We start from the raw sequence: 57671 nt of genomic DNA, 5'->3' as shown, positions 1-57671 counted from the left end.
GCAGGTAATGGGCATGTCGCGGGCTCTGTTTGATGCGTTACCAGCGGGGGGACCGCTGGTTGTTCCTGCGGTGCCGGGCGCCGGCGGGCCGGGTCAAGTGGACTTGGGTGCTGGGGTCGTTGTCGGTGCGGTGGTGGCCAGCCGGGATGTGGCTGCACAGTCGGACCGGTTCTATGTGGTGCTGGCAGATGGAGTTCAAGAGGTCTCGCCCGTGGTGGCTTCGATGCTGCGCCAACATGATTCGTTTGGCTTAGCCACACCACCGCAGGTATCGCCGGATCATTTGGCTCATATTCCGCTGCGTCATGTTCTTGACGTGGATTACTATCCGCGGACCCCGGTGCACCTGGTCGATGCGGCCAGTCGGCCGGTGTCGTGTGTGGCGTGGCAGTGGAGTGTCAGCGAGCGGCAGGCGCGCCTGGCGGTGGTTTCGGGTCGCGGATTGCCCATTCGCTCCGATCAGCGAGCGAAGGTGGTGCCGTTGGTAGGTGCCGGCAACGGCGGGGTGCAAGCTAATCAGGTTCTGGTCGGTGATCGTGCATCGACGTTCGTGAGCACGACGGGCCAAGCCTTGGATTCGCCTGCCCGCGAGACGATGTGGCTGATAAGTTCCACCGGGTCACGATATGGCGTGCCGTTTGACGAAAATAGCGTGCAAGCGCTGGGACTGGTGTTATCTCAGGTGCGTCCGGCGCCATGGTCGATGCTCCAGGTGTGGCCTGCGGGCCCGGAGCTGTCGCGGGCGGCAGCGTTGACGGTGCATAGCCCGTCGGACGCGGTGGCTGTGTTGCCGACGAAGACCAACGTACGGGCCGGCGGATAAGAGGGGTAGAAGTTTGTCGACGATTCGTTTCAGCCCATCGCGGCGGCTGAGGCCGCCCAAGGTTGATGGCGGCGTGCAGGCGGTGCGTGACTCTCCGATCGCGCCGCGCCGGTTACCGATGACGAAGGCGCAGATCATTTTGCCTGCCGTCATGGGCGCAGCGTTTTTGGGCATGATGGCCATGATCTTGACCCAGCCGGGACTGCGCTCTGGCCCGATGAGCCTGTTCTCGTTGTTTGTGCCGGTGATGATGATTGTGTCGTTCGCTGGGGTGTTTATGCAGGGCCATTTTGGTGGCGGCGATAAGGCGTTGTCTCCACAAGCGTTAGAAGAAGAACGCCGCTCCTATATGGATGAGCTCGACCAGACCCGCGATGTGATTCAAGGTGACGCCGAGCGCCAGTTCGCCAATTACCAGTTCTTGCACCCCGAACCGTCAATGCTGCGTGGGCTGGTCGGTTCACCGCGGATGTGGGAGCGGTCCAGTTCTGCTCAAGACCTTTCGATGCACTTCGGATATATCCGTTTTGGAACCGGCACTTCGGATCTGGCGAAGAAGCTGGCTAAGCCCCAGCTGGGGGAGTCGGCGGACTATGAGCCGGTGTGCTATGACGCGCTTCGCAAGTTCTTGTTGGAGCAATCCAAGATCAGTGGGATCGCTAAACCCCTGTCGCTCAAGAAGACTCCGTTGATGACATTGGTGGGGAAGGACGGTCCGGACACGGTCCATGGCGTGATGCGCGCGATGATCTGTCAGGCGGCCTGCTTTCATTCGCCCCAGGACTTGAAAGTCATGGTTGTCACCGATGAGCCAGCGCGATGGGATTGGCTCAAGTGGCTGCCGCATTGCCAACACGACAAACTCGTCGACAGCGGCGGGCCGTTGCGGATGGTGTGGACGTCGCCGGCGGCGATGGATGCGGCGGTGGGCCACGAATTGCATGGTGCGCGCAAAAATTACGGCGATCCGGGCGCGGGGGAGGTTCGCCCCCATTGGCTGGTGATCAACGACCAGCTCCGCGTGGATAGCGAATGGGATACGTTGAACCGCAGGGGTGTTGGGGGGGTCACGGGTGTGACCTTTGTGCGTGTAGTGGTCAAGGAGGGGGCTACGGATGACGGCTGAGTACACATTGCACGTCAAGCGCGATGGAGCATATGACGAGGAGGGGTTCTTCGCGCTGCCCGATACGCTCGACACCGCGTCTGCGGTCGCGTTTGCGCGCAAAATGGCCCGATACCATGCTGATTCGCGTGTGACGCAAAGCTCGACCGCCGCGGCGTCGAAGGTCGTTGATCTCTATGAGATTCTCGGCCATCGTGATCCGGGCAATATCGATGTGGAGGAGGCATGGGCGGCCACCCGGCTGGGCCCGCCGCTGCAAGATGACGAGGGCGAGATGCAGTGGGGTCGCGAGTGGATGCGGTTCCCCATCGGGATTGATCCCCGAAACGGACAACCCGTGGCCCTTGACCTCAAAGAGACACACGAGTTCGACGGGATGGGCCATCACGTCGTCGTGGTCGGCACGACCGGTAGCGGTAAGTCGGTGTTCTTGACGGCGCTGATTACTTCGGCGTGTTTGACGCATTCGCCAGATTCATTGAAGGTCGCGGTGTTTGACTTCAAGGGCAGCGCGTTGGCGCATTTGGTGGCGGGCTTCCCGCACACGGTGGCGGCGATGAGCAACTTGCGCAACGATCGGCTGTGGATCGTGCGGATGGGAGATGTTCTCTACGGCGAGATGGAGCGCCGCAAGGCGCGGCTTGACCGGGCTGGGGTCAGTGACATCGCCGAATACGAGTACCTGCGGATCCACAAGAAGGAGAAGCTGCGGCCGATGCCGCACCTGCTGCTGGTTGTCGATGAGTTCACGCAGATGTTCGCCGAGCATGACGGCGCTAAAGCGGTGATGGACGAGGTAGGCCGCCAGGGACGCTCGCAGGGGCTTCGCCTCGTCATGGGGTCGCAGCGGCTGGGCCACCAGATGCAGGGCGGCATCATGAGTAACATCCCGGTGCGGGTGGCGCTGCGCACTGTCGGCGACACCGATTCCCACGAGGTGTTGGGTACTGATGAGGCCAATCATTTGCCCAAAAAGCCGGCTGGCGCGGGGCTTTTGAAGGTCGGAGCGAGTAAGAACCTGACGCGGTTTCAGACGGCGTTCGTGCTCAAAAGCTATGTGCCGCCGCAGCGGGCGGCGGCTGCTGCGGCCAGGCAGGAAGCCGGTTACGTTGAGCCACAAGAGTTCAGGGCAGTGGGAATGCCGGCTGCGCCAGTGGCCAACGGCGACCAGGCCGAGCACGTTGAAGTCGCCGAACCACGCGCTATCGTCGGCGCGGACGGCCGTACCGTCAAACAGGTGCAGGCCACGGTGGATTGCTTGAACCGGCTGAACCTTCCTCCGTTGCAACCGATGTGGCTACCGCCGTTACAGCCGGTGCCGGCTGATGAGCTGGTGAGCCGGCTGCGGGGACAAGCCTGGGATGTCGACTACGGCTCAGCCGGAAACGAGCCGTCGAGGTTGATGTTTCCGGTCGGGATTGAAGACCGACCGCGCGATCACCGACAGCTCGTCTATGCACCCAATCTGGCCGAAGGCAACTGCGCGGTCATTGGTATGGGCCAATCAGGTAAAACGGTGGCCCTCGCCACGATGATCTCGGGTGCCGCGCTGCTGTATCACCCTCGGCGGATTCAGTTTTATGTCATCGCGCTCAGCGGACCCGACCTCAACGTGGTAGCCGATTTGCCGCACGTTGGTGGCTTTGCCCGCGAGGTGGACCCCGAGCAGGTCAAACGAATTATCGCCGAGATGCTGGCGCTGATCGATCAGCGCGAGCAGGCCTTCACCAAGCTCGGATTGACGCTGACCAAGCTGCGCGAACGCAAATTCGGTGGCGCGGCCGGTGAGGTACCTGCGGACCCATTCGGCGATGTGTTTTTGGTGATCGATGGATGGCCGACGTTCTGGAAGAACTGGGAGCAGCTGCTCGTCGCTGATGTGGAACGAATCTTGGCCAAAGGACCCGACGTTGGGGTGCACGCCATCATGTCGACGAGCGGCTGGATCGCCAATAAGTTTCCGTCAGGAATGACGAAGCTGTTCACCAGCAACGTGGAGCTCAGGCTCGGCGACAACGATGACATGACCGTCAACAGTGTCAAGGTCGCGCGAGATGTGCCGTTTGGTGAGCAGAAGATCTTCCTCGACGAAGACGACGACACCGGCGGCGAGGTCGAGCAGGTTGAAGTGGTCAAGATCAGGGGCCGCGGCACGACGATGGACGGTTTCCACTTTCAGGCCGGGTTACCGCAGGTGACCGTGCAGGGGCGGCGCAGCGATGTGGCGGCGGCCGCTGAGACCATTGCCAGGCTCGCCGGACCCGAGAGCGCGGCCGCGCGGGTACGGATATTGCCCAAATTGGTTGGTATCGATGAGGTTTTCGCGCAATGGGAGCAGCGTGAGCACGGGCCAGGCGGCGTCAAAGGCAGGGGTGTCGTGCCGTTCGGGATTTCCGAAATCGGTTTGCAACCGGCGGTCGCGAACTTCGGCGCAACACCGCATCTGCTGCTGACTGGTCGACCTGAATGTGGCTTGTCGAGCGGGTTGGCCACGGTGGCCCAAGCCGTGATGCGGGTCTACGGGCCCGAGCAGGCGCAAATCTATGTTGTGGACCCTCATAATGAGCTGCTGCGCGTGGTCGAAGGTGAGCATTTGGGCTCCTACGTTTTCCGGGAGGACCAGGTGCGCGCCTTGGGGGAGAGCCTGGGGGCGATCCTGACTGAACGTCTGCCGATCACGGACCTGAGTCAGGAAGACTTGGCCGCGGGGACGCGGCGCTGGAGCGGGCCGGAGATCTTTGTCTTCATCGACCGTGAAGAGACCCTCGCCAGTTGGGACACTGGTGGATTCGTGGCGGGAACTGGATACCCGTTGGGCCCGTTGGCGCGATTTATCGCGCGGGGTAAGGAGATCGGCCTGCACCTGGTCGTGTCGCGGCGCATCGCTCAGTGGGGCCGCACGCTGACCAATCCGATCATCGGGGAGCTGCTCAAGGCCAAAGCACCCGTCGTGGTGATGGACGGGGACCCGGATGAAGGATTCATTGTCGGCAAGACGAAAGCCATGCCGGCTGACCCTGGCCGTGGCCTGTACGTCACTGACCGGGTGGTGGCGCCGGTGCAGATCGCGTTCCCGGCGAGCACGCATTGAGCGTGGATGACCCCGCCTGGCTGCTCGTGCACGCGGTGAAGCACGCCCGCTTGAAACAGGGGTTGTCCAAACATGATTTGGCGCGCTTGGCCCGGGTGGCGCGGCCTACGATCTCGCGGTTGATCAACCACGGCATGGTCCCGTCTCGTGCGGCCACTCTGGATAGGATCGGCGCGGCGCGGGGCTGAGAGGCCGGGACGTGCGCGGCCTTGTTGGCCGGACAACCCCTGCCAGGTCCACGCGCGCCGACGACTCGCTCGGCCCAGCTCGTCGCGCAGCGGCTCACTGAAATCGCCGAGGAGGCGCGTTCGGCCGCCGGTGCGGCCGAGCAGTCGATTCTTCGGCTTAAAACCATCGAGGAGCGTGCCCGGGCGGCTGCGCAGTTCGTGCTGGGCGGTTCAGTAGCTGATTAAGCGGTCGATCTGGACCGATTCATGCGTCGGCATGGACTTTTCCAGAATGCTGATGCGAGACGAGATTTCGCCGGGGGAGCGGCGTCGTAGGAGGTGTCGGGAAACAGGGGCTGTTGCCTTGTGTGGAATGTCGGAGGTTTGGTTGCCGGTGTCCATGGGGGCGGTTATCGTCGCATCAAACGGCTTTGTTGCTCGTGGGGCGAATAGAATATGTGGACAGGGGTGGGATTGCAATGATGTTTGTTGAGGCGCCTGCGCTGGCGGCGCAGGCAGCATCGGAGGGCGCAGGCGGGGCGACGACGGCGGCCACTCTTGCCGCTGGGGCACCAGCGATGGGTGCGGTGCTGCCGATGGGCGGCGAGGAAGTGTCGGCCATGTTCGCTCAAGCCATCGCCGCGCATGGCGCGCAGTTCTTGGCGGCAGGTGCGGTAGGTGTAGCTCAGCGGGAGGCGTTCGCTGCCACCGTGGCTACATCGGCGGCCACCTACACCGCCATGGATGCCGTCGGCAAGGCGCTGCTGGCGCTGTAGCGCGCTGGTGCACTGATGTATTGGGGTATCCCTCCGGAGATTAACGCATTTCGTTTGACCAGGATGGGCGCAGGTCCAACGGCGCACGTCCCGCAGATCACTGCGTACACGGCTGCTGCGGCGGCGCACTTTGAGCAAGGGATGCAGCAGTCGGTGACCGCGATGGCAACGGCGCCGGTGTTCCAGGGCTCGGGCGGATTGGGGATGCTCGAGAGCGCCACGCCGATGGCGGCGTGGCAACAGACCGCCGGGCTGCATGCAGAGAGCGCGGCGGCCACCATTCAGACCGGGTTGACCGCTTATAGCGCGGCCGTGTCGGCGACTATTCCCCATGAAGTGGTGGTGGCCAACCGGGTCCGCGAAGCGACTTTGGAAGCAACGAATTTTATGGGGATCAATACCCCAGCAATCGCGGAGGCGAACGCCGAATACGGCGAGTATTGGTCGCAGAACGCTGGGGCCATGGTCGGCTACCTGGGCGCTATGTCACCTGTCGTGAGCGCGCTGACCGTTCCGTTGCCGACGTTGCCTGATATGAGTAATCCGCTGGGCGCGACGGCCGGCTTGGCGGGGCTGGTCGGCGACGGGGTTGGGGCCGGCGTGCAGGCGTTGGGATCGGGCCTCACCGCCGGTGGGGGAGTTGTGTCGGCGGGCAGCGGGATTGGCACGGGCGTGGCCACCGGGGTTTCGAGCGGTGTGTTCAGCGGCATGGGAGCAGGCGTGCAGGCCGCAGGTTCGAGCACTGGTGGGTCGTCTCCAGCCCCGCAACCAGCTACCACGGGCACGACCGCGGGGCAGGGCGTGCCCGCGACAATAGGCACCGGCCAAGGCATCACGAGCAATGCCCCGCAGGGCAAGGCTCCGCCGTTGCAAGCGGGTCAGGGTGGGCGGCCACCCCTGGAAGAGTCCGGGCAATCGTTGCTGGGCCAGCTCACCCAAGCGCCAACCGAAATGATGAGTTCGCTGAGCTCACCACTGGAATCTGTGGGGCAACTCCCGTCGAGTGCCGCCGGCCAACTCAGCGGCCTGATGGGCCCGTTGTCAGCGCTGACCGGAGGTATGGCCGGCGGTTTGGGCGGCCCTCCGGGCGGGGGAGCACCGGGACTGAGCGCAGCCAGTGCCCCGTGGTCAGGGCTTAGTGGCGCCAATGGCGGCTTCGCCGGGGGCGGATCAGCGGTCGTCGCGGCGCTGACGAAGCCCTCTGCTGGCGGACTGGGCGGGCCTGTGGGCGTGCCGGGTGGATGGTGGGCCAACGTGCCTGACGGCGCTGAGGCCGGCGACCAACCGGCCGCAGGACTGCGAAGCGGCGCGGCAGGGGGCAGAGGAGCCATGGCGCCGGGAATGTATGGGCCCATGGCTGCCTCGACGCGCTCGGGGCGCGGCAGTGCATATGCCGCTGTCGGCGAGCAGGATAAGACGATCACGCTACCGGCCTCTGCGCATGCGGCGCCGGTGCTCACTTCCGAGGGCGTGGTCCACGTCGGGCAGGGAGGGTAAATCCCGGCAGGGGACCGGGTCATTGCTGAACTGATCGAACCAGCGGTAACCACTTTGCTAGTGAAGGAGATACACCATCATGGCGTTGAACGCCGATGTCGCCCAGATGCTTTCGGGCGCAAGTCAATTGTCGAACATTCAACAAGAGGTGCTGTCGGCGTTGGGCCGTTATGTCACCATGAACCAGAACCTGACCGGTACTGGGTTCAGCGGTGATGCGGCGCTGGCCTCCATGGCCACCACCGAAGACATCAACCGGACCGGCCAACAGGTCAACCAGCGGTTCCAGAGCGTCATCGACATGATGAAGCGCTCGGCGCACCAGTACCAAGAAACCAACGCGCAAAACCGGGCGAGTTTCGGCAACGTCGTCTCGACCTAGCCGCGCCCACCTACCGACAACGACTTTCAGAGGAGAATCGCTATGGATTCAATGCGTTACGACCACGGCATGATGGCCGATCACGTCTCGGCCCAGGCGCAGCTGGTCGCCCACATGAACGACCTGCGCACCCGAGCCATGGGCACGATCAACCAGGTCGCCACGATCTGGACGCAGCACGGTTCTGATGCCGCCCAGGTCGCCATGCATGAAATCGATCAGGCGTTTCAGGCGGTGTTCCACACCATCGAGCGCCATGGGCAGGCCGTCGGGCACGCGTCGACGAACGCGCTGGGCACCGACCACGCGGTCCAGGCCGGTTTCCGGGGCTTGTGAGCGAGACCGGCACCGCAGTTACAGCGCGGCTGTCGACCACGTCGGAAGCCTTGTGGTTGACAGCCGCGCTTTGCGGTGTGGCCCAATTGCCACCCGCCCTCAAGATCCGGCCGGTTGGTGCGGTGCAAGCCACCATCGCCGATCACCCCGGCATGAAGGTTCTGGAAAACGCTGGAATACATCGGGGCGGCGAGGTTGACTCGAGCGTGGCCTCCTGGGTGCGGGCATTAGGGCGTCCCGACGTCGAAATCGATCTGACGATTACCCGCCCCGAGACCCGCCCTGACCGACTTGAAGGCCCCCCTGAGGTTTTCACTGCCCCGGAGGACCCTATTGAGGCCGCCGGGGCGTTGGCGCAGTGGTATGCCCAGCGGCCTCCGCAACGTGTGGTCACGTTGTGTCGGCGCGACAACGCGTGGGTGGCCGCCGCACGGCTATGGCGGCCGGGCCAAGAGACCAGTGATGAAATCGTGGTCAGCCCGCTGGGGCAGATCGAGATCGCCGACGCGGTCGTCAAGACGCTGGGGCCGGCTGATCCGGCCCAATTTCACGGCATCAATAGCGAAGCAGCGGTACTCAATACAGTTTTGGCGACCTGGCAGGCCAACCCCGCGATCGACATCATCGCCGGCCTGGTAGAGGTAGGCCTTTCAGTTCCTCAGGCGCGGCTGGTTGGAGCGGTCGCCGACCGGGGGACGACCCGCGCGGTCATCGGCGCGGCGGAATTTTCTATCAGTGGGCCAGCGCGCGCACCGATGGCGGTGACCGTGGCCGACACCCTGGTCGGCCGTGTCGTGGTCAGCAACAGCGTTGGTCCTGACGGCAGGCAATGGACCACGCTGCTGCCCGGCGGTGATCACGCAATCCACACAGCCGTGCTCGAGCTGCTCGAAACGTTGCCCTCAGGACGAGGCTGGGCGACTCATCAGCGGACATGAAATTTCGATACACGCGAATATGGCATCCGTTGTAGACGGATGAAAACCGTGGTTGCTAGTTTCGCGCTGTGGCCAATTTATGTGGCGCTAAGCGAAATTCGGATACGGTCTGGCGACGAGGGGACGCGGCATGACAAGCCCACATGAGCGTGAGGAACGCGACTTTTTCAACGACCTGGCGACAACTCCACCGCCAGAGACGAAGCCCGCGCCAAGCGCTGCTGAGCCCAGCCGTCCAAGCGACATCGACGAGCCGACCAGGGATGATGAGCGACCAGGGTTTGCCCCACCTGAGGGCATCCTCGGACCCTCCACGCAGGACGCGCCGCCACCGCCCCAACAAGGCCCGGCTTGGCAGCCGCCACGGCTTGTACCACCTGAGGGGACCTTGGCCCCTCATACCCAAGAGACCGCGCCGCCACCGGCGCCATGGTCCCAGCTGCCCCGTCCCGATGCGCAGCCGGGGATATCTGGTCAAAACGATTGCACCCCAACTCAATTTGTCCCATCACCGCAGGGGGAGGCAGAGGCGCTGGGTGGGCGTCACGGCGCGCCGCAGCCAGCCGGTCAACTAGATCCGGGCCAGACGCCACGTCCGTACCCGCCGGGAGAAGACCGTGGCTGGCGCGAGCCGCCCGCGCAACCGTCGCCACGCGCCGCGGGCGTACCCCGGTCCTCAGATGCGCTGCGCGAGCATCTACGCGCTTCCGACTTGATCACGCCCCACAAAGTGGCGCCAAAAAAGGGGTGGCGCAAGGCGTTGCTCAAGGCTTCTGGGGGGCTCATCAACGTCGGTGAGTCCAGCGACGAACGCACAGTGCGTGAGTTCGAGACTGCGATCGGGGCTAATCTGCGTGGCACGTACACCGTCGTGGTGCTGGGTGGCAAAGGCGGTTCGGGCAAGACCGCGATGACCGTCGCGGCCGCCAGTGAGTTTGCTCGCGTCCGCAATGACCAAGTGGTCGCCGTCGATGCCGATCCGGCACAGGCGGCGAATTTGGCGTCCCGTGTGGATCCCAAGGCGTCGTCGCTGCGCGCGATCAACGATGACCTCAACCTTCATCGCTACGCCGATGTGGGTGCTTTGGCCGGCCACAACCATGTTGGTTTGGATGTGGTGGCTTCCCCGCGTCATGGAGGCGCACGTGGGGAGGTGTTGAGCGCTGAGGAATTCATCAAGGGTCACACACGCCTACAACGGTTCTACAGTGTGCTTTTCGTTGACTGCGGGGTCGATCTCGACCATGCGGTGATGAAGGGGGTGTTCGAGCGCGCCGATGCGGTGTTGATGGTGGCCTCGGCGGTGCCTGACGGCGCCGAAGGGGCGAGCACTAATTTTGAGTGGCTGCGCGACGAAGGCTATCACCAGCTGATCTCGCGAACGGTGTTGGTGATCAACCACATTCGTCCGGCTCGCAGTCGCAAGGATCGCAAGGAATCGGCGAAGCTGGTCGCCACACTCAGGGAGCATTTCGCGGGGTGGGTCAAAACGCAACGCATTATCGAGGTGCCCTTTGACGCTCACATCGCCGAGGCGGGCGAGTTAGACCTTCGAAAGGTCAGCCCGAAGACAGCGCGCGCGGTGCTTGAAACCGCCGCCGCGTTGGCGGGCGGATTTTCTACGACGGCCGATGCCCGATGACCACGGCCAATTCCGTACAACAGGCACCGGAAGTTCCTCGGCTGTGCAAGGTTCATTTGCTGGTCGGTGATGACACGCTCATCGATTATGTGCTGCCCGCAGGGGTGGCGTTGATTGCGGTGATCGAGGACCTCATCCCGCGGGTCAACGCGATTCTCAAAGATCGCGGGCGCCCACTTCTTGATGACACGTTGACTTATCAACTGTGCCGCGCAGATGCGACCCCGCTCGATTCGCAGCGGTCCCTGGATGACAGCCGGGTCTATGACGGAGATTTGTTGTGCTTGTTGCCAGCTGACGCCACCGAACGGTTCGCACCGGTGGTCGAGGAGGTGTCGACGGCGTTGGCTCGTTCAGCGCGCCAACAGTTCGCCACGGTCGATCTGTCGGTCGCACGTCGTGTAGCTGGGGGGTTGTTTGCGGCGCTGGTGGCGTGGGCCGAGGTGATGTTGGCGCAGCTGTGGTGGCGGCAGCATGGGTGGCTGCCCGCAGCGGTGTCGTGGGGATTAGCGGCCGTGTTCTTGGTGTCGGCGAGGGCCGCGACGCGGGCGCGTGATGAGCAGCGACGCCGATCAGCGGACTTCCTGGTGTGGTCGGCGCTGATTTGTGCCGGTGCAGGCGCGGCGATGTCGGTGCCGGGACCGCCCGAGGGTTGGCATGTGGTGGCTGCGACGTCCACGGTGTTAGCCGGTGTGGCGGCATTGACGATGCTGACGGGCCGCTATCTGGGCGTGTTCGCCGGCATGGCTGCGCTCGGGTTGTCTGGAGGCGCGGTGGCCGTGATCCACGCCAGCGGTTGGAAAGTGCTGCCAGCGCATCTGGCGGTGGTCTTTTTGGTGGTGGATCTGGTGCTCGTGACGTTTGCCACCAGCATCGGCATCATGGGGGCCGGAGTGCCCGGACCATGGTTTCCTTCGGTCACCAACCGCGGGGTGTTTGAGACTCGAGAAGGCGCTGCCCTCAACACTGTGTCGCCGGTGGAGCGCCCGGGCGAGGAAACCGTTGAGCAGATCGCGACGTGGGCTCGCCGCGGCACCGCCATCGTGACGGGGCTCTTGGCCGGCGGGGCTGTTGTGTTAGTTGTGGCCGCACGCTATGCGGTGATGCCCGAAACTGGCGGCGGGTGGCGGTTTTTGGCATTCACGTTGGGGATTTGCGCAATCTTTCTGCTGCGGGCCCGCTCGTTTGTCGATCGCACTCAATCGGTGACACTGGTCGTGGGCGCAGTCGTTGCGCTCGCGGTTGTGATCGGTCGATACGCAAGCGCACCCAATCCGGCGTCGCCTACTGTCACGCTGGTATGCGTTGCTGCAGCGCTGATTTTGGGAGCACTGGGACTGTTTGGGGCGCTGGTAGTACCTAAAGCGCGCATCAGTGCACCGGTAAACCGCGGGGTCGAGGTCTGCGAGTACATTCTCCTGATTTTCGTTGTGCCATGGGCGATTTGGTTGCTGAACCTGCTGTGGGTGGTGCGAAACGCGGTGCACGGGTCATGATCAAAGCCGTGAGCACGCTGGGCGCTATTGGGCTCGCCGCTGCACTGGTGGCCGTATCTGGCGGCGTGGCTGGCGCGATTGATCCCCCGGTAGTGCCCCCTGGGCCGCCCCCGCCCGATCCTGCTCCGGGGCCGGATCAGCCGATGCGCCAGATTGCGGCGTGCACTACAACCGGCGTGCTGCCCGGCAGCGATTTGCGCGAGTTGCCGGCGGCGCTGCAGCTGATGAATATGCCAGAGGCCTGGAAAGAATCCACCGGCGTTGGCGTGGTTGTCGGGGTAATCGATACCGGTGTGGCTGCACAACCTCGGTTGCCGCACTTGGTATCTGGCGGGGACTATGTGATGGGCCCGTTCGGGGATGGTTTGGCGGATTGTGACGGGCACGGCACAGTGGTGGCCTCACTGATTGGGGCGGCGCCGTCTGGGCCCGCCCTGGTCCCCAAGCCGGCTTGGGCGGTGCCTGCGGCCCCACCTGCCGGGGCTCCGGCGCCGCGCCCGATTCCACCGCCAGCTCCGCCGCCCACGGTCACGGTGACCCAAACGGTAGCCCCGCCACCACCGCCACCGCCGCCACCGCCGGACCAGCCGTCCTGGGCGGGCATGCCCCCGCCTCCGGCCACCTTCGGAGCTGGGCGCGGGCCGGTGCCGCTAGAACCCCCGCCCGGCGGTGGTCCAGACGGCCTGATTGGTATCGCCCCGGATGCGGTGCTGCTGTCGATACGCCAGACCGCACAAACCTTCGGCCTGGTTGATCCCGGCGTGTCCGACAACCCTGAGGATGTTCGCCGCGCCGGTGACATCAATTCGTTGGCACGCGCGATCGTGCACGCGGCCAATCTGGGCGTCAAAGTGATCAATATCAGTGTGGTGTCGTGCATTTCGCCAGCCAAGCCGCAGGACCAAAGCGCTTTGGCCGACGCGGTGCGTTATGCCGCGGTCGACCGCGACGTGGTCATCGTGACCGCGGCGGGCAATGTTCATGCCCAGGGCTGCAATGGGCAAAACCCGGACGCACTACCGGGGGATCCCACTCGAGGATGGGCGGCAGTGAAAACCATCGCCATACCGGCATGGTTCAGCGACTACGTCTTGGCGGTATCGGCCACCGATTCGACCGGCGTTCCCGCCAGCGGCGACGCCGCCTCGCTGCACGGCCCGTGGGTGGGACTGGCCGCACCGGGAGCCGACATCGTGGGGCTGTCGACCAGCGGGCAAGTGATCAACGGTTCAGTCGATGAGGACAAGCTGCACCCGATTGCTGGTAGCTCGTTTAGCTCGGCGTTCGTTGGGGGAGTGGCGGCTTTGGTGCGCTCCAAATTTCCCAACCTGACTGCGCATCAAGTAATCCACCGGTTAGAGGCCACCGCGCACCCTCCCGCCGGTGGACGTGACAACGTGGTCGGTTATGGGACAGTGGATCCAGTTGCGGCGCTGACCTGGGATGTGCCGCCGGGAGACACGTTTGCCCCTGGGATTCAGCGCGGCCAGTTGAAGGTGCCGGCCCCGACCCCGCCACGCGATGCACGTCCGGGCTGGGTCGCGATGGCCATCACCGGTGTGGCCGCCGTCAGCGTCATGGGACTGGCTGTGGGCCTGACGGTCTCGCGCCGGAAGGAGCAAATATGAGGCAGCGGTTTGTTTCGGCCCGTGTGGCGCCTCGCACCGTGGTTACTGGCGAAATGGTCGCTGGCCTGGTTGCGCTGGCACTGAGCACCACGCTGGATTCGTGGCCGGTCGCGGTGGCCGCCGGAGCCGCACTGGCATTGCTGATCTGTGTGGTGACCTTCCGTGGGCGCACGGTGTGGCAGTGGGTGTGGCGGGTCATGTCCTGGACGCGTCGTCGGGTGCGTAAGCTGCGGCCGCTTCAACCGGTCGACGTCACCCTCAACGAACACACGGTCGGCGAGCACAAGGTAGGGGTGGTGATCGACGGGCACACCGTGTGCACGATGATCTCGGTGCTGGGCAAGCCCTACATCCCCACCCTGTTGCATGCCGATCACACCAAAACGCTTAATACGGTGCCGATCAGCGTGATTGCACAGGAGATGCAGCGCTGCGGATTGAGCGTCGACGTCGACATCGTCTGCGAGGGCAGCCGCACGGCCAGAGACAACTATGCCGAGCTGTATGAGGCGGCACTGCGAGGTCTGCCGGCGGCCGGGCAACGCAGCGTGACACTGGTTGTCCGCTTCGACACGCGCAGCGACCGAGTGCTGCCTGCACTGTTGTGGCGGCGTGACACGATCGGGGCGGCGGTAGCTGCTTCCCAGCGCATCACCAGAGCGCTGTGCCAAGCGAATTGTCGTGCACGGCTTTTGACCGCAGAACAGATGAACGAAGCGGTTACGGCCAGCCTCGGTGGGCCCGAGAACGCGACAGCTTCTTACCAGGACCGCTGGACGAATCTGCAGCGCGGCGGGAAAGCCTATGTCACAGCGTATTTCTTCAGCGCTGCAGATGTGCGCTCTGCCGAACTCGACGACGTATGGGCCTACCAGAGCGATCACACAACGTTGGTAATCGCGTTGCATAGCGCCCCCACCGGCGTGCGGGCTTCCGCACTGGTTCGGCTGACCACCGTGCAACCGCTTGCCAGCTCGCCGCGGCTGGTGCTGAACCCGATGGCGGGCAGACAGTGGGAAGCGTTGGCGTTGACCCTGCCCGGGCGCAGGCGACTGAGCTTGCCATCGACACCCGTCACTGCCGAACTCAACACAGCAGTCGTAGCCGGCGCATCGGGTGTGCTGCTGGGCGAATTGCGTGACGCAATGCTGCTGATGCCGATGTCAGATCCCGCGGCCCCCACCCGAATTGCTATTCAAGCCAATGATGACCAGACGATCAAACGGCTGATACGGCGGGCTGCCGCAGCAGGCGAACAGGTCGCCGTGTACGACCCCACGGGGCGTTGGACAATGACGTCGGCGTCCCCACGGATCTGGACGACGCGCGACATGACAGCCCAACCACCTCGGCCTCCGACGATGGTGATACACAACGGCCGCGTCAACAACTACCCAGCTGCGCGCACATCCATCACGGTCGGCGATGTGCCCGCCAGTGCTGCCGCCGATATCCGCATCGAACAACGTGACGAGCGAATCACCGTGAAAACACAGCGCTTTCGTACCACGCTGAGGCCCGTGACATTTCGCAACGAGGACGCGTATTTGCGGTGAGCGATCACCCCAATGTGGCTGGTCTTGGTAGACGGATATCGGGGCGGGAGTGCACGATTGCGGTATGGCCAGCGACAGCGTTCGTGACGTTCTTAGCGACACCGATCGGCAAACGCATCGTCGCGCAGTGCGTTTCTTCTGGGTGGTGTTGATAGGAGCAAGCGCGGCCTCGATTGCCGGCAACGCGTTGCACGCGATCGTGGAGGCCGACCACGTCGCACCGGCGCTGGCGGCCGCGGTGGCAACTGCCCCTCCTCTGGTGTTGCTGGGTTCCACGGAGGGACTCTCGCTGCTGATTAAGGTGCATCGCCGCCCGACCCTGACCTTTTGGGTGGCGCTCATCATGACGCTGTTACTGGGTGTGGGTGCGTTTCGCCTGTCCTTTGATGCGTTGTGCAGTTTGGCCATTCGATGCGGTATCCGTCCGAGCCTGGCCTGGTTGTGGCCATTGATTATTGACGTCACGACCGCCCAGGCTACCGTCGCGCTGGTGGCGCTGGCCCGTCTGCAGCATAGCCTCGCGCAGGTACCGTCAGCCCTTGACGAGACGGTCGAGAGGTGGTTGTCGGAGACAGATGTGCTGCTGGGTCATGCATCAGCAGGTGACGGTGATGGCGATATGGTGCCCGTTGAGGCGGCGCAAAAGCTGCTATCGATTCCCAGATCGGATGCCGTTGTGCCCGCCCAAGAGCGCCATGCCCGCGCAGTACGCACGGTCATGGCGTCCAAACGAACCAAGCAGCCCGCAGAAGTCATCGACGCTGTTCTGCGCCGCCACGCTGACGGGCAACGGCCCGGCGAGATCTCCGACGAACTCAAGCTGCACCACACCACGGTGAACCGGATCCTCGCGACGGGGCTGCACTCAGCAGCGGTCTAATCCAGTGGGCTGCGGCCCAGTATCACACGTCTGGCGATGCCGAATGTTGCTGCTTTGGTAGACGTTTGGTTCCGCTCACGCCGATGATGGCGTGGTGGCCAACGGACCGTACAGCCCGTACTGCGGACTCACCTACAATCGCGACAACGTTGCCGTGCGCGCGGCGACACCACCGCATATCCTGGTGAGCGCGCCGACACGTACGGGCAAGACACGCAGAATTTTGGCGCCGGCGGCGCTCGTGCATCCGGGGCCCGAAGTCTTGGTGTCGTCGAAACCCGACCTGGCAGAGCTTGTTTTGACGCGGCGTAACCTGGGGATCACGGGCGTGATCGATCTGCGCCCTGAGCACACCGAGGTCTGGCCCGCGGGGGTTAGGCGTATGGTCACTGACCCGACCCGCACGATCACGAGCGCCCATGAAGCATTGACGGTGGCTGAGACCATGCTGGCGACCTCGGGCGTGGGCTTTAGTGGAGCTGGTGGTAACGCTGTTGCCGCGGGCGGACTTTGGGAATCTCAGGCTGCGCCGCCGTTGGCGTGTCTGCTTTACGCGGCCAGCCCGTTGGGCAACTGCTTGGGAATGCCCTGGGTACTTGATGCCGTGCAAGATTTCGGTATCGACGACGGGTCGGGCGAGAGCGAGGGTGACCAACCTATCCCCGAGCTGGGTCGTCCGTCGTGGCTGACCGCCTACGGACTTTGCGAGCAACCGAAACTTACGGCCCCGCTGTATGCCGTGATCGCCGGGATGGACTCGCGGCTGCGTGACAGCATCAAGATCACGGTGTCCAAGGCTGTAACACCGTGGCTGCGGTTGGGTTTGAGCGTCGACGAGGGAGCACCTTACTTGAGTGCGGTCGATCGCATCAGTATGGAGTCATTTGACGTCCGCATGCTTGATGAGCCCGACGCCACGCTTTTTGTGATCGCCCCGAACACCGGCTCGGTCGCTGGCGCCGCGGTAGCTCTGATCGACTCGATCATCCGCCACTTCCGACGCAAGACGGCCAATCACCAGCTGACTCATCGGCTGCTGCTCGAGCTCGACGAGGTGTGCAACGCCTGCCCGCTGCCCGACCTGTTGACCTACGTCGGCGAGTCCGCAGGGCTAGGTGTCAACATCCTGGCCACGGTGCAGGCGTCGTCGCATTTCGACGTGGTGTACGGCGCAAAATGCGCTGAGGCGCTGCGCGACATGTTCCCCGGCACGCTCATCATGTACGGGGCACACGAACGCCACCTGCTCGAGCAGGCCTCGCACTGGCTGGGGGAAACGACACGTCGCACCGAAACCTACGAGTACACCGGCGGAAGCCGAAGCCAGTCCTCTCAATTCGGGCAGTCGATCGGCTGGCAAGAGCTACTTCCGCAAAATCGCGAAGAAGCCCAGCTGCTGCAACGCGGCACCGCGGGCGAGCGCGTCCTCATTCCGGATTGGAGTGAATTCCTCGACATCTTTGACCAAGCTGTTCAGCGTCGGCTCAAAAAAGCTCGGTGAGCGTTGGGCGTGGTCGAGGTGGACGAACTCACTGCAGCGAACAACTGGCCGCACACGGTCGCGCGCCGGCGTAGCTGCAACCATCGACTCGTACGCGCAAATCGCCGCGCTCTCCCAACGGGCAGTGGGGCGTGGTTGGGCTGAGTTCTTCTCGGCCCGCGCAGTTGTCCACCAGACACTACGATCTGAATTTTTACGGGACGCGATTTCTCGGCTCGGTGGTGATCAGTTGTCGGCTTTGTTCCTCCAGGCGCGCGAGATGTCAGAGTCGCGAAAACAGCTTGGCTCATCGGGTTTTCAGGCACGAGATGCGCGCGGCGGGAAGACAAGCGGAGTTGATCTGATCCCGCTAGCGGTCCCGGTGAGGAGTGCGGGTGAGGGCCGGGTCGCCGTTACAGGCAGTGGTTTTGAGTGCGCATGTCTGCGCGGTGACCGGGTCGAAGTGCTGGTCGCTGGGGCCTAGCAGCGTGTTGATTGCGCAGATCGCGCACCAGCTGGCAAGGGTGGCGAGGATGGCTGTGCCGATGAGGATCGGTGCCCAGCGGATGGGGGGTGGGGTGCGGCGCCGGGCGTGTAGGGATGGTGGGATGCGCCGGGTCGGGCTGGGTTGCGGTGGTGGGTCTAGGACGGTGGTCATGGGCAGTGTGGGGCCGAGAATGAGGTCGTCGTCGACGTCGATGGCTTCGGGTGTCAATGGCCACCAGTCGCTGGATCCTTCGATGGCGAGCCAGCCTTCGAGAATGCCGTAGAGGGCTGCGGTGGCCAGGGTTGCCGACGGTTGGGCGAGCAGCCACGGTGCGATCAACTCGCCCCACAGGCTCTGGGAGGGGTCGTAGAACGGTAGCGGTAGTGCGGCGGCCGCAGATCCCCAGATGAGGGCCGGTATGGGGTAGGCGCGCAGCCGGTCGGGGATGAGGTTGACGATAAGTAGGTAGGCGAGCTTGCCCAGGGGCCAGCCCAGTGGGGCGATGGCGGCACAGCCGAGGACGAGGGTGGCCTCGAGGGAGCCGCTGGGGGTGGTGGTGGAGCGCAGCGGCAGCGGCGGGGCGACGGTGTCGTCGTGTGGGTCGGGCCGGGCGCCGACGTGGCTGCGAGTTTGGGCGCGGATCTTTTTGGCGAGCAGTTCGGCGCGGCGTTTTTGGAACACGAATATGCCGGCGTGGGCGGCGATCCAGGCCCGGCGTTGTCCGTCGAAGACGTCAGCGGGCATGCTCGGTGGTTTCGGCGGTGGCCAATAGCTCGGTGAGCAGCTGGCGTGCGTCGGTCAAGATTGCGTGGCATTCGCCGACGAGGCCTTCGACGGCGTGCAGCACGGTGCGCACGTGGATGTCTTGGGGCGGCGGTGTGACGGGGACTCCGCCGTCGAGGATGGCTCTTGAGGAGCCGTGGGCCCATCCGAGGGCTTCATCGAGGCGGGCCAGGGTGGCCACGGACATGCTGCGAGATCCGCTGCTGGACTTGTGCAGGGTGGAACGGTTGGGCCCGCCGCGGCGGGCCAGTTCGGCTCGGGTCATGTGCAGGACCGCGAGGCGTTCGGAGATGTGGTAGTCGAGCCGGGCTGGCCCGTCGACTGGTGCATTCACGCCCACCAAGCTACCTATATTCAACCATTGTCGTCCAACCATGTGGACAAGATTGCCTATTGCCGCTTACGGTTGCGTGTATAGGCGCCTATCGGATGTGGTGGGTGCCAGACCAGGAAGGGGAATCCGTCATGAAAGGGCTTGTGGCGATGTTCGGCCTGGTTGGTGCCGTCGTCGTCGTGATCGCCTGGGCCATCACCGAATTGATCATCCGGGTTGCACCGTTGCTGCTTGCGGCAGGGTGCGTGTGGGTTGCGGCCAAGCTGGTGCAAGTGCGTCGGGCGCGTCGGGCCGCCGCCGAGGACGGCGTGCCGCAGCGGTGGGGCGAGCCGGTCGCTGCGCTCCCGCCGGCGGCGCCTGCGGTGGCGGGGCTGCCGCCGGTGATTGCTCATCGCGAGCGGATGTATGTGGTGCGCGGTGAGGACACCGGTCTGCTCAGTGAGCGCGACGACGGTTATGTGAGGGTGTCGGCGCAGGCACTGCCGCGTGTAGAGCGGTTGCCGGCGTCGTATCACCACCGGCGCAAGGTTGTTGCGCGTCGGGTGGGTGCGCCGCGTTCGGGGCGGCGCCGGCCGTGAGCGCGGTATCTGATCAGCAGTGGCTGCGCCAGATCGGGGTCGATCTCGACACTGATTCAGATGACGATAACGACGTCGACGACGCGGCCGACGACAGCGAGGTAGCGGGTGATCGCCGCGTCGAGGAAGGCGAGGACGAGCCGCCCGAGTCCAGCGGCGGCGATGTCGCGGCGGACACGAATGATCATTGCGCCGACGCGGCGGCGGTGGATCTGGATGCCGGCACCGGCGCCGATGACGCACCGGGCGGCGGGGAAAGCGGCCACGCGCAAGGTGATTCGGCTGGCGAGCCGCCGCGGCCGCGACGGTATAACCCGGTCGTGCTGGGCGCGTTCGCCGCCGTGGTGGGGCTCGCGGCGGCGGTGACGACGCTGGGTGTGATGCTCTCAGGGCCCGAGGATCACCCACCGCCGCACCCGCATCCGGTCAAATCCAGTTCGGTGCCCACACTGGCGGCCGCGCCGGCGCCCACACCTGGTGACAGCGCGGATCGTCCGCTTCCGTTTACCGCGTCGGCGGACTGCCCGCCGGGTGCGTCCACGTCGGCGAAATCGATTGCCGATCCCGACAAACCGTCGCCGTGGATTTGTGTGCGGCACACCGACGGTCAGCCGCTGTACATTACTCTGGGGCCGGCAGGCATCGAACGCGCCTATGTCGTCACGGCGGTCAGTATCGTGCCCGGCGACACCGCCCCGGCGCAGGGGTCCGGGGGTGATCCGTGGCTGCAGCATCGGGTGGTGACCTTGCTGCAATGGCAGTTCAACGACACCGCGCACACCGTCGTCGACCAGGACACCGGAAACGTCCATGGGGAAGCGGTCAAACCGATTCCAGGGATCAGCGCGTCGAAAATCACGGTCATCATCCGCCACACCAGCCGCCCGGTTGCGCCGACCCCGACCAGCAGCCCGGCCCCGGACGGGGGGCCGTTTGGCGGCATTCTGGGCGGGCCGGCCCCGACAACCAGTCCTGATCCTACGGGGCCGCTCGGGTCAGGACCCGACTCCGATCCCAGCGACGCGACGTTTGCGGTGTCGAGCATCAAAATCATTGGACATCAGGCGGTGTGATGAAGATCAGCAACGTCTGGCGACATCGCCTGACGGTGATGGGCCACCGCGCCCGCCAGATCGCCATCGTGGTGCTTGTGGCCAGCTCAGCGATCAACGGGATCGCGCTGTTGTGGCGGGCCTTTTTCCCTCCTGATCCGCCGCCGGTGGCCGCGGTGGCCCGCGAGGTGATCAACCAGATCGACCCCGTCAAGGCGTTCGCCGAAAACTGTGTCAAGGGAATACTGGGCGGAACAGCCTCGGGTGCGGAGAATTTGACGCGCTGCTTTCCCGACGGGCGCAAGTACGAGTTGCCGACGACCTCGTCGATGACGGTGTCGAACCCCACCGCGTGGGCTTCCAAGCGGCAACCAAGCTCCAACGACGTCGCGGTCTACAGCGTGATCGTCCAAGTCGACGAACAACCCTACCCATCGGCGCCACCGGCCACCGCCTTCTACCAGCTGCCGGTGGCGGTGTATCGCGAGAAGGGCATCCAGGCCCTGGACCGTATCAGCAGGGTTGATGGGCCACCACCGGGAGCCTATGTGCCGCTGGGGTATTCGGTAACCATTCCGACCAACAGCCCGCTGTTTTCGATGCTGTCGGGGTTCGCGGCAGCGTTTTTGACCACCTCGGGCGGGCTGGAACGGTTCATCACCACCGACTCGGGCATCACAGCGGTGGGCTGCTATGCCTCGGCGACACTCAGGACAGCCCAGACGGACACCAATCCGCCTGATGCTGCCGCCGATAACGCCGAACTGGCCGCGCACATCGACGTTTCGGCACGCCGACCCGACTACACCCTGATGTCGCTGTCGTATTCGCTGACACTGCGTTCAGTGGGAGGCACTTGGTTTGTCGCCCAGATCGACGCCATCCCGGTGCTGGCCAACACCACACCGACACCAGTGCCCACGACGTCGGCCGCCGCGCATTAACCCGGTGATCAGCGCCGAAAGAAAGGAGGATCCACCATGGTCGGCCACTCACTGTCACATACCCTGGCGGGCATGGCAATCAACGTCGCCGCCGGCGCCGGGCTCATCAACATGAGCCACGAGGTGCTCTACATCATCATTGCCGTCGCAGGAACGTATTTCCTCGGCAGCGGCATTGCGCGCGGGATGAAGGAGCACTGGAAGCGCGGCACGGGTTCGGCGTTGTCGTCCATCGCCGGCGGCGTGCTGTTGGCAGTCGTTGTCTACCACATTGTTTCGCTCTACCAGCGGGGCAATCAAGAGTTCGAGCAGTTGCCCGGCGGGCCTGGCCACTCCAACGTCCGCGGATGGTGAGTGCGACCGCGCCGACGCGGCCACGGCCGGTCGAAACAGCCCAGGCGTGGTCGGGTATCCGCGATATCGACATCCAGATCGGCGAAGTCGCACCCGGCCAACAATGGCCGGGCGGACCTTACCGCGGGGCCGAATGGGTGGCCATCGCCACGATCGCCGGACCGACCCTGTGGTGGGTCGACACCCACCCGGCTGGTACCACACTGCCGGTCCTGGGCGCCGGGATCGTGCTGTGCTTCGTCACGGTCGGGCTGATGCGGCTGCTGTTACCCAAAGGGCGGCCCTCGCTGTCGACCCGAGTCGTTTTTGCCCGCAACATGTTTCGACCACCCCATGTGACCTGCTCGACACATCGTGGGGCGCGGACGCGGTTGCGGGTGGACTCGAGTTTCGACCCGCCCGAGCGGGTGGAACGAAACCTGGTCTTCACCGCCGGCGGCGTCTACGCCGAGTTCCTGCTCGATGGCCTGTCGGTGAACATGCGCTCATTAGACAGGCACAGGTGGGCGGCGCGGCTGACCCGGAATCTGGGCCGCTACCTGCCCTCGGGGTCACAGGTGCGTGGGCTTCTGGTCGCCGACGATCCCAACGCCATCTTGCGTGCTATGGTGGGCCGTCACACCGACAAGTCGGCGTGGATCGGTCAGTGCAAGCATTGGGCGCCGATCATCTCGCGCCCGAACAAGTGGGTCCGCGGCGGCTACCGCGGACCGGTGCGGCCCCGGTTTTGGTTGACCGTGCCGGTCGATGCCGGTACCGCCGGACGCACACCGCTGGGTCAGGGCCGGCGCGCATGGGACTGGGTGGCCGGTCGTGACAAAGACTCCGACACCTCGATTGCGCACTACGCCAGCGTGGCGCGCGAGGTCTGCGCAGCGCTGCCTGATGAGTTCCATGTGCGCGCGGCCAGCCCCGCCCAAATACTGTGGTATCGACGGCATCGCAGCCTGCTGGGGGTCATCCACGAGCCGATGCCCCCGTCCAATAGCGGGCCGGCGTCGCTGAGCGCAAACGACTTCCCGCGCACGGCTTTCGACGAGGGCGACAACGCCGGGCGCCCATGGTGGCGGCCCAGTTTCAAACCGCTGGTTCGCGTCTATGATCCCGACGACCCGGCACAGCGGTGCAGTTACCAAACGTTTTTGACCGTCGAGCATTTCCCCGACACCGGGGTGGCATTCCCACGCGCGGCGTATCTGAACGCGTTGCTCAACGTCAACACCGCGGCCAGCATCGAGTGGACCCAGCACATCAACATCCGCACCCCGCAAGAGTCGCAAGCCCTCAGTGACCGCTACACCAAGAACATCAAGGATCAGATGCGCCAGCGCGGCCCGCGCGGCGCCGAAAACGACGAGCTGCCCCGCAAACTGGCACGCACTCGGGCCTTCCGGTCGCACATGAACGCCAACCCCGCCGAGCGCGAGCTGGACCACACCGTGGTCATCGCGGTGGGCGCGCACTCACCGGCGGTGCTCGACGATGCGGTCAAACAGATCCGCCAAGAGCTCGACACGGTCGGGATCGCCGTCAAACGCCGCCGCGGCGCCCAGGCGCTGCTGTGGAAGGCATTCAACACCGGAAGCGAAAACAATTGCCCGCTCGATGAATTCCGAAACCCGACCAGCGCCGAGAAATGGTCGCTGTTTTTGCCGTTGATCTCCGCGCGCGTCGGCAACGTCAAGGGCAGCCCGCTTGCAGTCGACCAGACCACTATGCGCCCGTCGATCATCTTGCATGACCCCGAAGGCAGCGCGCGGCGCAACAAGCCGACCGGGATAGCGGTCGTCGGCGATCCCGGTGGCGGCAAATCGAATCGCACCAAACTCTCGGCGTTCGAGCTCATCTTGCGCGGCGGTCGGGTCGTGGTCTTCGAACCCGACACGATCGCCGAGTGGAAACGCGCCTTGACACCAATCACGGGCGTGCGCTTCGTCGACCCGACCACCGCGCAGTATTGCTACGACCCGCTGGTGGTCTTTCCAGCCGAGCTGGCCGGACGCGCCGCGGCGGCCCACATCCTGCCGTGGATCGGGCTGTCCCACGACAACATCATCGCCAAACGCTATCGACGGCTGCTGCGGGCCGACCACCGCGCCGCCCACGGGATCACCAGCCATCGCGCGTTGCTGGACTACCTGCGGGCCCAACCCGCCGCCGACAACGACGAGCTGCTGCTGCGCCTGGAGACGGCCGCCGAAGACTTCCCGGGCCTGTTCGATGACCACCTGCCGCCGTATCGGCCCGAAGACTCCCGGGCCACGGTGTATCTGACGGGCAACCTGGGTCTGCCCGGCGCAGAGGACCTCACCAACCCCGATCTGTACGCGAAATTGTCGGGCAAGCAGCGCGCCGGCATGGCGATCTATGGTCTGCTGATCGAACTTGAGCAGGAGTACATGTTCGCTCGCCGCGACATCTTTGACGCCATGATCTTCGAAGAATGCGCTGAGGTGTGCGCGTTTCCGGCCACGGCGCGCATCGCGCACCTGATCACCCGTCGCGGCCGCAAGCACGCCACCGGTATTTGGCTGATCACCCAAGATTTCCGGGACCTGAACCCGATGGGTGACAAGTACATTATCCAGCGCTGGATTTTCCGGGTTCAAGATCCCGAACTGGCCGAGGCCACGTTGAAGTGGGCGCGTATCGACCCGGAGATGTACCCCGAGCTTGTCAACGCGCTCAGCGAGGACACCAGCCCCGGCACCACGACCGAAGAAGACATGGTCATCGATGACAGCGAGTGGGGCAGCTACGTCACCGAGGCCGGCGCGGTGGATTGCTCCCGGCTCGGAGAGGGATTCCTTGTCGACGAGCTCGGCCGGCCCGCGCGCGTTCAATTCTTCAGCGCGCCAACCGAAGAACAGGCCCATGCTTTCGACAGCACCGCGCGGGTGGCGCCATGACGTCGGCGGAATCGCTTGCGGTGTGGCTGGTTGAACACCCGCGGCTGCGTCAGGTGATCGGAGTCATCACCGTCGTCTACGTGCTGTGCTTGTCGGCGGTGGTGGCCGCCCCCAAGGCCTCGGCGGCGGTGGGCGCGGCGGCACTGGGGTGGACCGGGTTGCACGACACCGACAATGTGCCGATCGCCGATTACTTCCTATCGATGGTCGACACCAGCGAGGCCACGCTCAACAACGGCCAACGCATCAGCGCGTTCGATCCCTCAACGTGGGGCAGCTGGATGGTCAAAGCCACCCAAACCGCGCTCATGCATAGCACAGCGGCGTGGTGGCTGACCAATGAAGCAGCCCTGGTGGTGTTGAGCATCGGAATCGCGTTGTGGTTCTTGCGGTTTGCGATGTCAAGCTCGTGGCTGATCGCTCTTGTTCAGATCGGCCGACCGATCTTTGCCACGGTCAACATGCTGGTCAACCAGATGTGGCTGGGACCGCTCGCGATCGCGGTCTGCGTGACACTGGCCGGGTTTCACTACCTGCACGGCCGGCCGGCGCGGGCGTGGAACCTGCTGGGCACCGCAGCGCTGCTGACCGCGTTGGTGTGGACGGTATTTCGCGACCCCATCGATGACTTGGTCAGCGATCACGGCCTGTTAGGGATGGGCCGCGCCACCGGCTTTCAGATCGCCCAGGACGCCCGCCAGGGATCCTACGCGCCCGGCCAGTCGCTGGAAGCCCAGCTCGACGCGATGATGGCGCAACTGGTGTCCTCGACGGCGCGCCCGGCCTTGCAGTTGCAGAACTTCGGAATGGTCGTCGACGGCGTCGGCAGCTGCCGGCAGGCCTGGTCGCAGGCCATCTTGGCCGCCCACACCCAAGGGCCCGGGCCCGCGCACGCGATGAAGGACTGTGGCGCACCGCAAGCGTTGGCGCACGCCCAGCAGTTGGGGGCCAACGACTTCGTGCTGGGCGTGGTCTTTTTGTTCGCCGCGTTGTGGATTGGCCTGTTCATCTGGTACGTCGGCATTAGCACGCTGCTGGTCGGCGCCAAAGCCACCTATTACTGCATCGTCGTGGTGCCCGCGGCCATGGTAGGCATGAGCGGCTGGCCGCGCGGCAAGCGCTACGCGATCCGCTGCGCGTCGCAGGTGTTGTTGCACGGTGTCGAAATGCTGATTTTCACCGTGTTTTTGGCCGTCAGCGCGGTCGGAATGGGCTGGACGCTCACAACATCGCAGCTCGGTCACCCAGGGGCCACGGTGGTGCCGCGACTGCTCCTGGTCAGCCTGGGCTCAGTCGTGGGCATCTTCTTGTTCCATTACATCGACAAGCATTTCTACACAGACGGTCTGGGCACCATCGCCCGTGAGATCGCTGGCGTGTGGAATTCGTCGCGCGGCGCGGTGCGCGACGAATATGACGACTACGCGCAGGCCGGCCGGCGTGCTCGTGGCCTGTTTGGCCGATTGCGGCGTGGCCGCGGCGCCGGCGAGACAACCGGCGACGAGGATGGCGGCGCTGACGGCGACGTCGAACCCTCGGCGCCGGGTTTCGATGCGGTCAAGCCGCGGCCCACCCGTGTGCAGGGCCACGAGGCCACACCGGCGGCCCAGACGGGCGTGGCCGCCGAGAGGGCCGGGGCAGGTGATGCGGTGGGGGCTGCCGGCCAAGAAGCTGCGGCCGCAGCAGCCGAAGGCGCTGCCGCGGCCGCGGCGCCGGAGGTGGTCATCCCGGCGGTGGTCGGCGAGAAGGCCGTTGAGCACATCCGTCGCCACCGCCGCAACGCGACAGAGCGGCCCGGCCACAGCGACGGCAGCGCTGCCAGCAACGGTGAGCCCACCGCTGGGGACGAGGGCGCCACCAACGGCCACAGCGGCCCACCAGAGCAGCTAGTGCCACCGCCGGCCGACGACGCGCCGTCGTTGCCGAGCGTGGCGCGCCGGCCCGCGCAGGGTGGCGCTGGCCGCCATCACGTACGGGCAGCGCCGGCGACACCAGATGAGGATCCGGACCTGCCGATGGACAGCGCATCTGAGCAACAGCGGGCGGGCGAGCCGTCCGGGTCGCCCGTAGAATTTCCGTCACCGCCACGACCACGAGCAGGGGATGAGCAGTGAGCGCCCGTGAGTATTTTGACATCGGAATCGAGCGGCTCGGCGGCGGCGGGGCCGCCGGCGACCAGTGGGGGGCGCGCAAAGAGTTCCTTCAGGCCACAGAGATCGACCCCGGCATGTGTGATGCCTGGATGGGCTTGGCGGTGGCCGGCGACGTCAGCGCCGCAACCTTGCGCGGGGCCTACCACGCGACCGCGACCTTGCACCGAGAAACGCGGCGCTTCGGGCTAGCGGATTCGGCGCTGGCCCCCACGGTGCCCACAGTGTTTCTTATCGACCTCTACCCGCACACCCCGGTGGGGATCGCGCTGGCCTATGCGGCGACACTGATCGGGCAAGGCGACTACGACGAGGCCGAAAAGATCCTCGACGACATCGACCCCGCCGACGAGCCCGCGCAGAAGCAGATCCACCGATTCGTCGGCGCCACACTGCATTTCCTGACCCGACGCTGGCCCGACCTGTTGGCGTGGGCGTCGCGGCCCGCGCCGGCCAATATCGGAATCGTGGAGGCCGCCACCCGACTGCTCAAAGGGATCGGCCAAACCGGGCTGGGCCAGTTCGAGCCGGCACTGGCCACGCTGCAATCAGTTTCAGCACTGGCCCAGCAGGCGATGCTGGACCGAGAAGCCACCGACACCGCCAACCTTCTGGCCGAGGCGGCGCTGTACCGCGGCCTGTGCCAACGCGCATTGGGCAACGAGGACGCCGCCCGCAAGGAATTCAGCGCCGCGACCGTGGACGGCCAACTGCGCCCAGATGCCGCCGCAGCACTCGACGATCCCACCTACGGCCCGACGGTGACAACCGCTGAGGCCATCGCAGCACGCGCCGACCGCTGGGACCCTGACTCCGGGCCCAGCGTCGCTGACATGCGCAAAGCCCGGCAGCGACAAGAAGCCGGGCGCGTGCTCGAGCGCGCCGAACGCGAGCTCGAGGAGTTCGTCGGCCTTGGCCGCGTTAAAGAACACGTCAAGGAACTGAAATTCGTCAAGGTCTACGACCAGAAGATGGCCGAGCGAGGGGTTCAGATCGGCGAGCGCGACACCTTGCACATGACCTTGGTGGGCCCACCGGGAACCGCGAAAACCTCGATCGCGCGGCTGATCTGCGAAATGTACTTCGGACTGGGGATCCTGGAATCGCCGGAATTCATTGAAGTCTCGCGCAAGGATCTTGTCGACGAGCACATCGGCGGCACCGAGAAGAAAACCTCAGCGGTGTTGCAAGCGGCCCGGGGCCGGGCACTGCTCATCGACGAGGCGCCCGAACTGTACAAACCGGACAACGAGCGCGACTTTGGCCACATCGCGGTCGATGTGATCATGAAATTCGCCGAGGACCACCGCCACGACACCATGATCGCCATGGCCGGCTACGCCGGCCCGATGAACCGACTCCTCGGTGCTAACCCGGGCATGCGCGGACGGTTCCCGTTCCAACTCGAATTCAGCTCATACGGCGCTGACGATCTGGTCAAGATCGCCGAACTGTTCGCAAGGCGATTCCACGTGGGCATCGACCGAGCAGCCCTATCGCGTTTCACCGCAACCGCAGAATGGCTATGCAGCACACCGAGTACCCACCCCGGGGACCCCGTCATGCTGATCGATATTGCCGGCAACGGCCGCTTCGCCCGCACCGTCATAGAACAAGGAACACGGAAAGCCAAGGCACGCATCGCCGCAGACCCAACCGTGGATTTGCTCACCGCCGACCTCAACTCAATCAGCACGATTACAGTTTCAGATATCGATGGCGCGCTCGCCGACGTACTGGCGGCTCTTGAGCTAGTCACGTCCTGAACGGCGCACAGCTGAAGAGCGGGCAAATTCCGCTCGGGAGCTCCGATGAGGTTTGCTGGTTTGGCCCAAATCGTGACCCAAACCAGAGTCGTTTCGCCAACTTCCGCCCACTTTCGCTGAGTCATGAAAACGTCTGTCTACCAGTGGATTCCGGGTCTCGGCGAAAGCCCGCGAAGGTGGCGAACTTGACCGCCCCTCATGACACTGCGTCGGTGTCTTGCGCGACCAGGGCTAAACTTCCACTGTGACGGGGATGCCAACCTCGGCAGCAACTGGGGTCCAGATGTCGACATCTTGCCCCGGCGTCTCAATTGAGATGATGAGGCTGTAACGTGCACCCTCGTTGCTTCGGTCCCGGTCGGGCCGCTCTTTCCACCAGCCCGTCACTGGGTAAATGGCCAGTGCGCCTCGGCTCGCAAGGTCGGCAGCGGTTCCAGTCCATATGTCGGTATGAAGCGATCCAGCAGCTCGCTGGTTCGGTCCGAAATACCATTCGTCGGAGTCGCTGTGGACGGTCCGCCGGCGTTCCTCTTCAGCGAGTGCGAGTGCATTGATGCGCTTGCGGAAATCATCGATTGACTCGGTTGCCCGACGCGCTTCGAACCGGAGGCCGTGCGACGCATAGCGGTAACGGCGCTGCCAACCGCGGCGGGATGGGTTGGGATCGACAAAGTATGAAAGTGTCACGCGCATCGTTACTTCTGCCTCGCCGAGATCACTGAGCACGTCCGTTGGCCATGGCAGAACGTGCAGGTTCATCTCTCGCATCCGCCCATTGCCGTCGAACGGGCGAATTACGTCCTCAGCGATGAGGGTCAGCGCGTCAGTGGCGCTACGTGTCGCCCTGGTCAGGTCGGGAACTCCCATGCCGTAGCGGCGGAAGAGGGCTAGCCGAGCCTGTCGGGTAGTTGCCGCGTTTAGTTTGGCCCGCATAGGTTCGGTCCACTCCGCAGAGTGGACCATCAGGCCACGCACCGTCTCAGCCCATAAGCCGGGGTATTCAGCAAGGATTGATGCCGCTAGATGCGTCGCGCGCGCTGTCGCCGCGCTCGTTTGGCGAGTGACCGTCAGCAACCGAGAATCCTTTAAGGGTGCCTTGGTTGTCAGAGACTGAAGGGAGTACGGCCAGTCGTACGTTGTGCCATCTGGAGAACGAGCGACGTTTCCGCCCTCGAGGACGACTTCTGGCTTGACCGGCCATTGCCTGTGGAACGGAACAGAGGTTCGGCTATATGGAGAAAGTTCGCCGTGGGGAGCAAGCGTTGTCCACCCGTCGTAACCTATCTCGTTCGCGTCGATGGTTTCTGCTTCGGTAAATGCGCCGATAGTCAACGCATTCCACGACTGCCCGGGGTCCTCGATCGGTTCGGTGTCGCTTCGATTGAGGTAGTCGTCTTCGAATGAATCTATGTTGCCAGCTGCGACTAGGAAGAGTCGACGCTCGCGGTCCGCCTCTTCCTCGTTTAGGAAAACCATCCCGTCTTCGGTTAGAGCCACCCCAAGGCCGGCAGCCAAGGCATCGACGGCAGCGGACCACGAGGAGGGCTGACCCACTACGAGCTGTGGTGCCTGAGAACCAGCCGGCGAGTCGGGCGGAGCAGATACGGCCATCCCGAATACGCGGCGACGAGCGGGAGCTTGGATTTCAACGAGGCTCGCCGCTGTTGCCGTCAGAGCACCCCATAAGTGCGGGGGATTCACATTGGGCCGTGGCAACAGCTTCACGGATTCAAGCCGATGTCGCAGATTGATCGGTTCTCCCGATACAACAGCAGCCCCCACGTCACCAAATAGCGCGAGCCCGGCCATCTCGGTGCCATGCCCGAAGCTGTCGTGAATACCCCAGTTTGGGTCACAGGTGTGGCAGTCGGCTATATCGAGGGAAGGGGCGAGCAGCGGATGAGTGCGATGCACGCCGGTGTCGACAACACAAGCCGCAGGAGAGCCTGACGGCGCTGTACTGGTGCGGTCCGCAAGCTGCTCGGTCCATTGTGCCTGGTCGGTCGCGTCTTCAAGAGCGATTAGCCCGGCGGGTTCGCCGGGGCGGCGCAACTCGGCGATGTCGTCGAGAACGTCTAGAGCTCTGCTGAGTTGATTTGCTGTGGCGCGAACGAGAACCACTACACGATCGGAGAAGCCAAGTGCTTCAGCACCGACTTCGACCCCCGCTGCGTCGCCGAACTGGCGCAAGCGAGCCATCTCGTCGCCATCGCGACGCCGTAGCCAAACCTCCCACCACACTGCATCGGCGCCTGAGGGAAACTCGCCGGAGTCAGTCCATAGCTGCTCGAGGGATGCGAGACCGATCGACTGGATGCGGTCCACGAGCCGAGCGTTTCGCGGATTGTCGTAGTCTACCGTGGCGAGATACTGCTCGATTCGCTTGAGGAAGTATCCGAGCTTCCCGTCAGGGATAAACACGACCGCCTGCTCGACCAACTGTCCCTCAACCAAGGTGGTACGGAAAGCACGCAATTCGGGCCGAGTACGGCCCTGTCGCGGATCTAGGCTCTCCAGCACATCCTCGAGACCTTCGAATGCGTCGAAGCGAACGTATACGCCATCAATGGCATTGGGTATCTCGATCTGCTCTTCGCTGCGACGGTCATGGCCCTTGACGGCCGCGTCCTGCAGCTCGGATGCAAGCTGTTCGCCATGGCGCCGTCGATCAGATGGTGGTGTCCGATGAGGGGATCCGATGGCGCGTGCCGGCGCTCGGTACGCCTCTGATTGGGCGAGTCCAGGGATGAGAATGTGAGATCGATCGCGGTTCGCCATTAGTCGCGTTACCGTTCAGATTCAGTCTGGCGCTCCTGCAGTGCGGCGACGAGCGCAGAGGTCGTGACGGTCTTGGCGTTTGAAAGAATCATGTCTTTCGCTGCGCGCTCGGCAGCAAGCGTAACTTCCGCGTGACTGAGGCCCTCAGCTGCGTGTGTTACGGTTCGCCATTCAATTCGGCCTATTCGCATTGTTGCCAAGCGGTTTCGGATAATTGACCGCACGATTTCCGGTGACGGTACCGGATATTCGATCACTGAATCGAAGCGGCGAAACAGTGCACGGTCGAGCAGCTGTGGGTGGTTCGTGGCCGCGACCAACATGCTGTCCGATTGATCCTGTTCTAAGAACTGAAGGAAGGAGTTGAGCACTCGGCGTATCTCGCCGACGTCGTTTCCTTGTACGCGAGCGCCTCCCAATGCGTCCACTTCATCAAACAGATAGACGCCACGTGTTTCCTGCATGGCCTCGAAAACTAGCCTCAGCTTTGCAGCCGTTTCACCCATGAACTTGGTAATTAGTCCATCGAGTCGGATTAGGAAGAGCGGCAGATGCAACTCGCCGGCGAGCGCACTCGCGGTCATGGTTTTTCCTGTTCCCGGTGGCCCGACGAGCAGGAGTCGGCGCAACGGCTCAAATCCTCGCGTTCGCAGATTGTCCTGCTGACGCTGCTCGAGGATCACCCGGTCAAGCTTTGCTCGGACAGGACGCTCGAGAACCATATCTGCCATGCGCGTCGCTGGGTAGGAAGCCATTAGGAGCCCGGCTAGTTCACCCCTCGGTTTTGCAACCGCGACTACTCGGCTCGTAGAGGACGGCGAAGACGTACGTACCTCGTCCACCAAATCGCGGAGCTCTTGAGCGAAGCGCGACTGTCCACCTCGCGCAGCTTTGGCTGCGACCTGCATTGCAACGGAGTAGAACTGCTGGTCGTCGCCATCCGCATGGCTGCGGACCAAGGCCTTCACCTGGTCAGCAGTCGCCATGAGCAGCGAGGGGAGAACCGCCAGCCGTCCTCGTTGGGCGGTCGCAGCGGATGTTTGTCATGCGATCATCATGACACGCGGGTATCGCCGAGTTCGCGACCCACTTCGGCGGGTCAGTCCTGCACAAGAATCGTTAAAACCCATCGATGGTGATTACCTCGCCGCTGACGGTTGCTAGGAGATTACGCGGGTCAGGCTTCGCGGCGCTGTTAGTGTGGCGGCGATGTCTTCTGTGCTGGAGGGCCTATTCGTCGGTGAGGCGCCGGATCGTGAATGGGTGCTAGCTGAGGCCTTTCCGTTCCAGTTGGAAGACCGAAAGACCCGGCTGTCCGACCCGCGGATGTGGCCACCAGAACTCGACGATCGCCCTGAAGATGGCAAGTACCGGACCATTGACCGCAGAGGCGTGTTCGCGATTGCTGGTCGTCCCATAGCCACGCCGGAAGATGAATTGAGCGCCGCCCAGTTAATGGTTTCGGTGACTATCTGGGGACGGGACTGCGGGGTCGCAACGCCGTGGCTTCCGTTTGAGAGGTCTTAAGGAGTCAGGCGCTGCCGCCAAACTGACAGAAGCGCTGAAGATCGTACGGACCTCGGGAGCGCTCAGTGCTGGTCGCGCTGCTGCCCAGCATGTACGTCGCGATCGATCAACGTCAGGTCAGCTACATTCAAGGCGACGATGAACCTGGTGTCTCCGAGGAGGCAGCGCGGGCGATGATCGAGAAGGCATCCGAGTCGGGAATCCCGATTTCCCAACGTGGGGTGTGAGCGAGCCGGCATTCGGCCCGGTTCTTTCCCACGATGAAACCTGAGTCACGTCGAGTCTGGTCTTCTCCGCGCAGGAGATCACAGGGCGTCGTCGATACCGATTCCCGGGATCGGCTTCTCAGGACCGGGGTCGCGTTGGCGTAGCCAGGTGGTGTTGAGGTGGCGTTGGTAGGCGGCGTGGATGGTCGTGTGAAGCTGGTCTCCGCGTGTCAGGCTGGCGCGGAGCTGCTCGTTGAGGACGGTTGGGTGGAGGCGGCGTGCTTGGATGAGGGCTGGGTCGAGGTCGGGCGGGGTGGTGCGTTCGATGACCTCCGATTTCGGGGGCGGGTCAATGGTTGTGGTCCAGGGCAATTCGGAGCCGAGCAGTCGTAGCAGTCGTTGTGCTGGCTGAGGGGGCCAGGTTTCGCCGGTGGTGTCGAGCAGGATCAGCCCGGATTGGTGGGTGGCGGCGTGTTCGGCGAGGTCGGCCAGCACATGGGGGTCGGCGCTGGCGGCCTCGTCGACAATGAGCAGGCTTCCCGGCGGTAGTTGCCATTGCTGAGTGGTGATGTGCGTGTGAGCTTGCGTGATGGTGGCGGCAGTGTCGGCGAGCTCGTCGTTAAGTGCCGCGGCGGCCTGTTCGTGGGTTGGGCTGCACCACAGGATCTTTCGATCGGCGGCCGCTGCAGCACCGTGGAGGGTGTGGAGTGCTTGGCGGCGCTCGGGGGAGGATTGCGCGTAGATCAGGCCGACGGTGAACGGCTGCGCAGCGGTGCAGCTGAGAGCTGATGCCGCGGCGGGGGGCAGGTCGGCGACTGCACTGGGGGCGAGGTGGAGGGGGCGGTGTGGCTGGTATCTGCTGGCGGCCTCGAGCACGCGCAGTTCGGCGGCGAGTTGGTCGAGTTCGGCGGTGATGTGTTCGGCCGAGCGGGTTTCGGCGGCGGCGAACGCGGCGGCGGCAGCCAGTTCGGCGCGATCGAGTTCGCGGCGCAGTTGGGTGCAGTGGCGTTGTGCGGCGAGCGCTGCCTGGTGGTCTTGGTGGCGCAGGTCGGCGAGGAAGTTGTCGACGTCGGCGCCGCTGATGATGTTTTCGGCGCCGCCAGCGGCTTGGGCTCGCGCGGCTTGCGCTTGTTGAAGCGCGGTGTAGTAGCGTTCCGCCGGGGAAAGTGCGGGCAATTCTAAGAGGCACAGTTCGAGGTCGCGTTTCGCTCCGTCGACGTCGAGGGGATCGGCGTCGGGTTGGGCTTGGATTTCGCGCAATTGTTGGCGTGCCCATTCGACGTGGTTGGTCGCGGTCTGGTAGCGGGTTTCGGCGTCAGCCCATTCAGCGATGACGTCCTGGATGGCGATGAGGTAGGGACGGTCTGTGTCGGCGCGTTGGCGCAGTTCTCGGATGCGGGGCATCGCTCCTCGGATGGCAGGGCCGGCACCGATGAGTGTCTGCGCTCGCAGGGCGGTGTAGTCGGCGCGGGCTTGCTGGTATTGGGTGCGCAGGGTGGTGACGTCGAGTAGCGCGGCGGGCAGCGGCGTGGGTGCCACGCGTTGGCGGGGGAGGTCCTCGAAGTCCAGGCCGGCGAGTTCGGCGGCGGTGTCGACGGGCTGATGGAGGGGGTCTGGCTCGACGAGTTCGGGGCGCCAGGTGTCGGTGGATAGGTCGGTTGCGGGCATGTCGATCCGGGGTGCGTGGGGGTCGGGCGGGAGTTGTTCTTCTTCCTCGGGATGGAGCGGGGGTTGTTCGGGCAGTTGGTGGTGGGTGTGGTCGTGGTGGCCGCCGACCAGGTCGACGGTGTAGGTGATGGCGCGCGCGTAGTGGTAGGTGGGGATGGTGTGGTCGGGGTCGACGTCGGCGAGGTGTTCGGCGGCGACGTGCAGCAGCTCGGCGGGCCTCCAGCGGGTGGGGTCGGCGGCGTTGACGGCGGAGACGAGGCCGGGCCAGGCTGGGTCGGCGATGATGGTTTCGGCGGCGGCTGATCCAAAGACGGTGTGCAGGTCGGTAATCCAGGCTGGACGCAGGCTGGTGTGTGGGGTGTCGAGGGTGGCGGTTGGGGTGAGTTCGGCGGCCAGGCGCCACCACAGCGCGGCGGCGGGCAGTTCGTCGGGGAGCGGCTGCTGGGCGGCGACTGTGCGCACCAGGGTGGGTAGGTCGGGGCGGCTGGGGGAGGCTTGGGCGAGGTGGGCGGCCAGTAGGGGCCAGTAGCCGTCGGCGCGGATGCGCGGGTTGATGGAGTCGATGAGCTGCTCGAAGCGGCGGGTCTGCGGGTTGTGGTTGCGCACGACCGCTTGGGCGCGGTTTTGGAGGAGGTTTTGGATGGCGCGGGCGCGCACCGCGTACTGGGGCGGGCCGAGCAGGGTGGTGTCGACGGGTGCGACGTTGTGGGCGGCGCGGAAGACGGCGATTTCGGCGGCGAGTTTGGGGTTGGCGGCGAGGACGGGTTTGGCCCAGGCGGGGGCGGTGGCCGGTGTCCATTGGTGGGTGACGGTGTCGCGGATCTGGTATGCCAGCTCGGTGACGCGGCGCGCGCGGGCGTGCAGGTAGTGGCCCCAGTTCGGGTCGGCGGCCAGCGCGGCCGGGGTGGTGGGTAGCCAGCGCAGTGGGCCGATGCCCACGGAGTGGCCGCCGGTCGGGTCGATGCGCCAGTCGGTGACGGCGGCGGCATCGTCGGCGCTGAAGAGCTCGCGTTCGGTGGCGGCCTCGGTGAGCGTGGTGATGGGGTCGCGGCCGTCGGCGGCGATGATGGCCAGGTGTTTGCGCAGCATGGGCCATGCTTGGGCGCGGGTGAGTCCGGGATAGATCTGTTCGGCGGTGTTGTGGAGTTTGGCCAGCAGGGCGGGGGAGGCGAGGTGTTCGGCCGCGGCGCCGAGGGCGTCGTAGTACATCGCCGAGGCGGCGGCCAATCGCAGGAAGGGGTCGCGGGCTTCGCGTCGGGCGGTAGTGGCCGAGATTTGGGCGCCGTCGCGGGCCAAGGTCTTGGTGAGGACATCGACTGCTGTTTCGGGGTGGGTGGCTTTGGGCGATAGCACCCGGTGCGGGTCGGATTCGGCGGTCGATAAATAGATGTGGTTTTCGACGCGGCCGCGGGTGAGCGCGACGTAGAGCAGTTGGCGGGTGAGATACCCGGCACCGACGATGTGGCAGCCGTGTTGGGCGGTGAGTCCTTGGGTCGAGTCGATGGTGGCGGCGTAGCCGAGGGTGACGTGCTTTTTGACGTAGCTGGCGGGCAGGCGCACCAGTTTTCCGGTGCCCAGGTGGCGGGCTGTGATGTTGCCGTGCTGGGCGGTTTCGATGATTTGGAATCGGTAGCCGTTGCGCACGTAGTCGTTGCGTCCCAAACGCAGCCAGCGGGCGTTTCGGCGGGTGCGGATAAGGTCGCCAGGGGAGGCAGCCAACCGATCGGACAGGACGATCTCATGGCCGCGGAGGGTTTCTGGGTCGGCTGCTGCGAGGCGGTCCAGGCGGGCGCGGGTGTTGAGTGCGTCGACGATGTCGTTGGTGGGGGCCAACAGGATGCTGTCGCGGCCCGCGTCGAGGTCGGCTGTCCAGGAGGTGTAGGCCATGTCGGCTGCGGTTTCGTCGGCGCCGACATGGACTCGGTGGTGGTCGATGTAGAAGCCCAGCCCGGAGGGATCGCCGGCTCGGATGGCGAGGGTGGCCGCGCCTTCTGCGGTGTGCGCGAAGCGGACAAGCTCAGACAGGGTCAAGGTGTCGGTGGTCAGAGTGATGTCGCGCAGTACACCGCCAGCAGAGATTGAGGCGAGTTGGCGGTCGTCACCGACCATGCGGATGCTGGCGCCGCGGGCCAGGGCGTGGGTGATCACCGCGTCCAGTTCCAGGGTTCCGGCTTTGCCGGCCTCATCGATGATGACCAGGGTGTCGGGCCCGACCTTGCTGAACCAAGCCGGCGGGGCCGATCGGCGTGGCGCGCCTGCGGGGTTAGCCGACCACACGTATTTGGCGATAGTGTCCGTCGGGGCCGATAAGTCTTCGCCGAGTTCAATGGCGGCGGCCGCTGTGGGCGCCAAACCGACGATGTTGCCGCCCGACGAGCGCCACGCGTGCGACAGGGCGGCCATCGCCGTGGTCTTGCCGGTGCCTGCCGGGGCCAGCGCTAAGGCCAGTCGCCGCCCACTGCAGGCCATTTCGCGTATCAGCGCGACTTGGCCGGCGTTGAGGGGCTTACCCCGCGCCGACGAGTCGGCAAACGCCAACTCGAGGTCGGTGTCACCGACGCTGCGCCCACCCTGCTGGTGGGCGGCATTAATGATGCGCCGCTCGGCGGCGAGAAGTTCCTGGGAGGTGTAGATCGCGCTGCCGTGGCGGGTGTAGACGCTGGCGCCGTCGCGGCGGCGCAGCTCATGCGGTTCGCCCATTTCGGCGTCATCGACGTCGATGTATTGCACGGACAAGGGCTCTGCCAAGGCGGCGTCGGTGATCTTGTCGGCCAGCGCGGCGTTGGCGGCGTGCCCGCTGCCGCGGACGACTCGTTGGGCTTCGGCGACCACATGGTGGCGCTGCCAGGTTGCCCGTGACTGCGCCACGGCGGCGATGACCTGGGCGGCGCGGGCGGTGATCCAGTCAGTGTCGACGGGCTCGAGCTGGAGAGCCGTGGTGGACAAGACCTTTCCCAGCATCGCGGTCAGTTCCCGCACATCGCCGAGGACCTCGATGGCTTGGGCACGCCAGGTGTGGCGCTGCTCGGCAAATGATCGAGGTTCGTGTTTGGCTTCGCGGGTTTCCAGGGTCGCCTGTTGGGCCAGCGCGATCGTTTCGACGTGGGTGGGTTCGCGACCATGGGCGGCCTGAAACTGCTTGGCCAGATCGGCGGTGCGGGCCTCGATCGCCATCCGCCGCGACGACCACTCGCGCATGAGTTCGGCTGACATGCCGATGATTTCGCGTACGGGCCGCTTGCCGCGGCCCTGCGATGCGACCTCGGCGAACCGCAGTCCCAGACGCTGCCCAAGGTGGGCTTCTAGCCGCGTGTTGTAGCACTCGGAGGCCGCGACGGTGAAGCGGTGTACGGGCTGTCCGTCAAGGGCCAGCCAGCGCAGCACACCGTCGGGGCCGATCGTGGCGACCTTGTTGGAGATCGCCACATGGGTGTGCAGGTCGGGGTCGCCGGCGCGCGAATCGCGGTGGGTGAACGCCGCCCCGATCAATCCGGTGGTGTTGACTTGGGCCACACCGTTGGTGCCCGATCGGGTGAACGCGACATTGGATTCCAGCCACGCCAGCGCATCGGCGAGCGCCGCTTCGTGGCATTGTTCAATCACTTTCGCGACGGGAAGCGGCGCGATCGCCCACAGCGCCGACACCGACTTCACCGGCGAGAACGTAAAGTCGTAGCCCGCCACCGCGGTGGTGCGCGCGCGGCTTTCGCGCGCGATGAACCCGCTGAGCTCGCGGTCGTCGGCCGGCGCGCGGCCGTACTGCTCGGCGAACATTCTGCGCGCGACGACGGTGCGGATCGCGGCGCGTGTGGGCGCGTCGATGGGCGCGTTCCAGTGCATTCCGGCTTCTTCGTTGTGGTCGCGGTAGGCCACTGCCAGGGCGCGCGCAAAGGTGGTTTCGCCGTCGCGGATATAGAACTTGCGGCCGAGTTTGGAGGCGTTGATCGCCGCGACACCGCGCACTCCACGTGCGGTCGCATAGGCTGTGATCGCATCTGCGTTGGGGTGCAAACCTTCGCCGAACAACGCTTTCATTTGGGCTTCGGTGACCTGGGAACCCTCCGGGACCGCCCACACCTGGGCGACATCGCTAGCCGGCACTCCCCGGGGCACGGACGATTTCAGCGACGCCAGCCCTGATCCCACCCAGCGGCCCGGCGATTCACCTTTCGACGAGTAGTAATCGATCAGTGGTGCGCGCCCGCGAGCAGTGGAATCGACAACAGCGACTTGCCGGATCAGGTACTGATACCCGTCGCCGGCAGTGAGCTTGTGTGTCGTCATGGTCACTGCAGTGCTGTCCCTTTCGAGGCGCACGTTAGAGACCTGCTCGGCGATCTGTCCTACACAGATAGGGCGGTTCTTAAGAAACCCTTACCCGTAATGCAAGAGGTGTGTGGTGCGTGGGGTGCTTGAGAAGTGCTGGTACTGGTGGGCGGTGGTGAGCGGTGGGCGCAGGGCGCGCTGGGTTGTGTTGGCGGGCGAGGGAACTGGGCACAGGCGGTGGCGACAGATGGGGACACGGTGATGTTGCGGATGGTGGTAGAGGAAGGCGCCGGACGCGTCGTATGGTTCGGCGATCATGAGCATCAACTCGAAAGCTAAAGCGCTCAAGCGTGTTCGTGAGGCGCAGAACAAAGCCAATGAGGCGCGTCTTGAGCGTGAACGCCAAAATGCCGCCGGTGCAGCGCCGTTTCTCGTCGAGCTCGGGCGCCTGGCGGCGGTCGACGAGTGGGAGCAAACCGGATCCTTGAGGTTCGCGCCGAGGGGGAGCGTCGCCGTCATGAACACCGCCTGGGCGGCGCCGCTGCGTTGGCGTGTATGCAGGGCCGCGGTGAGACGCTTGCGGCGATCGCTGAACTGGCGGGGGTGGCGGCCCCTCAACGGTGCGCGCCGGCGTTGACGTGGGCGCGCCGCCGGATGCGCGGCTCTCGCTGCGTTCCAGTCGCCACCGGCGCTTGTGCCGCCCACCGCTGTGCACTAGCCTAGTTTTGACAGATGTGTTGATAATGTCCGGAGATGCGAACGGGAATTGGCGCCGCAACGGTGCGACGATCCAACGGAGATTCGCACCGCGTCTCCCTGACCACTGCCAGAACAGAGGATTGCCGATCATCCATGACGGCTGAGGACGTCGCCGCTGGCTCGACGGGGCTTCGCAAGTCGGACCGGACCAGAGAGCGCATCGTCGATGCGGCTCGCTATGCCTTTTCCAGCAAGGGTTTTTCTGGCGTGACGATCCGGGACATCACCGAGCGGGCCGAGGTGACGCGCGCCAACTTCTATTACTACTTCCGCGACAAGTCCGAGCTGTTCTACGAGCTCGGCAACACGACATACCTAGAAGTGCTGGCCGTTGTCGAGGCCTTCAGCGACCTCGGCAGCCCCCCAACGATGCCCGAGATCAGGCAGTGGGTGTTGCGGTACTTCGACTACCTCGACCGCAACGGCGCGTTCGTTCTGCGCAGCACGGAGGATGCACCCCTAGACCGGCGGTTCCGCGCTGCAACCACACGGTCGTATCGCAGGACGACCGAAGCGCTGGGGCAGCGAATCATCAAACTCACACCGACGCCGCTGCGGTCAGACCCGCACTCGCTGGGGCTGGTGGTGATGGCGATGATCGAGCGGTCCTGGCTGCTGGCACAACACGAGGAGATGGCCTCGACGTCGCGCGAGGAGATCACTGCCGCACTCTGTGAAGTCCTCCACCAGTTGCTCGCGGTCGGGTGAGCTCCTTTTCGAGCGAATCACCCCAACGGCGCGTCGCGCCTATTCGTCGTAAGTCACTTCGACAGCATCGGACGTGGGCCGGGCCTGGCAGGCCAGGATCAGTCCGTCGGCGAGGTCGTTGGGGTCGAGGACGTCGTTGGTATCCATTTCGATCTCGCACCGGTGCTTGAGCATCGCACAGGCGCCCCAATGACCCTCGCGACAGGGAACGGAGCGTCGATGCCCTCGTCGAGCAGGACGTGGAGCGGCGTGGCGGTGCGCGGCCGCGATACGGTGCGGGTCTGCCCGTCGAGGCGCACGAACGCGGCGGCCGGCGGTCCGTCCTTATCAAGGGCCACCCCTAGGTCAGGGTGGGATCGGTGAGACTCACCGCTGCTATCCGGAGACTGCCACCGGTTCCGGCGGATAAAAGCCGCGAGCCCAGCGCCGCAACTTATAGAAGCCGTCGGCCTCCGATGGCGTGAGCGCCGGTTTGTCCATGTACTTCTGATATTCCCAGATGTTGATATCGTCGGGCAAAGCGGCTTTCGCCTGTTTGAGCCGCTCGGCGTAGTTGTCCGACCCCGAGATCCAGTAACTGGCAAAGATGTCACAGGTGCCATCGCCAACTGGCGTCGCATTGATGGCAATCACGCGGACTCCGTCGGCGGTGCATTCGCCATTGATGGCGTATCCGATTCCGGACCAATAGATTTCGATGGTGTTGCGGTTATCGCCCGCGCGGTCCACCCCGTTTGCCCAGCGCCGCCCGAAACCCACCTTCGCGTGCCAGACGTGCTCGTCGATCGTCTCGCTGAGCACCACCGGACTGATCGGCGTCGCGTGGACGAAGCGGAAGTGGTACGGATCAACAGCGTTCTCGGCGATGATCTGAGGGTGGACCTTCACCTGTGAGAACAATTCCCGCTCGTCATCCCCGAGGGGGCGATAGTCCTGCGTGACGACGTCTGCATTGAGCAGATGTTTCCAGTCCGGTAGCTGCCACAGCGGTTCGCGTCCCTGGGTGTCGTGCCAGATGAAGATGCAGCCGTTGAGCTCGGTGACCCGCCACGGGCGAACCCTGCGTGCCCGGTTGGGGCGAGGCTCGTACGGAATCCGCACATTCCGCCCCTCACCGCTCCACACCCAGCCGTGGAAGGGGCACTGGATGCCGTCCTCGACAACGCATCCGCCTCGGGCCAGATTGGCGCCGAGATGCTGACAGTGGGCGTCGAGCACGCTGACGTGACCGTCCATGCCGCGGAAGATCACCATGTCGTTGCCGAAGTACCGCAGCGGCTTGACCGCGCCTGCCGGCACATCGGCGCTCCAGGCGACTTGAAACCAACCAGTGGGCTGCATGCTGGGCGCCTGAATCATGTCGCGATCGTGCCATGTCTTTGACACATATGTCAAAAACTTACAACGGGTTTAGTCGTGCTTGCACCGCGCCGTCCAAAGCTTTGCGCAGCCGTCACCGCGTAAACCCTCACAGGACCCCGGCGGCCCGCGGGTGCCTGGATCGAAGCCATGAGCCCGCGCAACAACACGTATCTGCGGATCACGATCGGCCTTGGCGGACCGGGTTGATTGGGAGGCGCACCCACGGCAGATCGGATCCATCCGGTTGGCCACCGTTGTCGAAATCGAGGTGGATCGAGCACGTCTGTGGCCCGGCGATGAGCCGCTCCCGTGCCGCCGTCGAAGCCGCTGAACCGCGGTTGCCGCACCGGCGGGACTTGGCGTCACAAATTCACTGCGCCCGCCGGATCACCGGATGGCCTTGCCGCCGTTGCAGTTCGGCGTCCGCTGCTAGCCAGCGGCACGAGACCGCGCATCCTCGGTGATTTCCTCCGGCGCGCGGGCGAACGCCATCGCATAGTGGGAGCACGTCGGGTCGACGTTAACCCGTCGCCGCGCGACCGGCGTTGTCAATCCATGATGTCGCGAACTTTGGTTTTCTCGTAGCCCTTGAGCAGCGCTCCGGCGGCGTTCTGCATATGTCTGCGCCAATGGGTTTCCGCTCGGTCGCCGTTGCGTGTCTCGACGAGCTCGGCGAGGCGGTGATAGGACCGGAGCAGTTTGTCGTACTGGTCTTGGGGCACCGCGTTCTCGGCGGCTAGGACTGCCGCGGTGGTGTGCCGCTCAGAGATCTCGTGCAGCATCCCCGCGATCATCGCCAGGGTTGCGTTGCCCGACAGCTCGACGATCCTGCGGTGGAAGTTCGCCGATGCACTGGCCAGTTCTCCGGCGTCCCAAGCATCCGGAATCGCATCGACTAGGCGCTTCACTTCCTTGTGTGCCTTGACGGTGCCAACTTCGGCGAGCAGTTTGGCGGCAGCCGGCTCGATCGCGATACGAGCGGTCATCACGTCGGCGAGCGTCGCCCCGGAAAGCTCCAGTATCAGTCCGGCCGGACGGGCGACGATCTCGGGACCCGGGACGCATACCCGCGCCCCGGTGCGTGAGCCGCGTCGAACCTCAACCAGCCGTTCGGACTCCAGCACCCGCACCGCTTCGCGCAGGGTCGGTCGACTCACCTGGAATTGCGCCATGAGCTCGGACTCGTGTGGGAGGAAGTCTCCGTCCTTGAGTCGTCCGTCTACGATCATCTTGCGCAGGGTGCCCGCCACGAGCTCGAAAGTCTTCGGCGACCGAGCCGGACCCGGCTCCGGCGCAAGTGACTGCCGTTGAGTCACCGGAACCTCCTCTGGGCCAACCTATACAACTCAGTAAACCATGTTGCACCGGTCGGTGCGGTTGAACCCGCCCCGATGGACGTGGTTCTGCAGTGCGATGCGACAACCGGGTCCGGGCCAGAGCACGGCGTACGGACGGCAAGAACCATCGCGGCGGCAGCGCATCAATCACAGCGCCCCGATTCTGCCGATCGTGCAGCCGCACAATAACCGAATCGCAGGTGCGCAGCCGGGCGTGGAGGCGGATCGCCACGCGCCTCTCGGCCCGCAGGACTGCCCTGATGACCTCGATGAGCTCCGTCCATCCGCGGTGCGAGAGGGTCGCGTCCACATCGAACCGGTCGCCGTTCCTGCCTGCGGTGCTGACCTAAGACCCCAAGCACGCTGGGGCAGTTTCGACACATGACGTATCGCCTGAGACCGTCTCGTCGGGTTCGTCGAGGACGAGATCGTAGGTGCCGACGAAATAGGACCGGACGGTGGCGCTTCCGATTAGGGCGCCCTCATATGTCAACGTGCACAAGGCCAGCGAGCTGGCTCCCTTTGGGCCCAAAGTGGAAGCGGCGGCGCTGACCGGAATTTCGGCCTCGATCGAGGCCCGCCGCTGGGTGTCGGGGCTCAGATCGAAGGCACGTTCGCCGTCCACTGTCCACTGATCGCTGTCGCGGCGAAAGTGGTTGACCAGCCCGCCGACCGCATCGACGAGGATGGCCAGCGGTCCGACCGTCGGTAAGCCCGTGAACGGATCGGATCGACTAGGGCCGTCCGCGACATTGCCATCACCGCGGTGCCTCGGCTGTGTCGGCGTCCATCACGTCGATGTCGAAGAGGCGCAGGAGATGAAGTGGCGTTCCGATCGCCTGCAGAAACTCCTCGCTGCAGACCTCTGTCATTCGAGAAGGTCGACCACCGTCGACAATTCGGCACCGGTCAACACGAATTCCTCGGCCTTGCGCAGGTGTCGGCTCCACAGCTCGCCGGCCTTCTCGGCCTCACCCGCTTTGATCAGGTCGACAATCATCCGGTGGGTCTTCGCCGATCGCCGAACCGCCTGCTCGGCCCGCGTGCCGGCCGTGGGCTGTAGTGACCGGTTGGCCTTTTCGATGATGTGATGCAGCATGGCGCTGACGATCTGCAACGTCTTGTTGCCGGAGAGCCGGGCGATCGCGGCATGAAAATCAGTCAACTGATCGGCAGCGTGGGCCCCTTTGATGAGTTGAGCGTCCCGTTCGACCATCTCCTCCAGTTCGGCGATGACCGCTGGGTCGCGGTCTTTCGCCAACTGGACGACCATCGGGGTTTCCAACGCGACGCGGGCGTCGAAGACGTCCTTGACTGTGACGCCCTCGTACTCCAAGATCAGCCCCGCGTACCGGGCCAGTGTCTCGCGACGTGGACGCGTCACGCGGGCCCCGCCGCGCACCCCGCGCTGCACCTCGATCAGCGACTCGGACTCCAGCACGCGAAACGCCTCGCGCAGGGTAGGGCGCGACACCCCGAACCGCTCCATCAGCTCCGATTCCGGGGGCAGCATCGTGCCCTCGGTGATCTCGCCGCGGATGAACATCTTGCGCAGCACGGTGGCTACCCGATCGGCCATCTTCGGCTCGCGAAGGCTGGTGACCTCCATCATGTCCTTCCGTCGGGCTGCGCCATCAATCCACCAACTGATTTACAGGTTAGCCGACGGGCAGCCGAAGTCACCGGTCATAAGCGGGTTCGGTGAGCAACGTTTTCGCTGATCGCCGCTGCCCTCAGTGGGATGCGTCGTGAGCTCACGCGCTCGTCAGACAAGCCGCCGACTGATGCCCCGTCCCTCTAACCAACCCCATCAAGTAGCTAACTATATATCTGATTCGCTAAGGTGTGTCCAGGATCCCCGCAGGCTATCTGCCGCGCAAGCGGGCACACGACAAGGGACGAACGCTGTGAGTATTTCGCTGCTGCTGGAGATGGCGGCCGAGGCCCACCCTGAGCGCACCGCGCTGGTGTCAGGCGAACGGCGCTGGACCGCCCGGGAACTCAGTGATCTCGCCTACGGCGGGTCCGGCGTCATCGCCACGTCGGGCGCGCAGCATGTCATCTACGTCGGTGTCGGCGGGGCAATGCTGCCAGCGTTGATCTTCGCGTCGGCGCGTGCGGAGCGCGGATTCACCCCAGTCAACTACCGGCTGTCGGCCGAGGCGATGCAGGAGTTGATCGCACGGCTGCCTGACCCCCTGGTCGTCGTCGACACCGGCTACCGCGACATGATCGCCACCGCAGCCCAACGGGTGATCACCTCTGAGGAGTTTCTTGCCTCTGCTGCTACGGCGGCGCCCGCCAACGGGTTCGCCGATCCCGACGCGATCGCGATCGTGCTCTTCACATCGGGCACCACGTCTAAGCCGAAAGCGGTTGAGCTGTCGCATGCAAATCTGACGAGCTACATCACCGGCACGGTCGAGTTCGACTCGGCAAGCCCCGAGGACGCGGCCCTGATCTGCGTGCCTCCGTATCACATCGCCGGGGTAAACGCGGCGATCTCGAACCTGTACGCCGGTCGGCGGATGGTCTACCTGCCCAGCTTCGACGCCCGGCAATGGGTCCGGCTGATCGTCGACGAGCAGGTAACCACCGCCACGGTGGTGCCCACCATGCTCGAGCGCATCGTGACAGTGCTTGAGCAGGAGCCGACAGATCTGCCGAGTCTGCGCAACCTTGCCTATGGTGGGTCGAAAGTGGGCCTGCCCCTGTTGCGCAGGGCGCTGGACCTGCTCCCCGGAGTCGGGTTCGTCAACGCCTACGGTTTGACCGAAACTAGCTCGACCATCGCTGTGCTGACTCCCGATGATCACCGCACGGCCCACAACCACCCCGACGCGGCCATCGCCAAACGGCTGGCGTCGGTAGGCCGACCCGTACCCGGCATCGAGGTGCAGGTCCGTGCCGCCGATGGCACCCTCGTCGGGCCGGGAGAGACCGGCGAGCTTTACGTGCGGGGCGACCAGGTGTCGGGAAAGTACACCGGCATCGGCTCGGTGCTCGACGACCACGGCTGGTTTCCTACCAGGGACGTGGCCACCCTCGACGAGGATGGCTACTTATTTATCAGCGGGCGCTCCGATGACACCATCATCCGCGGCGGCGAGAACATCGCACCGGCCGAACTCGAAGACGTGCTCATCGAACATCCCGATGTGCGCGAAGTCGCCGTCGTCGGTGTGGAAGACCCGCAGTGGGGCCAGGCGATCGTGGCCGTGGTGGTGCCCGCCGCCGACATCGACCCAGACCCCGAAGAACTGCGCGCGCACGTCCGCAAGTACTTGCGGGGTTCGCGAACACCAGACCACGTGGTTTTCCGCGAGGAGCTGCCGACCAATCCGACCGGCAAGATCCTGCGTCGCGACATCGTGGAAAGCCTGCGAAATGTCGATGCCCAGAAGTGAGGACGCACCGTGATGAAGAACGGCACCCGCCTGCAAAGCCAGGTCTGCGACACCCAGGTCATCGTCATCAAGTCCGCCGAAAGTCTGGACGATTTGCGCTGCGGGGGCGCGCCGATGGTGGCGCTGGGCGCCGACCGTGCCGGTGAACTCAACCCGGCGTTCGCCGACGGCAACCTGATGGGCAAGCGCTACGTCGATGACCACGCCGCCGAAGTCTTGGTTACCAAAGCCGGCGCCGGCACTCTGAGCATCGGCGATACCCCGCTGAGCCTCAAAGAAGCCAAGCCACTGCCGGCCAGCGACTGAACGCTTGCCGCACAACCGTATTCGGCGACCGCTTGCGCGGTCTCGCAGTTCGCGAGCGCATCGCGGGCCGCCACCCGATGGAGGCCAGTTCACCTCCCATGTCGTGACGCACGCAGTGAGTCATCGTGTGGCTGCCCACGGGGCGCGGGAATTAGATGCGTAGCGACCCTGGCGGGGGCCACCATCGCTGCGCCGGTGAAGACTCGCCGCCCGCCTACTATAGCGTTATATAAATAGCGATATCGAGCCCAGCGCGAGGAGAGACCATGAAAGTGATCACGTCGGTCGAAGACGCTGTCGACACCGTTGGCCAGGAGCTCGGGGTCGGCAACTGGAAAGAGATCGATCAGCAGCGCATCGACGCGTTCGCCGACGTCACCGAGGATCAGCAATGGATCCACGTCGACACCGACCGCGCCAAGGCTGAAAGCCCTTACGGCGCCACGGTCGCCCATGGCTTCTTGACGCTGTCGCTCATTCCGAAACTGAGCAAGGACACCTACCGGGTTGACAACGCCAAGATGGGGGTCAACTACGGACTCAACAAGGTGCGCTTCCTGGCCCCGGTGACTGCGGGCAGCCGGATCCGCGTGCGTTCCGAGCTTGCCGCTGCCGACATGGTCAACGACAACACCGTCAACCTCACCGTGCGTCACACCCTCGAGATCGAGGGGTCCGACCGACCCGCCGCCGTGGTCGAGCTGGTCGCTCGGTACATCTTCTGATCCGGTTGCGAATCGGGGCGCTCGGGTGGATTACCCCGCGCGGCCAGCCGGACCGGAACGTGCTCCTTTAAGATAATCCGCTATACAGTTGACGATATCGATTTGCCCGGGTGCAGCGCCGCGGTGTCGTGGGATGTGCCGGAGAGGACTTATGAGCCAGGAGACGGCCAACGGCGTCGGCGACCGTATTGTCCGGCGGGCGCCGGCCGGCAACCAGTCGGGGCCACCCGGCCCGGTGGCGGCATGAATGACGGACCCTTCGACGGCAAAGCCGTCATCACCGGGGCGGGCAAGTCTCAAGTGGGGCGGCGGCTGGGACGCACTGGCCTGGATCTCACGCTGGAAGCGGTGCTGAGGGCGATCGCTGACGCGGGCCTGGAGCCCGACGACATTGACGGCATCGCCAGCTATCCCGGCCCGGGGGTGCCTGATCCCGGGTTCTCCGGCGCCACCGTCACCGAGGTCCGCAATGCGCTGGGGGTCAGCTGCCGCTGGTACGTCTCGGCGATGGAGACCGCCGGCCAGATCGGCCCGGCGATCGAGGCGTGCATGGCGGTCACGCTGGGTCTGGCCAATCACGTGGTGGTGTACCGCTCGGTATGGGAATCCACCGCCGCCCACCAGGCCGGGGGCGGCCGCGCCTCGGTCCTCTTCAGCGGCGGCAAGCTGCCGCCGCACCTGGAGTGGGTCGCCCCCTTCGGCGCGCTCTCGGCGGCCAATTGGCTGGCGATGCCCGCCCAGCGGTACATGCATGACTTCGGGTTGACCCGTGAGCAACTGGGCTGGATTGCGATCAACGCGCGCCGCAACGCCGCACGCAATCCCGATGCGGTCTACCGGGACCCGATGACGATGGAGGACTACCTGGGCGCCCGGATGATCTCCGAACCGCTGTGCCTGTATGACTGCGATGTTCCCTGCGATGGGGCGACTGCGGTCATCGTCTCGCGCCGCGACGCCGCCCGCGGTCTTCCGCGCCATCCCCTGACAGTGGAATCCGTGGGACCGGGCATGTTCGAGCGCGCCACGTGGGATCAACGCCGCGATGTGACCACGATGGCCGCCCACGATTCAGCCGCGACACTGTGGAAAAACACCTCGATGACCCCCGGCGACGTCGACATGGCGCAGCTCTACGACGGATTTAGCTTCTTGACGGTGATGTGGCTGGAGGCCATGGGATTCTGCGAGCACGGCCGCGTCGGCGAATTCGTGGACGGCGGTGAACGGATCGCCCTGGACGGCGATCTGCCGCTCAACACCAGTGGTGGCCAGCTCTCGGGTGGACGTCTGCATGGTATGGGCTTTCTGCATGAGGCCTGCGTCCAGTTGTGGGGTGAGGGCGGGCAGCGCCAGGCGTCTAAAACCCCAGAGGTGGTGGCCGTTGGGGTCGGCGGCGGACCGGTGGCCGGGTCAATGTTGTTGAGCAGACGCTGATCTCACGATCGCGGGCCGTTGTGCGAAAGGAACCGCCAATGCCGACCATCGGATTAATCGGTGCCGGACAACTGGGCGAACCAATGGTCAAACGCCTGCTCGCCGCCGGGCACCCGGTGAACGTCTACGCCCGTCGCTCTGACGTGCGTTCGCGGTTGGCCGACCGGGGCGCGGTAGTAGCCGCGTCGGTGGCCGGCCTAGCCGCCGACAGCGACATTCTGATCTCCTGCCTGTTCTCCGACGCCCAGCTGCGCGAGACCGGTTTGGGCCCAGAGGGGTTCATCGCCAACGCCAAACCCGGCGCGGTGTTCGTATCGCACACCACCGGAAGCGCCGCCACCCTGACCGAGCTGGCGAATAGCGCCGCGAGCGCACCGGCGATCCTCGATGCGCCGGTCAGCGGAACCGCCGACCACATCGCCGCAGGCACACTGACCGTGCTCGTCGGCGGGTGCGGCGACGACGTCGAGCGGGTGCGACCGATCCTGGCCGCCTACGCCAACCCGATTATCGCCACCGGCGAACTCGGGAGCGCGCTTCGAATCAAGCTGATCAACAACATGTTGTTCGCGGCCAACGCGCAGCTGCTGGCCGCGGCCGCACAGATCGGTGAACAACTCGGTATCACGCCGCACGCATTCCTCGACGCGCTGCTGGCGTGCAGCGGATCCAGCAGCGCGGCAACCTACGCAAAAGGCATCGGCGGACTGGGCAGATTCGCAGAGGCGGCCGCACCGTTCCTGGCCAAAGACGTGGCCGCCGCCGTCACCGCCGCCGAACAGGCCGGAGCCGATCTCGGACTCCTGCAGGCAGTGGTCACCGAGGGGCCACTGGACCTGACAACCCACCGCTAGGGCGAGCGGGCAGCCCGCGACGGGGCTGCCGCCGGCCGGTAACTCGCGCCGATCCTCCGGGGACGATCGCCGCTTCTTGCCAAAAAGGCCCATTATGATGACACTGCTAGTAGATAACTCACCAAGTTAACTATGTAAGGTCTCTTCGTGAACCAGTCCACCGAGTGGCGACCCCGGCTCCAGGTGTTGCTTGCCGACTACGTCCGCCGGCAGGCCGAGCTCAGATCCGAGGCCAAGGCCGGCGGGGTCAAGATCGACCGGGTCGAAGCCGCGCGAGCCTGGCATGCCGAGCTCGTGGACCATGGGCTGGCCGCGCCGGGATGGCCCAAATCGGCTGGCGGGCTGGAGCTTTCCGTCGAAGAACAGCTCGACTACTACCGGATGACCACGGCGGCCGGCGCGCCGCCACACCCGTGTCAGCTGTCGTTCATCCTCGCGCCGACACTGATCTCCCACGGCACGCAGGAGCAGAAGGAGCGGTTCCTGCGGCCGTTGCTGCGGGCCGACGAATTCTGGTGTCAGGGATTCTCCGAACCGGGCGCCGGCAGCGATTTGGCTTCACTGACCACCCGTGCGGTCCGCGACGGCGCCATCTATCGGGTCACCGGCCAGAAGGTGTGGACGTCGATGGCCGACCGCGCCGACTGGATGTTCGCGCTGGTGCGCACCGGGCCGGCCGGCCGCAGCACCGACGGCATCACTTACCTGCTGATCGCGATGGACAGCCCGGGAATTACCGTGCGCCCGCTGCGCGACATCAGCGGCGGTGCGCACTTCGCCGAGGTGTTCTTCGACGACGTCGAGGTTCCCGTCAACAATCGTGTCGGCGTCGAAGGACAGGGCTGGTCGATCATGCGGACCTCGCTGGGCCATGAACGCGCCACGGCATTCCTCGCCGATGAGTTCAGGTACCGCCGCACGGTCGACCGGGTGGTCAGTCTGATGGTGACCCGCGGGCTCGACTCCGACCCGCTGGTGCGCCAGCAGATCGCCCGACAGGAAACCGACGTGCGCGCCATCGCGGCCAACAGCGCCCGCGCGCTGTCGGCGGTGCTGCGCGGTGAGGATCCCGGTGGGGTCGCTTCGGTCAACCGGCTGGTCAAGTCGGAGTTCGAGCAACGCATGCATGCCCTGGCCCTGCGCGCCGGCGGTCCGCACGCCGCGCTGGACAGCCGTGCCGCCGACGCCGTAGACGGCGGCCGCTGGACCTACGGTTACCTGATGAGCCGCGCCACCACCATCGGGGCGGGCACCGCCGAGATTCAGCGCAACACCATCGCCGAGGCGGTGCTGGGCCTGCCGTCCCACCGCGGCGAGGGCACACGCGCCCCAGCCGTCATTCCGGGTGCCCCGCTGGCCGTGGCCGATCCCAGCGAAGTCGAGTTACGCGCTGTGCTGGCCGAGGCCCTGCGCGCGCGTGTCGACGTGACCGCGCTGCTGGACTCCGGGCGCCGCTTCGACATCGCTGACCCCGCGGTGTGGTCGGCGCTGGTCGACTTCGGGCTGCCCGGGTTGGCGGTCGAGGAATCGGCGGGCGGCGCCGGCGCCGCGCCCCGGCTGCTGTACGCGGCCATCGAGGAGGCCGCCGCGGCGCTGGTGCCCGCACCGCTCGTTCCCACCGTCATCGCCCTCGACGTCGCCGTGCAGACTGGCGCCACTGCGATAGCCCGGCGGATCACTGCCGGGGCTCCGGCCGCGTTCGCGGTGCCCCTCCATGACGACGGTTGGGTCACCAGCGGTATCGAACTGCCGGTGTGGGACGGCTCGCGGCTCACCGGGGTCATGCCCGTCGTGGCCGGAGCCCCGGTGGCGAAGATTCTGCTGGTGGTGGCCCGATCGGAGGGCGGCGAGGGTGAACTGCTCGTCGCCGTGGATCCCGGCATCGCGGGCGTGCACGTCGCAGCGCAGCAGCCGCTGGACCTGACCGCAACCATCGGTTCGGTGACCCTCACTGGCGCGACCGGGCAGCCGCTGTGCACCGGCGGCACTCTTCGGCACGGTCTGCGTGCCGCGCGGCGGCGGGCTCTGCTGGCCGTGGCCGCCGACTCGGTCGGCGTCGCGGCCCGCGCGCTGAGCATGGCGGTTGCCTGGGCCGGCGAACGTCAGCAATTCGGCCGCCCGATCGGCAGCTTCCAGGCGGTCTCGCACCGCTGCGCCGACATGCTCGTCGCGCTGGAAGGCGCGCGAAGCCAGGTGCAGGCGGCCGCCAGCGATCTGGACGGCGACGAGTCGGACTGCCTGGTCGATCTGGCCGCTGCAGCAGCCCTGGACGGCGCGGTCAGTGCCGCCGAGGCGACCATTCAGATCCACGGCGGGATCGGCTTCACCTGGGAGCACCCCGCCCATCTGCTGCTGCGTCGCGCCCAGGCCAACGCCGTGGCGGTAGGCCGGGCCGACGCGCTGCGCGACCGTGCCGCCAGTGAGTTGCTGGCCCCATGGCAGGAACAGCGCCTCGAACGGGCATCGGCGCGATGACGATTCGCTGACGGAGGGCACTAGACCGATGGAGTACGGGACGGGTCCGGAACTGCAGGCCTTCCGCGCCGAGGTACGGCAGTTCATCGCCACGCATGCACCGGCGATCCCGCCGCGCGCGGGTGTCCGCAGCGCCGAGGACGCCCACGAAAATGAACTCCTCAATCAATGGGCCGCACGGCTCTACCAGGCCGGCTACGCCGGCGCGGACTGGCCGGCCGAATACGGTGGCCGCGACGGCTGGACGGCTGAACACGCGGTGGTCGTCGGCGAGGAGCTGGCGCGGGCACAGGCGCCCGGCCTGCCCAGCGGCAACGTGCTGGCCGCCCAGGCGCTCATCGCCTACGGCACAGAAGAGCAGCGCAGCAGGCACCTGCCGGCGATCCGCGCGGGCCAGCAGAAATGGTGCCAGCTGTTCTCAGAGCCCGGCGCCGGCAGCGACCTGGCCGCGTTGCGCACCAAGGCGGTACCAGACGGCGACGTCTACCGGGTCAACGGCCAGAAGGTGTGGACGACCGACGGGCACTGGGCGCAGTACGGTTACCTGCTGGCCCGCACCGACGTTGAGGCGCCCAAGCACCAAGGCATCAGCGCATTCATCTGCGACATGTCCACACCCGGTCTCACAGTGCGTCCGCTACGCGAGATCACCGGGACGTCGGACTTCAACGAAGTGTTCCTCGACGACGTCGAGATCCCCGCGGCCAACATGATCGGCAAGCCCGGCCAGGGATGGGCGATCGCCAATTCCACACTGGCCCATGAACGCAGCAATGTCGGCGCCATCGTCGTCAAGTTGCGACTGGCGGTGGAAGCGCTGACCGATCTGGCCCGCCGGGTCACGATCGACGGTCGCCCCGCCCTCGACAGCGACCGGGTCCGTGACCAGATCGGGATGTTCACCGCGCAAGTGAACGCCCTCTCGGCATTGACCTACGCCAACATCACCCGATGGACGCGCGGCACCGAGCGCCGGCACGACGCCGCGATGGCCAAACTGATGTTCAGTGAACTGAACTTGGCCATTGCGACCTTCGCCGTCGACCTGGCGGGGGAGAACGGTGTTCTGGTGGGCGGTGACCCCCAGGCGCTCGATGGCGGACGCTGGCAAGACGAGTGGCTCTATGCTCGTGCCTTCACCATCGCCGGTGGCAGCAGCGAAATCATGCGGAATCTCATCGCCGAGCGCGGGCTCGGCCTGCCACGCTGACCGGTTGCTCGCCGGGCGAGGGCCCCTCCGCCACGGGGCCTAGACGGCGACCAGCGCAGCGCGGTGCTCGGCCACGGTGCCGTCCATCGCCTCGTCGACCTTGATCCGCCGCAGCAACAGGTGCAGATCGTGCTCCCAGGTGAAGCCGATACCGCCGTGCACCTGCAGCGCGGTCCCGGCAACCTCGGCCGCCGCGGCTTTGGCGTAGGCCGCAGCCGAGGACGCGGCGCGCGATCGCTGCGCCGCGGGTGCGGTGGTGTCGAGCGCCAGCGCGCCCGCCCACAACGTCGACCGGCCAGCCTCCACAGCGAGCGCCATATTCGCGCAATGGTGTTTGACAGCCTGGAATGAACCGATCGGCACGCCGAACTGCTGGCGCTGAACGGCGTAGACAACGGTCATCTCCAACAGTCGTGAGGCTGCCCCGAGCGCATCCATACCGCGGTGAACCGCCAGCGCGTCCCGGACGAATCCGGCCGTGCCAGACGGTAGCGCTAGCCGCCCGGTTTCGCCCGGGTCGATGGCCACACGCGCCCACGACCGGCTCAGATCCAGCGTCGACATCGGATCCAGCCGCGGGTGGGTCATGACGGACAGGTAGTCACCCTCGTCCGTCTCGCCGACGACCACGACTCCCGTCATATCGGCCGCCATGGGGACTGGACTGCTCGGGCCGGTCACTGTCGCCGGCGCGCGGGTTAGGCCGAACAGCGCCTCGCCCTCGGCTGCCGCCTGCGCCTGCGGCGCACCGGACACCCCGAGTAGCCAGGCCGCGATCGCCAGATCGGCGATCGGCAGCGAGCTCACCGCGTAGCCGTGGGCCTCGGCCAGGACCGCCAGATCCACGTGACAGCCGTTCACCTCGGGCGTCAACAGCGCCAACAACCCGGCCCCGGCGGCGTGGGATATCGCTTTCGGGTCGACGGTGACCGGGGAGCTATCGAGTATCGCGCGCGCCCGTGGGATCGGATCATTGCGTGTGAGCCAAGTCCGTTCGGCTTCGGCGAGCTGCTGTTGCTCACTGGAGAGCCCGAAGTCCATGCCGGTCCTTCCCAGTAGGTTGACCTAGTAAACCATGTCGTTTATGTTCGGGGAACCGGACGTCGCACCGAACCGAGCAAGGACGCAGACGATGACGAGCCTCCCCGAAGCGCTGGCACGGCTGTGGACTGCCGACGATGCCGCCGCGATGGTGCAGTGCGACGGGCGCTGGGCGTCCTGGGGACACGTCAGGTCACTGACCGAACGCATCGACCGCGAGCTCTCCGCCGCCGGCTGCGGTCCCGGCGGCCGGGTCGCGGTCGTGTTCGGCAACCGCGTCGAGTCGGTCGCGGCGCTGCTGGCGATTCTGCGCGCCTCCCGCACACTGGTCACCCTCAGCCCGCTGCAGCCCCCCGGACGGCTCAGCGCCGATTTGGCCGCGACCGGCGTCGGTTATGTTCTGGCCCCCGAAAACCTCTGGTCCAACGCTGAATTCAGCAAAGTGGTCACCGATCTGGGTGTGGCAGGGTGGTCTGTGGAGGGCGACGCGGTAACACCGCGCGCGCAGGCCAGCCGCCAGCCGGTGCCCGGCGATCCCGACGTCGCGATCGAGATGCTGACCAGCGGCACCACCGGGCCACCCAAGCGCGTCCCGCTCACTCGCGTCCAACTCGAGGCGTCCCTGGCTGCGGCGCTACAGCACAACGAGCGTCCCGAAGTCCGCGACAAGGCACCACTGACGGGCGCTGTCGCCCTGGTGACCCTGCCCATCGTCCACATCGGCGGCCTGTGGGGGCTGCTGCAATCGCTGGTCTCGGCGCGCCGATTCGCGTTGCTGGAACGCTTCACCGTCGCGGGCTGGCACGCCGCGGTCAAAGAACACCGGCCCGCGCTGGTCGGATTGCCGCCACCGGCGATCCGAGCGGTCCTGGACGCGGACATCCCCCGCGAGGATCTGGCCAGCGTCCGCGCGATCAACGCCGGCACCAGCCCCGTCGATCCGGCACTGGTGGACGCTTTCTGGCAGCGATACGGCATCCCGATCCTGATCGTCTACGGCGCCACCGAGTTCTCCGGCGCCGTCGCGGGATGGACCCTGAAGGATTTCCACGCCCGCTGGATCGACAAGAAGGGCAGTGTCGGGCGGGCGTTCCCCGGGGTACGTCTGCAGGTGATCGACGACGACGGCGCAGTGCTGGTGCCCGGGCGAACCGGCCGATTGCAGGTCGCCTCGCCACAGGTCAGCGGATCCGGTGAGCGCTGGGTCACCACCAGCGATCTGGCGCACCTCGATGACGAAGGGTTCTTGTACATCGACGGCCGTGCCGACGACGTGGTCTTGCGGGGGGGGTTCAAGATCGCGCCGGCGACGGTGGTGCAGGCGCTGCGACGTCACGAGGCTGTGCAGGACGCCGCGGTGGCCGGGCTGCCCGACCCTCGGCTGGGTCAAATCCCGCTCGCCGCCGTGGAACTGCGCGCCGGCGCCTCGGTGACCCCCGAGGAGTTGCGGGCGCACTGCCGGTCGATCCTGACGCCGTATGAAGTGCCTGCCCAGATCTTCGTCGTCGGCGAGTTGCCGCGCGGCGCCGCATTGAAGGTCGATCGGCGCAGGCTCACCGAGATGCTCGACGACCTGCGATCGTCGAGGCCGACCGCGGCCACCTGAACCCGGTCGTTAACGGTCCTGTTGAATCCAGCCCCACGGAGAAAACCTATGCCACACACAGTCATCATCTGGCGCGACAACGGTATTCGCGGCTCCGTCGGGTATGGGTGCCCACGACCGAGTCGGTGCGACGATCATGGAGATGTCGTGATGAGCACCGCAAGGGACGGGCTGACGGTGTTCGCCGAGAAGCGGCAATCGATCTGGAAGGCACCCTGACAAATGGGAAGAGTACGCGACAAAGTCGTTCTGATCACCGGCGCCGCGCGCGGCCAGGGACGCAGCCACGCAGTCAAACTCGCCGAAGAGGGTGCCGACATCATTCTTTTCGACATCTGCCACGACATCGACACCAACAAATATTCGTTGGCCACACCACACGACCTCACCGAGGCGGGCCTGGAAGTCGAGAAGACCGGCCGGCGGGCCGTCACCGCCGAGGTCGACGTCCGCGACCGCGCGGCACTGACCCGGGAACTGGCCAACGCCGTCGCCGAACTCGGCGGCACGCTCGACGTCGTCGTGGCCAACGCCGGCATCTGCCCGCTCGGCAGCGACCTGCCCATCGGTGCCTTCGCCGACGCGTTCGACGTCGACTTCGTCGGTGTTGTCAACACCGTGCATGCGGCGCTGCCCTACCTGAAGTCCGGTGCGTCGATCATCACCACAGGCTCGATCGCCGGCCTCGTCGCTGCCAGCCAGCCCGCCGCCGCAGGTCCGCTCGGACCGGGCGGCGCCGGTTACAGCTTCGCCAAACAGCTCGTGGATTCCTACACCCGCCAGCTGGCCGCCCAGCTGGCGCCAATGTCGATTCGGGCCAACGT

Annotated in this window: 44 protein-coding genes and 1 pseudogene (2 of these 45 only partly in view); 35 read left to right on the top strand and 10 right to left on the bottom strand. The window is 65.4% G+C overall.

Going from position 1 to position 57671, the window contains the following annotated elements; translation table 11 throughout:
- From eccB to KXD96_RS27575, 15 genes are all read left to right on the top strand, one after another.
- Positions 1 to 823, top strand: partial view of a type VII secretion protein EccB gene (gene eccB / locus KXD96_RS27645; RefSeq protein WP_225601338.1) — the 3' portion only. 668 nt of this gene lie to the left of the window's left edge; only the last 823 of its 1491 coding nucleotides appear in the window; its start codon lies beyond the left edge, outside the window; it ends in the stop codon at positions 821 to 823.
- A 13-nt stretch (positions 824 to 836) separates the two neighbouring features.
- On the top strand, positions 837 to 1949 hold the full coding sequence (locus tag KXD96_RS27640; protein WP_225601337.1) for a hypothetical protein: 1113 nt from the start codon (positions 837 to 839) through the stop codon (positions 1947 to 1949).
- Positions 1939 to 5040, top strand: coding sequence for a type VII secretion protein EccCb (gene eccCb, locus KXD96_RS27635; RefSeq protein ID WP_225601336.1), 3102 nt, complete (start codon positions 1939 to 1941; stop codon positions 5038 to 5040). The genes KXD96_RS27640 and eccCb overlap by 11 nt, the downstream gene beginning before the upstream one ends.
- A 2-nt stretch (positions 5041 to 5042) precedes the next feature.
- Complete coding sequence (locus KXD96_RS28845) at positions 5043 to 5228, top strand: helix-turn-helix transcriptional regulator (RefSeq protein ID WP_372459461.1); 186 nt, start codon at positions 5043 to 5045, stop codon at positions 5226 to 5228.
- A 458-nt stretch (positions 5229 to 5686) separates the two neighbouring features.
- Positions 5687 to 5983 carry a PE domain-containing protein gene (locus KXD96_RS27630; RefSeq protein WP_225601335.1) on the top strand — a complete coding sequence of 99 codons (297 nt, stop codon included), beginning with the start codon at positions 5687 to 5689 and terminating at the stop codon, positions 5981 to 5983.
- Between the two features lie 63 nt (positions 5984 to 6046).
- The gene (locus KXD96_RS27625; RefSeq protein ID WP_260742033.1) at positions 6047 to 7480 is read left to right on the top strand and encodes a PPE family protein; all 1434 of its coding nucleotides are present in this window, start codon (positions 6047 to 6049) and stop codon (positions 7478 to 7480) included.
- A gap of 79 nt (positions 7481 to 7559) precedes the next feature.
- Positions 7560 to 7862: a WXG100 family type VII secretion target gene (locus tag KXD96_RS27620; RefSeq protein ID WP_069953622.1), complete on the top strand. Its 303-nt coding sequence runs from the start codon at positions 7560 to 7562 to the stop codon at positions 7860 to 7862.
- Between the two features lie 42 nt (positions 7863 to 7904).
- The gene (locus KXD96_RS27615) at positions 7905 to 8198 is read left to right on the top strand and encodes a WXG100 family type VII secretion target (RefSeq protein ID WP_225601333.1); all 294 of its coding nucleotides are present in this window, start codon (positions 7905 to 7907) and stop codon (positions 8196 to 8198) included.
- Positions 8195 to 9136, top strand: coding sequence for an ESX secretion-associated protein EspG (locus KXD96_RS27610; RefSeq protein WP_225601332.1), 942 nt, complete (start codon positions 8195 to 8197; stop codon positions 9134 to 9136). The genes KXD96_RS27615 and KXD96_RS27610 overlap by 4 nt, the downstream gene beginning before the upstream one ends.
- 712 nt (positions 9137 to 9848) lie before the next feature.
- Positions 9849 to 10778, top strand: coding sequence for a MinD/ParA family protein (locus tag KXD96_RS27605; RefSeq protein ID WP_225601331.1), 930 nt, complete (start codon positions 9849 to 9851; stop codon positions 10776 to 10778).
- Complete coding sequence (gene eccD / locus KXD96_RS27600; protein ID WP_225601330.1) at positions 10775 to 12274, top strand: type VII secretion integral membrane protein EccD; 1500 nt, start codon at positions 10775 to 10777, stop codon at positions 12272 to 12274. The genes KXD96_RS27605 and eccD overlap by 4 nt, the downstream gene beginning before the upstream one ends.
- A gap of 533 nt (positions 12275 to 12807) precedes the next feature.
- Positions 12808 to 13902 (top strand): S8 family serine peptidase, encoded by a 1095-nt coding sequence (locus KXD96_RS27590; protein ID WP_260742027.1) that lies wholly within the window; start codon positions 12808 to 12810, stop codon positions 13900 to 13902.
- Positions 13899 to 15458 carry a type VII secretion protein EccE gene (gene eccE, locus KXD96_RS27585; protein WP_225601328.1) on the top strand — a complete coding sequence of 520 codons (1560 nt, stop codon included), beginning with the start codon at positions 13899 to 13901 and terminating at the stop codon, positions 15456 to 15458. Before KXD96_RS27590 ends, eccE begins: the two co-directional genes overlap by 4 nt.
- 64 nt (positions 15459 to 15522) lie before the next feature.
- Positions 15523 to 16338 (top strand): DUF2637 domain-containing protein, encoded by an 816-nt coding sequence (locus tag KXD96_RS27580; RefSeq protein ID WP_225601327.1) that lies wholly within the window; start codon positions 15523 to 15525, stop codon positions 16336 to 16338.
- Between the two features lie 94 nt (positions 16339 to 16432).
- Complete coding sequence (locus KXD96_RS27575; RefSeq protein ID WP_225601326.1) at positions 16433 to 17839, top strand: type IV secretory system conjugative DNA transfer family protein; 1407 nt, start codon at positions 16433 to 16435, stop codon at positions 17837 to 17839.
- Between the two features lie 349 nt (positions 17840 to 18188).
- On the opposite strand, the gene KXD96_RS27570 is transcribed toward KXD96_RS27575, so the two are convergent.
- Together KXD96_RS27570 and KXD96_RS27565 are read right to left on the bottom strand one after the other, a co-directional pair.
- Positions 18189 to 19049: a hypothetical protein gene (locus KXD96_RS27570; RefSeq protein ID WP_225601252.1), complete on the bottom strand. Its 861-nt coding sequence runs from the start codon at positions 19047 to 19049 to the stop codon at positions 18189 to 18191.
- A complete protein-coding gene (locus tag KXD96_RS27565) occupies positions 19039 to 19422 on the bottom strand; it encodes a hypothetical protein (RefSeq protein WP_225601253.1) in 384 nt (127 codons plus the stop codon). The genes KXD96_RS27570 and KXD96_RS27565 overlap by 11 nt, the downstream gene beginning before the upstream one ends.
- Before the next feature lie 131 nt (positions 19423 to 19553).
- On the opposite strand from KXD96_RS27565, the gene KXD96_RS27560 reads away from it, so the two are divergent.
- From KXD96_RS27560 to KXD96_RS27530, 7 genes are all read left to right on the top strand, one after another.
- Entirely contained in the window at positions 19554 to 20000 is a 447-nt protein-coding gene (locus KXD96_RS27560; RefSeq protein ID WP_260742023.1) for a hypothetical protein, read from the top strand.
- A complete protein-coding gene (locus KXD96_RS27555; RefSeq protein ID WP_260742021.1) occupies positions 19997 to 21073 on the top strand; it encodes a hypothetical protein in 1077 nt (358 codons plus the stop codon). The genes KXD96_RS27560 and KXD96_RS27555 overlap by 4 nt, the downstream gene beginning before the upstream one ends.
- Positions 21073 to 21996: a conjugal transfer protein gene (locus KXD96_RS27550; RefSeq protein ID WP_225601257.1), complete on the top strand. Its 924-nt coding sequence runs from the start codon at positions 21073 to 21075 to the stop codon at positions 21994 to 21996. The genes KXD96_RS27555 and KXD96_RS27550 overlap by 1 nt, the downstream gene beginning before the upstream one ends.
- A 72-nt stretch (positions 21997 to 22068) precedes the next feature.
- Positions 22069 to 22350 (top strand): hypothetical protein, encoded by a 282-nt coding sequence (locus KXD96_RS27545; RefSeq protein ID WP_225601258.1) that lies wholly within the window; start codon positions 22069 to 22071, stop codon positions 22348 to 22350.
- A complete protein-coding gene (locus KXD96_RS27540) occupies positions 22344 to 25259 on the top strand; it encodes an ATP-binding protein (protein ID WP_225601259.1) in 2916 nt (971 codons plus the stop codon). The genes KXD96_RS27545 and KXD96_RS27540 overlap by 7 nt, the downstream gene beginning before the upstream one ends.
- The gene (locus KXD96_RS27535) at positions 25256 to 27373 is read left to right on the top strand and encodes a hypothetical protein (protein ID WP_225601260.1); all 2118 of its coding nucleotides are present in this window, start codon (positions 25256 to 25258) and stop codon (positions 27371 to 27373) included. The genes KXD96_RS27540 and KXD96_RS27535 overlap by 4 nt, the downstream gene beginning before the upstream one ends.
- Complete coding sequence (locus KXD96_RS27530; RefSeq protein ID WP_225601261.1) at positions 27370 to 29175, top strand: AAA family ATPase; 1806 nt, start codon at positions 27370 to 27372, stop codon at positions 29173 to 29175. The genes KXD96_RS27535 and KXD96_RS27530 overlap by 4 nt, the downstream gene beginning before the upstream one ends.
- A gap of 231 nt (positions 29176 to 29406) precedes the next feature.
- Here the strand turns inward: KXD96_RS27530 and KXD96_RS27525 are convergent, their stop codons facing one another.
- Positions 29407 to 31953, bottom strand: a complete 2547-nt coding sequence (locus KXD96_RS27525; RefSeq protein ID WP_225601262.1) for a S8 family peptidase — start codon at positions 31951 to 31953, stop codon at positions 29407 to 29409.
- Positions 31954 to 31961: 8 nt separating this feature from the next.
- Positions 31962 to 32939: an AAA family ATPase gene (locus KXD96_RS27520; protein ID WP_225601263.1), complete on the bottom strand. Its 978-nt coding sequence runs from the start codon at positions 32937 to 32939 to the stop codon at positions 31962 to 31964.
- A gap of 223 nt (positions 32940 to 33162) precedes the next feature.
- On the opposite strand from KXD96_RS27520, the gene KXD96_RS27515 reads away from it, so the two are divergent.
- Positions 33163 to 33480 (top strand): hypothetical protein, encoded by a 318-nt coding sequence (locus KXD96_RS27515; RefSeq protein ID WP_260742018.1) that lies wholly within the window; start codon positions 33163 to 33165, stop codon positions 33478 to 33480.
- 65 nt (positions 33481 to 33545) lie between these two features.
- Positions 33546 to 33707, top strand: coding sequence for a hypothetical protein (locus tag KXD96_RS27510; protein ID WP_225601265.1), 162 nt, complete (start codon positions 33546 to 33548; stop codon positions 33705 to 33707).
- Positions 33708 to 33785: 78 nt separating this feature from the next.
- On the opposite strand, the gene mobF is transcribed toward KXD96_RS27510, so the two are convergent.
- Positions 33786 to 39638, bottom strand: coding sequence for a MobF family relaxase (gene mobF / locus KXD96_RS27505; RefSeq protein ID WP_225601266.1), 5853 nt, complete (start codon positions 39636 to 39638; stop codon positions 33786 to 33788).
- Between the two features lie 298 nt (positions 39639 to 39936).
- On the opposite strand from mobF, the gene KXD96_RS27500 reads away from it, so the two are divergent.
- Both KXD96_RS27500 and KXD96_RS27495 read left to right on the top strand, forming a co-directional pair.
- Positions 39937 to 40257: a hypothetical protein gene (locus KXD96_RS27500; RefSeq protein WP_225601267.1), complete on the top strand. Its 321-nt coding sequence runs from the start codon at positions 39937 to 39939 to the stop codon at positions 40255 to 40257.
- A gap of 215 nt (positions 40258 to 40472) precedes the next feature.
- Positions 40473 to 41087, top strand: a complete 615-nt coding sequence (locus tag KXD96_RS27495) for a TetR/AcrR family transcriptional regulator (protein WP_085242970.1) — start codon at positions 40473 to 40475, stop codon at positions 41085 to 41087.
- Positions 41088 to 41126: 39 nt separating this feature from the next.
- Here KXD96_RS27495 and KXD96_RS27490 read toward each other — a convergent pair.
- From KXD96_RS27490 to KXD96_RS27475, 4 genes and pseudogenes are all read right to left on the bottom strand, one after another.
- A pseudogene (locus tag KXD96_RS27490) lies at positions 41127 to 41410 on the bottom strand (2Fe-2S iron-sulfur cluster-binding protein); the annotation flags it as partial.
- Positions 41411 to 41462: 52 nt separating this feature from the next.
- Positions 41463 to 42446: a Rieske 2Fe-2S domain-containing protein gene (locus tag KXD96_RS27485; protein WP_225601268.1), complete on the bottom strand. Its 984-nt coding sequence runs from the start codon at positions 42444 to 42446 to the stop codon at positions 41463 to 41465.
- A 551-nt stretch (positions 42447 to 42997) separates the two neighbouring features.
- Complete coding sequence (locus KXD96_RS27480) at positions 42998 to 43765, bottom strand: FadR/GntR family transcriptional regulator (protein WP_085242968.1); 768 nt, start codon at positions 43763 to 43765, stop codon at positions 42998 to 43000.
- 889 nt (positions 43766 to 44654) lie between these two features.
- Positions 44655 to 45395, bottom strand: coding sequence for a FadR/GntR family transcriptional regulator (locus tag KXD96_RS27475; protein WP_225601277.1), 741 nt, complete (start codon positions 45393 to 45395; stop codon positions 44655 to 44657).
- Positions 45396 to 45693: 298 nt separating this feature from the next.
- Between KXD96_RS27475 and KXD96_RS27470 the strand changes: the two genes are divergently transcribed.
- The 7 genes from KXD96_RS27470 to KXD96_RS27440 all read left to right on the top strand — a co-directional run bounded on the left by KXD96_RS27470 (position 45694) and on the right by KXD96_RS27440 (position 54200).
- Positions 45694 to 47193, top strand: coding sequence for a class I adenylate-forming enzyme family protein (locus KXD96_RS27470; RefSeq protein ID WP_225601278.1), 1500 nt, complete (start codon positions 45694 to 45696; stop codon positions 47191 to 47193).
- 9 nt (positions 47194 to 47202) lie between these two features.
- Complete coding sequence (locus KXD96_RS27465; RefSeq protein ID WP_085242965.1) at positions 47203 to 47499, top strand: hypothetical protein; 297 nt, start codon at positions 47203 to 47205, stop codon at positions 47497 to 47499.
- A gap of 266 nt (positions 47500 to 47765) precedes the next feature.
- Positions 47766 to 48224 carry a MaoC family dehydratase gene (locus KXD96_RS27460; RefSeq protein ID WP_225601269.1) on the top strand — a complete coding sequence of 153 codons (459 nt, stop codon included), beginning with the start codon at positions 47766 to 47768 and terminating at the stop codon, positions 48222 to 48224.
- Positions 48225 to 48467: 243 nt separating this feature from the next.
- A complete protein-coding gene (locus KXD96_RS27455; RefSeq protein WP_260742011.1) occupies positions 48468 to 49661 on the top strand; it encodes a thiolase family protein in 1194 nt (397 codons plus the stop codon).
- Positions 49662 to 49699: 38 nt separating this feature from the next.
- Positions 49700 to 50515, top strand: a complete 816-nt coding sequence (locus tag KXD96_RS27450; protein ID WP_225601271.1) for an NAD(P)-dependent oxidoreductase — start codon at positions 49700 to 49702, stop codon at positions 50513 to 50515.
- A 147-nt stretch (positions 50516 to 50662) separates the two neighbouring features.
- The gene (locus KXD96_RS27445) at positions 50663 to 52990 is read left to right on the top strand and encodes an acyl-CoA dehydrogenase family protein (RefSeq protein WP_225601272.1); all 2328 of its coding nucleotides are present in this window, start codon (positions 50663 to 50665) and stop codon (positions 52988 to 52990) included.
- Positions 52991 to 53018: 28 nt separating this feature from the next.
- Positions 53019 to 54200: an acyl-CoA dehydrogenase family protein gene (locus KXD96_RS27440; protein WP_225601273.1), complete on the top strand. Its 1182-nt coding sequence runs from the start codon at positions 53019 to 53021 to the stop codon at positions 54198 to 54200.
- Positions 54201 to 54239: 39 nt separating this feature from the next.
- On the opposite strand, the gene KXD96_RS27435 is transcribed toward KXD96_RS27440, so the two are convergent.
- Positions 54240 to 55241 carry an acyl-CoA dehydrogenase family protein gene (locus KXD96_RS27435; protein WP_225601274.1) on the bottom strand — a complete coding sequence of 334 codons (1002 nt, stop codon included), beginning with the start codon at positions 55239 to 55241 and terminating at the stop codon, positions 54240 to 54242.
- A 91-nt stretch (positions 55242 to 55332) separates the two neighbouring features.
- Between KXD96_RS27435 and KXD96_RS27430 the strand changes: the two genes are divergently transcribed.
- A complete protein-coding gene (locus tag KXD96_RS27430) occupies positions 55333 to 56847 on the top strand; it encodes a class I adenylate-forming enzyme family protein (RefSeq protein WP_225601275.1) in 1515 nt (504 codons plus the stop codon).
- Positions 56848 to 57069: 222 nt separating this feature from the next.
- A protein-coding gene (locus KXD96_RS27425) for a mycofactocin-coupled SDR family oxidoreductase (protein ID WP_225601276.1) crosses the window boundary here: on the top strand, positions 57070 to 57671 show its 5' portion. The gene runs 250 nt beyond the window's last position; only the first 602 of its 852 coding nucleotides appear in the window; it begins with the start codon at positions 57070 to 57072; its stop codon lies beyond the right edge, outside the window.

Origin of the sequence: Mycobacterium sp. SMC-2 (assembly GCF_025263485.1) — a bacterium.
Lineage (GTDB): Bacteria > Actinomycetota > Actinomycetes > Mycobacteriales > Mycobacteriaceae > Mycobacterium.
The sequence above is the reverse complement of the archived record's forward strand: the minus strand, read 5'-3'. Positions and strand labels throughout refer to the sequence as shown.

Coding starts and splice junctions, on each gene's coding strand:
- KXD96_RS27540 (WP_225601259.1), top strand. CDS start 22,344: ATGGTGAGTGCGACCGCGCCGACGCGGCCACGGCCGGTCGAAACAGCC.
- KXD96_RS27570 (WP_225601252.1), bottom strand. CDS start 19,049: ATGCCCGCTGACGTCTTCGACGGACAACGCCGGGCCTGGATCGCCGCC.
- KXD96_RS27430 (WP_225601275.1), top strand. CDS start 55,333: ATGACGAGCCTCCCCGAAGCGCTGGCACGGCTGTGGACTGCCGACGAT.
- mobF (WP_225601266.1), bottom strand. CDS start 39,638: ATGACGACACACAAGCTCACTGCCGGCGACGGGTATCAGTACCTGATC.
- KXD96_RS27580 (WP_225601327.1), top strand. CDS start 15,523: ATGGCCAGCGACAGCGTTCGTGACGTTCTTAGCGACACCGATCGGCAA.
- eccCb (WP_225601336.1), top strand. CDS start 1,939: ATGACGGCTGAGTACACATTGCACGTCAAGCGCGATGGAGCATATGAC.
- KXD96_RS27525 (WP_225601262.1), bottom strand. CDS start 31,953: ATGGCGAACCGCGATCGATCTCACATTCTCATCCCTGGACTCGCCCAA.
- KXD96_RS27515 (WP_260742018.1), top strand. CDS start 33,163: ATGTCTTCTGTGCTGGAGGGCCTATTCGTCGGTGAGGCGCCGGATCGT.
- KXD96_RS27450 (WP_225601271.1), top strand. CDS start 49,700: ATGCCGACCATCGGATTAATCGGTGCCGGACAACTGGGCGAACCAATG.
- eccD (WP_225601330.1), top strand. CDS start 10,775: ATGACCACGGCCAATTCCGTACAACAGGCACCGGAAGTTCCTCGGCTG.
- KXD96_RS27435 (WP_225601274.1), bottom strand. CDS start 55,241: ATGGACTTCGGGCTCTCCAGTGAGCAACAGCAGCTCGCCGAAGCCGAA.
- KXD96_RS27475 (WP_225601277.1), bottom strand. CDS start 45,395: ATGGAGGTCACCAGCCTTCGCGAGCCGAAGATGGCCGATCGGGTAGCC.
- KXD96_RS27625 (WP_260742033.1), top strand. CDS start 6,047: ATGGGCGCAGGTCCAACGGCGCACGTCCCGCAGATCACTGCGTACACG.
- KXD96_RS27455 (WP_260742011.1), top strand. CDS start 48,468: ATGAATGACGGACCCTTCGACGGCAAAGCCGTCATCACCGGGGCGGGC.
- KXD96_RS27485 (WP_225601268.1), bottom strand. CDS start 42,446: ATGATTCAGGCGCCCAGCATGCAGCCCACTGGTTGGTTTCAAGTCGCC.
- KXD96_RS27545 (WP_225601258.1), top strand. CDS start 22,069: ATGGCAATCAACGTCGCCGCCGGCGCCGGGCTCATCAACATGAGCCAC.
- KXD96_RS27520 (WP_225601263.1), bottom strand. CDS start 32,939: ATGGCGACTGCTGACCAGGTGAAGGCCTTGGTCCGCAGCCATGCGGAT.
- KXD96_RS27560 (WP_260742023.1), top strand. CDS start 19,554: ATGAAAGGGCTTGTGGCGATGTTCGGCCTGGTTGGTGCCGTCGTCGTC.
- KXD96_RS27615 (WP_225601333.1), top strand. CDS start 7,905: ATGGATTCAATGCGTTACGACCACGGCATGATGGCCGATCACGTCTCG.
- KXD96_RS27495 (WP_085242970.1), top strand. CDS start 40,473: ATGACGGCTGAGGACGTCGCCGCTGGCTCGACGGGGCTTCGCAAGTCG.
- eccE (WP_225601328.1), top strand. CDS start 13,899: ATGAGGCAGCGGTTTGTTTCGGCCCGTGTGGCGCCTCGCACCGTGGTT.
- KXD96_RS27500 (WP_225601267.1), top strand. CDS start 39,937: ATGAGCATCAACTCGAAAGCTAAAGCGCTCAAGCGTGTTCGTGAGGCG.
- KXD96_RS27460 (WP_225601269.1), top strand. CDS start 47,766: ATGAAAGTGATCACGTCGGTCGAAGACGCTGTCGACACCGTTGGCCAG.
- KXD96_RS27550 (WP_225601257.1), top strand. CDS start 21,073: ATGAAGATCAGCAACGTCTGGCGACATCGCCTGACGGTGATGGGCCAC.
- KXD96_RS27440 (WP_225601273.1), top strand. CDS start 53,019: ATGGAGTACGGGACGGGTCCGGAACTGCAGGCCTTCCGCGCCGAGGTA.
- KXD96_RS27535 (WP_225601260.1), top strand. CDS start 25,256: ATGACGTCGGCGGAATCGCTTGCGGTGTGGCTGGTTGAACACCCGCGG.
- KXD96_RS27630 (WP_225601335.1), top strand. CDS start 5,687: ATGATGTTTGTTGAGGCGCCTGCGCTGGCGGCGCAGGCAGCATCGGAG.
- KXD96_RS27620 (WP_069953622.1), top strand. CDS start 7,560: ATGGCGTTGAACGCCGATGTCGCCCAGATGCTTTCGGGCGCAAGTCAA.